At 30.9% G+C, this 57671-nt stretch carries 53 protein-coding genes (1 of these 53 running past the window's edge); 23 read left to right on the forward strand and 30 right to left on the reverse strand.

Annotated features, from left to right (window positions below):
• The 7 genes from BVC87_RS00005 to BVC87_RS00035 all read right to left on the reverse strand — a co-directional run.
• Nucleotides 1–11338 (reverse strand): non-ribosomal peptide synthetase (locus BVC87_RS00005; RefSeq protein WP_143569680.1); only part of this gene is annotated, 11338 nt, incomplete at its 3' end.
• Nucleotides 11339–11610: 272 nt separating this feature from the next.
• Nucleotides 11611–13272 carry a cyclic peptide export ABC transporter gene (locus BVC87_RS00010; RefSeq protein ID WP_075340286.1) on the reverse strand — a complete coding sequence of 554 codons (1662 nt, stop codon included), beginning with the start codon at nucleotides 13270–13272 and terminating at the stop codon, nucleotides 11611–11613.
• Nucleotides 13273–13360: 88 nt separating this feature from the next.
• Nucleotides 13361–14104 carry a thioesterase II family protein gene (locus tag BVC87_RS00015; RefSeq protein WP_075340287.1) on the reverse strand — a complete coding sequence of 248 codons (744 nt, stop codon included), beginning with the start codon at nucleotides 14102–14104 and terminating at the stop codon, nucleotides 13361–13363.
• A 193-nt stretch (nucleotides 14105–14297) separates the two neighbouring features.
• A complete protein-coding gene (locus tag BVC87_RS00020; RefSeq protein ID WP_075340288.1) occupies nucleotides 14298–15689 on the reverse strand; it encodes an aspartate kinase in 1392 nt (463 codons plus the stop codon).
• Nucleotides 15690–15750: 61 nt separating this feature from the next.
• Nucleotides 15751–16428, reverse strand: coding sequence for a 4'-phosphopantetheinyl transferase family protein (locus tag BVC87_RS00025; RefSeq protein ID WP_075340289.1), 678 nt, complete (start codon nucleotides 16426–16428; stop codon nucleotides 15751–15753).
• 34 nt (nucleotides 16429–16462) lie between these two features.
• Nucleotides 16463–17896, reverse strand: a complete 1434-nt coding sequence (locus tag BVC87_RS00030; protein WP_075340290.1) for an aspartate aminotransferase family protein — start codon at nucleotides 17894–17896, stop codon at nucleotides 16463–16465.
• Between the two features lie 428 nt (nucleotides 17897–18324).
• Nucleotides 18325–18846 carry a UpxY family transcription antiterminator gene (locus tag BVC87_RS00035; protein ID WP_075340291.1) on the reverse strand — a complete coding sequence of 174 codons (522 nt, stop codon included), beginning with the start codon at nucleotides 18844–18846 and terminating at the stop codon, nucleotides 18325–18327.
• Nucleotides 18847–19355: 509 nt separating this feature from the next.
• Here BVC87_RS00035 and BVC87_RS00040 point away from each other — a divergent pair.
• The 4 genes from BVC87_RS00040 to BVC87_RS00055 all read left to right on the forward strand — a co-directional run bounded on the left by BVC87_RS00040 (nucleotide 19356) and on the right by BVC87_RS00055 (nucleotide 21142).
• Nucleotides 19356–20009, forward strand: coding sequence for a hypothetical protein (locus BVC87_RS00040; protein WP_075340292.1), 654 nt, complete (start codon nucleotides 19356–19358; stop codon nucleotides 20007–20009).
• Between the two features lie 2 nt (nucleotides 20010–20011).
• The gene (locus BVC87_RS00045) at nucleotides 20012–20365 is read left to right on the forward strand and encodes a hypothetical protein (RefSeq protein WP_075340293.1); all 354 of its coding nucleotides are present in this window, start codon (nucleotides 20012–20014) and stop codon (nucleotides 20363–20365) included.
• A 124-nt stretch (nucleotides 20366–20489) separates the two neighbouring features.
• Complete coding sequence (locus tag BVC87_RS00050; RefSeq protein ID WP_075340294.1) at nucleotides 20490–20945, forward strand: hypothetical protein; 456 nt, start codon at nucleotides 20490–20492, stop codon at nucleotides 20943–20945.
• On the forward strand, nucleotides 20942–21142 hold the full coding sequence (locus BVC87_RS00055) for a helix-turn-helix transcriptional regulator (protein WP_075340295.1): 201 nt from the start codon (nucleotides 20942–20944) through the stop codon (nucleotides 21140–21142). The genes BVC87_RS00050 and BVC87_RS00055 overlap by 4 nt, the downstream gene beginning before the upstream one ends.
• 92 nt (nucleotides 21143–21234) lie before the next feature.
• Here BVC87_RS00055 and BVC87_RS00060 read toward each other — a convergent pair whose 3' ends face one another.
• Nucleotides 21235–21702: a CBS domain-containing protein gene (locus BVC87_RS00060; protein ID WP_075340296.1), complete on the reverse strand. Its 468-nt coding sequence runs from the start codon at nucleotides 21700–21702 to the stop codon at nucleotides 21235–21237.
• A gap of 312 nt (nucleotides 21703–22014) precedes the next feature.
• On the opposite strand from BVC87_RS00060, the gene BVC87_RS00065 reads away from it, so the two are divergent.
• Entirely contained in the window at nucleotides 22015–22296 is a 282-nt protein-coding gene (locus tag BVC87_RS00065) for a Sec-independent protein translocase subunit TatA/TatB (protein WP_075340297.1), read from the forward strand.
• A 3-nt stretch (nucleotides 22297–22299) separates the two neighbouring features.
• Here the strand turns inward: BVC87_RS00065 and BVC87_RS00070 are convergent, their stop codons facing one another.
• The 4 genes from BVC87_RS00070 to BVC87_RS00085 form a co-directional block, all read right to left on the reverse strand.
• Nucleotides 22300–22941 (reverse strand): O-methyltransferase, encoded by a 642-nt coding sequence (locus BVC87_RS00070; protein ID WP_075340298.1) that lies wholly within the window; start codon nucleotides 22939–22941, stop codon nucleotides 22300–22302.
• 107 nt (nucleotides 22942–23048) lie between these two features.
• Nucleotides 23049–23312, reverse strand: coding sequence for a hypothetical protein (locus BVC87_RS00075; protein WP_075340299.1), 264 nt, complete (start codon nucleotides 23310–23312; stop codon nucleotides 23049–23051).
• Nucleotides 23313–23316: 4 nt separating this feature from the next.
• A complete protein-coding gene (locus tag BVC87_RS00080) occupies nucleotides 23317–23889 on the reverse strand; it encodes a sigma-70 family RNA polymerase sigma factor (protein WP_234974605.1) in 573 nt (190 codons plus the stop codon).
• 15 nt (nucleotides 23890–23904) lie between these two features.
• Nucleotides 23905–24384, reverse strand: coding sequence for a nuclear transport factor 2 family protein (locus BVC87_RS00085; RefSeq protein ID WP_075340300.1), 480 nt, complete (start codon nucleotides 24382–24384; stop codon nucleotides 23905–23907).
• Nucleotides 24385–24501: 117 nt separating this feature from the next.
• Between BVC87_RS00085 and panB the strand changes: the two genes are divergently transcribed.
• The 9 genes from panB to BVC87_RS00130 all read left to right on the forward strand — a co-directional run bounded on the left by panB (nucleotide 24502) and on the right by BVC87_RS00130 (nucleotide 32152).
• Complete coding sequence (panB, locus tag BVC87_RS00090) at nucleotides 24502–25320, forward strand: 3-methyl-2-oxobutanoate hydroxymethyltransferase (protein ID WP_075340301.1); 819 nt, start codon at nucleotides 24502–24504, stop codon at nucleotides 25318–25320.
• A gap of 21 nt (nucleotides 25321–25341) precedes the next feature.
• The gene (locus tag BVC87_RS00095) at nucleotides 25342–25722 is read left to right on the forward strand and encodes a hypothetical protein (RefSeq protein ID WP_075340302.1); all 381 of its coding nucleotides are present in this window, start codon (nucleotides 25342–25344) and stop codon (nucleotides 25720–25722) included.
• A 7-nt stretch (nucleotides 25723–25729) separates the two neighbouring features.
• Entirely contained in the window at nucleotides 25730–26668 is a 939-nt protein-coding gene (locus BVC87_RS00100; RefSeq protein WP_075340303.1) for a 2-hydroxyacid dehydrogenase, read from the forward strand.
• Nucleotides 26669–26885: 217 nt separating this feature from the next.
• On the forward strand, nucleotides 26886–28754 hold the full coding sequence (locus BVC87_RS00105) for an RICIN domain-containing protein (RefSeq protein ID WP_075340304.1): 1869 nt from the start codon (nucleotides 26886–26888) through the stop codon (nucleotides 28752–28754).
• Nucleotides 28755–28846: 92 nt separating this feature from the next.
• Complete coding sequence (locus BVC87_RS00110; protein ID WP_075340305.1) at nucleotides 28847–30232, forward strand: right-handed parallel beta-helix repeat-containing protein; 1386 nt, start codon at nucleotides 28847–28849, stop codon at nucleotides 30230–30232.
• Between the two features lie 49 nt (nucleotides 30233–30281).
• Entirely contained in the window at nucleotides 30282–30698 is a 417-nt protein-coding gene (locus tag BVC87_RS23900; protein WP_075340306.1) for a response regulator transcription factor, read from the forward strand.
• Nucleotides 30699–30795: 97 nt separating this feature from the next.
• Nucleotides 30796–31302 carry a DUF4199 domain-containing protein gene (locus BVC87_RS00120; protein ID WP_075340307.1) on the forward strand — a complete coding sequence of 169 codons (507 nt, stop codon included), beginning with the start codon at nucleotides 30796–30798 and terminating at the stop codon, nucleotides 31300–31302.
• Between the two features lie 8 nt (nucleotides 31303–31310).
• The gene (locus BVC87_RS00125) at nucleotides 31311–31766 is read left to right on the forward strand and encodes a DUF1801 domain-containing protein (RefSeq protein ID WP_075340308.1); all 456 of its coding nucleotides are present in this window, start codon (nucleotides 31311–31313) and stop codon (nucleotides 31764–31766) included.
• Nucleotides 31763–32152 (forward strand): VOC family protein, encoded by a 390-nt coding sequence (locus tag BVC87_RS00130; RefSeq protein ID WP_075340309.1) that lies wholly within the window; start codon nucleotides 31763–31765, stop codon nucleotides 32150–32152. The genes BVC87_RS00125 and BVC87_RS00130 overlap by 4 nt, the downstream gene beginning before the upstream one ends.
• On the opposite strand, the gene BVC87_RS00135 is transcribed toward BVC87_RS00130, so the two are convergent.
• The gene (locus tag BVC87_RS00135) at nucleotides 32147–33652 is read right to left on the reverse strand and encodes a hypothetical protein (RefSeq protein WP_075340310.1); all 1506 of its coding nucleotides are present in this window, start codon (nucleotides 33650–33652) and stop codon (nucleotides 32147–32149) included. The two genes, BVC87_RS00130 and BVC87_RS00135, sit on opposite strands and share 6 nt — an antisense overlap.
• A 154-nt stretch (nucleotides 33653–33806) precedes the next feature.
• Here BVC87_RS00135 and yiaA point away from each other — a divergent pair, with 154 nt between their 5' ends.
• Nucleotides 33807–34295: an inner membrane protein YiaA gene (yiaA, locus tag BVC87_RS00140; RefSeq protein WP_075340311.1), complete on the forward strand. Its 489-nt coding sequence runs from the start codon at nucleotides 33807–33809 to the stop codon at nucleotides 34293–34295.
• Between the two features lie 106 nt (nucleotides 34296–34401).
• On the opposite strand, the gene BVC87_RS00145 is transcribed toward yiaA, so the two are convergent.
• Nucleotides 34402–35457 carry a hypothetical protein gene (locus BVC87_RS00145; protein ID WP_075340312.1) on the reverse strand — a complete coding sequence of 352 codons (1056 nt, stop codon included), beginning with the start codon at nucleotides 35455–35457 and terminating at the stop codon, nucleotides 34402–34404.
• A gap of 211 nt (nucleotides 35458–35668) precedes the next feature.
• Between BVC87_RS00145 and BVC87_RS00150 the strand changes: the two genes are divergently transcribed.
• Nucleotides 35669–36169: a hypothetical protein gene (locus BVC87_RS00150; RefSeq protein WP_075340313.1), complete on the forward strand. Its 501-nt coding sequence runs from the start codon at nucleotides 35669–35671 to the stop codon at nucleotides 36167–36169.
• A 69-nt stretch (nucleotides 36170–36238) separates the two neighbouring features.
• Here the strand turns inward: BVC87_RS00150 and BVC87_RS00155 are convergent, their stop codons facing one another.
• The 4 genes from BVC87_RS00155 to BVC87_RS00170 form a co-directional block, all read right to left on the reverse strand.
• Nucleotides 36239–37108 (reverse strand): OmpA/MotB family protein, encoded by an 870-nt coding sequence (locus BVC87_RS00155; RefSeq protein WP_075340314.1) that lies wholly within the window; start codon nucleotides 37106–37108, stop codon nucleotides 36239–36241.
• A 93-nt stretch (nucleotides 37109–37201) separates the two neighbouring features.
• The gene (locus BVC87_RS00160; protein WP_075340315.1) at nucleotides 37202–39016 is read right to left on the reverse strand and encodes a GNAT family N-acyltransferase; all 1815 of its coding nucleotides are present in this window, start codon (nucleotides 39014–39016) and stop codon (nucleotides 37202–37204) included.
• Nucleotides 39017–39066: 50 nt separating this feature from the next.
• Nucleotides 39067–40320: an aspartate kinase gene (locus BVC87_RS00165; RefSeq protein ID WP_075340316.1), complete on the reverse strand. Its 1254-nt coding sequence runs from the start codon at nucleotides 40318–40320 to the stop codon at nucleotides 39067–39069.
• On the reverse strand, nucleotides 40307–40792 hold the full coding sequence (locus BVC87_RS00170; protein WP_075340317.1) for a GNAT family N-acetyltransferase: 486 nt from the start codon (nucleotides 40790–40792) through the stop codon (nucleotides 40307–40309). The genes BVC87_RS00165 and BVC87_RS00170 overlap by 14 nt, the downstream gene beginning before the upstream one ends.
• A 189-nt stretch (nucleotides 40793–40981) precedes the next feature.
• Between BVC87_RS00170 and fbp the strand changes: the two genes are divergently transcribed.
• Nucleotides 40982–41992 (forward strand): class 1 fructose-bisphosphatase, encoded by a 1011-nt coding sequence (gene fbp, locus BVC87_RS00175; RefSeq protein ID WP_075340318.1) that lies wholly within the window; start codon nucleotides 40982–40984, stop codon nucleotides 41990–41992.
• A 128-nt stretch (nucleotides 41993–42120) separates the two neighbouring features.
• On the forward strand, nucleotides 42121–42729 hold the full coding sequence (locus BVC87_RS00180) for a superoxide dismutase (protein WP_075340319.1): 609 nt from the start codon (nucleotides 42121–42123) through the stop codon (nucleotides 42727–42729).
• Between the two features lie 60 nt (nucleotides 42730–42789).
• Here BVC87_RS00180 and BVC87_RS00185 read toward each other — a convergent pair whose 3' ends face one another.
• The 4 genes from BVC87_RS00185 to BVC87_RS00200 are packed head-to-tail and all read right to left on the reverse strand — an operon-like array spanning nucleotide 42790 to nucleotide 44804.
• Nucleotides 42790–43272, reverse strand: a complete 483-nt coding sequence (locus BVC87_RS00185) for an acyl-CoA thioesterase (RefSeq protein ID WP_075340320.1) — start codon at nucleotides 43270–43272, stop codon at nucleotides 42790–42792.
• 44 nt (nucleotides 43273–43316) lie between these two features.
• The gene (locus BVC87_RS00190; RefSeq protein ID WP_075340321.1) at nucleotides 43317–43913 is read right to left on the reverse strand and encodes a TetR/AcrR family transcriptional regulator; all 597 of its coding nucleotides are present in this window, start codon (nucleotides 43911–43913) and stop codon (nucleotides 43317–43319) included.
• Nucleotides 43914–43956: 43 nt separating this feature from the next.
• Entirely contained in the window at nucleotides 43957–44421 is a 465-nt protein-coding gene (locus tag BVC87_RS00195) for a GNAT family N-acetyltransferase (RefSeq protein ID WP_075340322.1), read from the reverse strand.
• Complete coding sequence (locus BVC87_RS00200) at nucleotides 44415–44804, reverse strand: rhodanese-like domain-containing protein (RefSeq protein WP_075340323.1); 390 nt, start codon at nucleotides 44802–44804, stop codon at nucleotides 44415–44417. The genes BVC87_RS00195 and BVC87_RS00200 overlap by 7 nt, the downstream gene beginning before the upstream one ends.
• 137 nt (nucleotides 44805–44941) lie before the next feature.
• On the opposite strand from BVC87_RS00200, the gene BVC87_RS00205 reads away from it, so the two are divergent.
• Nucleotides 44942–45841 carry a LysR family transcriptional regulator gene (locus tag BVC87_RS00205; RefSeq protein ID WP_075340324.1) on the forward strand — a complete coding sequence of 300 codons (900 nt, stop codon included), beginning with the start codon at nucleotides 44942–44944 and terminating at the stop codon, nucleotides 45839–45841.
• Here the strand turns inward: BVC87_RS00205 and BVC87_RS00210 are convergent.
• Together BVC87_RS00210 and BVC87_RS00215 are read right to left on the reverse strand one after the other, a co-directional pair.
• The gene (locus tag BVC87_RS00210) at nucleotides 45838–46986 is read right to left on the reverse strand and encodes a cystathionine gamma-synthase (protein WP_075340325.1); all 1149 of its coding nucleotides are present in this window, start codon (nucleotides 46984–46986) and stop codon (nucleotides 45838–45840) included. The two genes, BVC87_RS00205 and BVC87_RS00210, sit on opposite strands and share 4 nt — an antisense overlap.
• A 102-nt stretch (nucleotides 46987–47088) precedes the next feature.
• Nucleotides 47089–47544 (reverse strand): DinB family protein, encoded by a 456-nt coding sequence (locus BVC87_RS00215; protein WP_075340326.1) that lies wholly within the window; start codon nucleotides 47542–47544, stop codon nucleotides 47089–47091.
• Nucleotides 47545–47794: 250 nt separating this feature from the next.
• Between BVC87_RS00215 and BVC87_RS00220 the strand changes: the two genes are divergently transcribed.
• Nucleotides 47795–48142: an arsenate reductase family protein gene (locus BVC87_RS00220; RefSeq protein WP_075340327.1), complete on the forward strand. Its 348-nt coding sequence runs from the start codon at nucleotides 47795–47797 to the stop codon at nucleotides 48140–48142.
• Here the strand turns inward: BVC87_RS00220 and BVC87_RS00225 are convergent.
• Genes BVC87_RS00225 through BVC87_RS00245 form a run of 5 tightly spaced genes read right to left on the reverse strand, consistent with a single transcriptional unit; the run spans nucleotide 48139 to nucleotide 51539 of the window.
• Complete coding sequence (locus BVC87_RS00225) at nucleotides 48139–48618, reverse strand: DUF4252 domain-containing protein (RefSeq protein ID WP_075340328.1); 480 nt, start codon at nucleotides 48616–48618, stop codon at nucleotides 48139–48141. The two genes, BVC87_RS00220 and BVC87_RS00225, sit on opposite strands and share 4 nt — an antisense overlap.
• Nucleotides 48619–48677: 59 nt before the next feature.
• A complete protein-coding gene (locus BVC87_RS00230) occupies nucleotides 48678–49688 on the reverse strand; it encodes a DUF3089 domain-containing protein (RefSeq protein WP_075340329.1) in 1011 nt (336 codons plus the stop codon).
• Between the two features lie 4 nt (nucleotides 49689–49692).
• On the reverse strand, nucleotides 49693–50178 hold the full coding sequence (locus BVC87_RS00235) for a hypothetical protein (protein ID WP_075340330.1): 486 nt from the start codon (nucleotides 50176–50178) through the stop codon (nucleotides 49693–49695).
• Between the two features lie 21 nt (nucleotides 50179–50199).
• Nucleotides 50200–50592: a DUF6165 family protein gene (locus tag BVC87_RS00240; RefSeq protein ID WP_075340331.1), complete on the reverse strand. Its 393-nt coding sequence runs from the start codon at nucleotides 50590–50592 to the stop codon at nucleotides 50200–50202.
• A gap of 29 nt (nucleotides 50593–50621) precedes the next feature.
• Nucleotides 50622–51539 (reverse strand): hypothetical protein, encoded by a 918-nt coding sequence (locus BVC87_RS00245; protein WP_075340332.1) that lies wholly within the window; start codon nucleotides 51537–51539, stop codon nucleotides 50622–50624.
• 99 nt (nucleotides 51540–51638) lie between these two features.
• On the opposite strand from BVC87_RS00245, the gene BVC87_RS00250 reads away from it, so the two are divergent.
• The 3 genes from BVC87_RS00250 to mscL are packed head-to-tail and all read left to right on the forward strand — an operon-like array spanning nucleotide 51639 to nucleotide 53805.
• Entirely contained in the window at nucleotides 51639–52247 is a 609-nt protein-coding gene (locus BVC87_RS00250) for a thymidine kinase (protein WP_075340333.1), read from the forward strand.
• Nucleotides 52244–53344, forward strand: coding sequence for an alanine racemase (gene alr, locus BVC87_RS00255; RefSeq protein WP_075340334.1), 1101 nt, complete (start codon nucleotides 52244–52246; stop codon nucleotides 53342–53344). The genes BVC87_RS00250 and alr overlap by 4 nt, the downstream gene beginning before the upstream one ends.
• A 53-nt stretch (nucleotides 53345–53397) precedes the next feature.
• Nucleotides 53398–53805: a large-conductance mechanosensitive channel protein MscL gene (gene mscL / locus BVC87_RS00260; RefSeq protein ID WP_317041700.1), complete on the forward strand. Its 408-nt coding sequence runs from the start codon at nucleotides 53398–53400 to the stop codon at nucleotides 53803–53805.
• Nucleotides 53806–53888: 83 nt separating this feature from the next.
• Here the strand turns inward: mscL and BVC87_RS00265 are convergent, their stop codons facing one another.
• A protein-coding gene (locus tag BVC87_RS00265) for a carbohydrate-binding protein (protein WP_075340335.1) crosses the window boundary here: on the reverse strand, nucleotides 53889–57671 show its 3' portion. 621 nt of this gene lie beyond the right edge of the window; 3783 of the gene's 4404 nt are visible here — the last part of the coding sequence; its start codon lies off the right edge, out of view — the gene reads right to left on this strand; it ends in the stop codon at nucleotides 53889–53891.

The following is a 57671-nucleotide window of genomic DNA, read 5'->3' on the forward strand; positions in this document are numbered from 1 at the left end:
TAGCATCATTCAGCATGTACTCAATACGTTCTTCTGGATAGCCTGAATCAATAGGAACATAAGCGCCTCCTGATTTTAAAACGCCTAAAATTCCAACTAGTAATTCTAAACTACGATCCATACAAACACCTACCAACGTGTCTGGCTGTATGCCTTGATCTCGTAAATAATGAGCTAATTGATTTGAACGCTGATCTAATGCTGCATATGTTAGTGTTGTTCCTTCAAAAGAAATTGCAACCGCTTCTGGTGTTTTCTCAACCTGGGCTGTAAACAATTCAACAACAGTTTTTTCTGATGGATAAGCTAATGCTGTAGCATTAAATACTTCTAATATTTCTTGTTCTTCTTCTGGTGATACAATTCCTAAACTTGCTACTAATGTTGTTTGTTCTGTTTCTAAACCTTCTAATAGCTGAGTTAAGGCTTCTTGCATATACACAAGAATACGTTCTGATTCAATACTTTCTTCAATCTGAGCTGTTAATCCAAAGTCAACTCCGTAATCATCAACACTTAATCCAAACGGGTAATTAGTACGCTCTTGACCTCCTAACACCTTCATTCCTAAACTAAGGAACACTTCATCTTCTTCATTTTCAAGCGATCTAGAAGAATGGCGATAATTTAATAAAGCACTAAACAAAGGAACTTCGTTAGAAATATCACTCCAACCTTGAATACTTGATAATGGCGTTTGTTCATAGGATAATAATTCCTGCAATCTTTGCTTTACTTCTTGAATATATTCGAAAATACTTCCCTCAAAATCAATATAAAACGGTAATGTATTAATTAATAACCCTAAAGAATCTGTTGCTGAAGAACCTTGTAATCTTCCTGAAAATAACGAACCGAAAATAGCATAGTCTGTATTACTACACTTTCCTACAACTAATCCATATGCTGCATGAAAAACTACAGCAGGACTCATACCCATTTTTGTACTTACCCTACGAATTTTCTCACTCAGGGTTTGTGGTAAAATGACTACAGATTCTTTTATAGATGATGCTTTTACTTGAATATTTGACAATTCGAATGGATAGCTTGGCGTATCTATGGCACTCAACAGTTCTTTGAAGTATGACTCACTATTATTAGTCGCTTGCTGGTGTAAAGTGTGACCAATAAAATCTCTATATAAAGCAGGCTCAGGTAAACTCGCTACATCTTCTAAAACATATGACTTAATCTCTGAAACAATCTTCTCTATACCAACATGATCCATAATTAAGTGATGTTCTAATAAGATCAAATAATACGTATCATTCTGTAGATCGTCTGCTGTTTGTATCGCTATTAATGGAGCTTTAGAAACATCTAACCATTGATTTCTACGAGCCGTTAGTGCTTTTAATTCTGATAAAACATCTTTTGATGCTTCTACTGTTATTTCTTCTACTGATAATTTCGCTTCTCTAAGGACTACCTGAACTGGTTTTGGCAAGCCTTTATTTATAAAAGCAGTGCGTAAAACGTCGTGACGGTTTATCACAAACTGCATAGCCTCTATAAAAGAACTACGCTTTTCTTTAGTTGTAAAGGATAATAAATTTGGTGTAATGTATGGATCTCCTTCATTTTTATCACTCATTAAGTGATGGAAATACATTCCTTCCTGTAATGGCGACAGCGGATAGATGTCTTGAATATTAGATACATCACCTTCAATACTACTCACGATTTTATCTAGATGATCTTGTTCAAAATCCAATAATGGGACCATTGTTGGAATAATGCGCTCAGTATCTACTGTAATTCCATTTGCTGGAACTTGATAAACTGCTGTAGAAGATGATAAACTATCACTAATTCCTGCTATGGTAGGAGTAGCAAAAATATCTCTTACTGTGATATTTAAATCGTGTTTTTGCAGGTGTGAAATCAACTCTACAACAAGCAGGCTATGACCACCTAATTCAAAGAAATTATCATAAACACCTATTTTCTCAAGCCCTAACAACTCTTGCCAAATACCCACCAACTTCGCTTGAATGGCTGTACTAGGTCCCACATAACTTTCTCTAGATAACAAACTATCTTCTGGGGCAGGTAACGCTTTTTTATCTAACTTACCATTAGCTGTTAAAGGCAATACTTCTAATTCCACCCATATCTTTGGCACCATGTAACTTGGTAATAAAGAAGCTAGTTTTTCCTCAGTGGCTGTCTTATCAAAATTTTCCGAAACCACAACATAACCAACTAAACGCTTCCCTCCAATAGCAGCAGTTTGAACAACTACACAACTACTTTCTATTGTTGAAATTTGAGACAAAGCATACTCAATTTCTCCTAACTCAATACGATAACCTCGAAGATTAACCTGTGCATCTTTTCTACCAACAAATCTTAAATTTCCATCTTCCTGCCAATACGCTAAATCCCCTGTTTTATATACTCGTAATCCTGAATGAAAAGGATTGTCTATAAATTTATCTGATGTTAATACAGGTCTATTTAAATATCCTTTTGCAACACCTGCACCTGATGCCCATAACTCTCCTACAACACCTTCTGGACACAAATTTCCAGAGGAATCAACTATATATAATTTTGTATTTGCAATAGGCTTACCAATAGGAATACTTTGCGATAATTGATCTACATGATAGTAACTAACACAAACTGTAGCCTCTGTAGGTCCATATGTATTATAAATAGCAACCTTATCATAAATCTTATCTACATAAGAACTTTTTAAAACATCTCCACCACTAATAACAACACGTAAAGACAACTCTTCTATACTATCTTCCGAGTTTATATATGATACCATGTAAGGGTTTGTACTTAGTAAAGTAACTTTTGCTTCTTTACATAGATCAACAAGAGATGAAAAATCTGTACGATCTTCTGCTATAACTAATTTACCTCCTACACTTAAAATTGGGAATAACTCTTCAATAGAAGTATCAAATGAAATTGTAGATTGACTTAAAATAACATCTGAACTGTTTATATTAAAATAAGATGAAAAGGTTAACACATAATCTACTAAAGAATTATGTGTTACTTCAACTCCTTTAGGTTTTCCAGTACTACCTGAAGTGTAAATTACATATGCTAAATCTTCAACCGAACGATCTACAATTAACTCTTTATGATTAACTGCACAAATCTTGTCCCAATCTTGATCTAATACAATATTTTCAAAAGGAATCTCTTCTGGTAATAACTCCTTTGTAGCAGTATCTGTAATCACTATACCTAATTCTGCATCCAAAAGCATATAAGATATACGATCTTTAGGATAACTTGGATCAATAGGTACGTACGCCCCACCTGATTTTAAAATACCTAAAATACCAACTAATACATCTAAACTGCGATCCAAACAAAGACCAACTAAAGAATTCTTAGTAACTCCTTTTGCTATTAAATAATACGCTAAATCTTCTGAACGAGCATTTAATTCGCTGTAGGTTAAGCTATCATTCTTAAATGCTAGTGCAATACTATCTGGATTATTAGTAACCTGAGTTTCGAAAAGATCTAAAAAAGTAATCTCTGAGTTATACGTAACATCAGTAGCATTAAATATGTTTAATAATTTGAGGCGCTCTTCTCCAGATACAATATCTAATGAACTTATCAAACTTGAAGGAGCATCTACTAAAGATTTTAATAAATCTTCTAATGCAGTCTCCATATAATTCAAAATACGGTCTGAGTCAATCCCTGAAATGATTTGAGCAGTCAAACCAAAAGTATCTCCATAATCATCAACATCTATCGAAAAAGGATAATTTGTACGCTCTCCTGAATTCAATATTGTAGCTCCTAAATCATGATCATTACTCAAACCACCCTCTGGAGTAACTTGACTATGACGATAATTTAATAATGCGCTAAATAAAGCAGTATCATTTGAAATTCCGCTCCATCCTTGAATAGCAGATAATGGCGTTTGCTCATAAGGTAATAAAGCACCTAATAATTCCTGAACACTACTAATATAAGCTGAAACACTTCCTTGTAAAGAAACTAAAAATGGTAAGGTATTGATAAATAATCCTAACGAATCTGAAGCCCCTAAAGAACCTTGTAAACGACCCGAAAATAAACTTCCAAATAATGCATAGTCACTTCCACTACATCTACCAACTACTAAACCAAAAGCAGCATGAAATAATACTGCTGGACTCATTCCTAATCGAGTACTAACCGATCTAATAGTTGTACTCAATTCTATCCCTAAAACACATTGTGATTCTTCTATATTTAAGCCTCCTTGCTGAATATTTGACAAACCAAATGGATAAGTAGGAGTATCAATATTACCTAATAAATTCTTAAAATAAGTAGCGCTGTCATTAACTTCACGTTGATGTAATGTATGACCAATAAAGTCTCTATATAAGACTGGAGTTGCTAAACTTGATCCTTCTCCTAATAAATAACTAACAATTTCTGATACGATTTTCTCTAAACCTACATGATCTAAAATCAAATGATGTTGGTTAATTACTAAATAATACAGATCATTCTTAACATCATCTGCAATCTTTAAGTCTAATAGTGGAGCATTAGAAACATCTAACCATTGACTTCCTGGTTTTGTACAATCCTTTAGGCTTGATAATATGTCTTCTGAAGCTTCCAAATTCAACTCTAAATTCTCCACAGGTAAAGTTGCATTTCTAAGTACTACTTGAACTGCCTTTGGTAATCCTGAACTAACAACACAAGTACGTAAAACATCATGACGATTCACTACAAACTGTAATGCTTCTATAAATGTCGAACGTTTCTGTTCACTAGTAAAAGAAAGTAAGTTTGATAGCACATATGGATCTCCTTTAGATCTATCACTCATCAAGTGATGGAAATACATTCCTTCTTGTAGTGGTGATAAAGGATATATATCTTGAATATTAGTAACTCCTCCTGAAATTTGTGAAACTACTATATCAAGAGTTTTCTGATCAAAATCCAATAATGGAACCATACTTGGTACAATATGATCTGTATCTTCTTTGATACCGTTAGCTGGAACTTCATATGATGTATTTGAAGAGGATAATTGCGTACTAATAGCAGCAATTGTAAAATTTGAAAAAATATCTTTAACCGCTACATGAATACCTGATTTCTGTAAACGTGAAATTAGTTGTACCACCAATAAACTATGTCCTCCTAATTCAAAGAAATTATCGTGTATTCCTATCTGTTCTACTCCTAATATATCTTGCCAAATAGAAACTAATTGTTCTTCTGTTTCATTTCTTGGAGCTACGTATTCTTTTGTTGATAATAATGATCCTTCAGGTTCTGGTAATGCTTTTCTATCCAACTTACCACTTGGAGTTAATGGCATAGCATCTAATTCAACCCAAATTAATGGGACCATGTATTCTGGTAAACTCTCCTTTACTATTAACTCAATAGCTTCTTTTTCAAAAGATTCTTCTGAAACTACATAACCTATTAATCGTTTATTTCCAGTAACGTCTTCTTTTGCTAATACACAACATTGCGTAATTGATGTTATGTTTGATAATGCGCTCTCTATCTCTCCAAGTTCGATTCGATAACCTCGAACTTTTACCTGAGTATCTCCTCTACCTACATATTCAATTGTACCATCTGGTAGCCACTTTGCTAAATCTCCTGTTTTATAGATTCGTTCACCTGCTACAAATGGATTATCAACAAATTTCTCTGATGTTAATGCTTCTCGATTCAAGTATCCTCTAGCTACTCCTTTTCCGCCTACACATAGTTCTCCTACAACTCCCACAGGAACTAATTCTGTAGACTCATTAACAATATAAATCTGTGTGTTTGCTATTGGGCGTCCAATAGTTTGTACTCCTCCTAACTCTCTTTTAATAAAAGTACTATAGGTAGTGGCTTCTGATGGACCATATAAATCGTAAACTGAGCTTACTGAACTCTCCTTGTAAATACGATCAACTAAACTTGGCAATAAGGGTTCTCCTGCTAAATTAATGGTCTGTACACTATTCGGTAACTTCCCCGATTCTAATAATCCTTGTAAAACACTTGGAACAGTGTTTATCAAAGAAACTTCTACAGATTCACCTTCTGCTAACGATAATAAATTATCTACTAACTCTAGTTTAGAACCACAACATAAACTCGTGAAGATTTCAAATATTGATAAGTCAAAGTTCATTGAAGTACTACACAACATTCCTAGCCCTAAAGAATCCTTAAAATTCTCAATAGACCACTGTACTAAATTGAGCATGTTACCATGTTCAATCATAACTCCCTTGGGCTTACCCGTACTCCCTGAAGTGTAAATAATATAGGCTAAATCAGCACTTGAAAGTGATTGATAATTTAATTCACTTGTACTTTGAGATAAAATAGCTCCATTCTCTTCGTCTAGAGTTATCACCGTAATTCCTGTAATTTGATCTAGAACACTACTTGTAGCTGTATTAGAAACTACTAAACTCGCCTGTGTATCTTCTAAAATATAGGCAATACGATCACTTGGATACTTCGGATCAATCGGAACATAAGCGCCTCCTGATTTTAGAGTTCCTAAAATACCCACTATCATCTCTAAACTACGATCAATACAAATACCTACTAGGCTATCCGATGTTACTCCTTGATCTCGTAAATAACGACCTAATTGATTTGAACGGTCATCCAATTCTTTATAGCTTAAAGTATTTCCTTTATACACTACAGCAGAATTGTCTGGTGATTTTTTTACCTGATCTGCAAATAACTCTAAAATCGTATTACAACTGCTATATTCAGTAGTTGTTGTATTGAAATCCTCCAACAATTGGGAAATTTCTGATTCTGGTAGAATATTTATGCTAGTAACAGCTAACTCTTTTTCTGTTTGTAAGCCTTTTAATAACTGAGTCAATACCTCTTCCATATAGTTTAGTAGACGACTTGGAATGATAGTATTGCTAACTTGGACTTCTAATCGAAAATCATCTCCATAATCATCCACATTTAGCATAAAAGGATAATTAGTACGTTCTTGACTTTCTATGGTTTGAATTCCTAACTTCTTTGTGATTTCTTCTGTTTCTGAAACGGTTGAAGAGTGACGAAAATTCAATAATGCACTGAATAGTGGAATTTCATTAGAGATTCCACTCCAAGATTGAATATCTGCTAAGGAAGTTTGTTCATAAGATAATAAGTCTTCTAACCCCTGTTTTACAGCAATTATATATTCAGAAATAGTTCCTTTTAACGCTGTAAAGAAAGGTAAGGTATTGATAAATAGACCTAATGAATCTGCTGAATTTAAAGTCCCTTGTAAACGCCCTGAAAATAAGGATCCGAAAATAGCATACGATGTATTACTACACCTTCCTACAACTAATCCATATGCTGCATGAAAAAGTACTGCTGGACTGATTCCTAAATTGGTACAAACTACTCGAATTTCTTTACTTAATGCTTTAGGTAAAACAGTACTTGTTTCTTCTACATCTGTACCATTTCCTAAAACATTTGATAAAGCGAACGGATAAGTTGGTTCATCTATTTCTCCTAATAATTCTGTAAAATACGATTCACTATCATTGATTGACTGTGCATGTAATGTATGACCAATAAAATCTCGATAAAGAACTGGAGTTGGAAGGCTGTTTATATTTTCTGAAACATACATTTCCATTTCAGAAACAATTTTTTCCATTCCTACATGATCTAGTACTAAATGATGCTGTTGAAGTAGTAAATAATAACATCCCTTTTCTAAATCATCAGCTATTGTTACCTGTAATAAAGGAGCTTTAGCAACATCCATCCATTGATTCTCAGGAGTTCGAAGTGATTCTAATTCAGATACTACATCCTTAGTAGAATCATTAACTTTTAAATGTTCTACTAATAACTTTGCTTCTTTAAGCACTACTTGTACTGCCTTTGGTAAACCTTTACTCAACATACAAGTACGTAACACATCATGTCGATTCACTATAAATTGCAAAGCCTCTATAAAAGTTACTCTTTTCTCTTGATCTGAAAATGATAGCAAACTCGATATTATGTAAGGGTCACCTTCATTTTTATCACTCATTAAATAATGAAAGTACATACCTTCCTGTAATGGTGATAATGGATAAATATCTTGAATATTGGCAACTCCTCCTTCTACTTGAGAAATGATTTTATCTATATCTTCCTGTTCAAAATCAATTAAAGGAACCATGCTTGGAGTGATATACTCTGTATCTGGAGTAATTCCATTTTCGGGAACTTGATACACTGTATTTGAAACGGATACATTTGCGGCAATAGAAGCTATTGTTGGACTTGCGAATATATTTTTTGCTTCCACATAATATCCAATGGTTTGTAAACGTGAAATTAATTGTACTACTAGTAAACTATGGCCTCCTAATTCAAAGAAATCGTCGTACACTCCAATTTTTTCTATCCCAAGTAATTCTTGCCAAATAGAAACTAATGTTGACTCCAATTCATTTCTAGGAGCCACATATTGGTTACTTGACAAATCTGAAATATTTGGATTTGGTAATGCTTTTCGATCTAACTTTCCATTGTTAGTTAGTGGCATTGACTCCATTTCTACCCAAATTAATGGGACCATGTAGTCTGGTAAATTCTTTCTTAGTTCTGATTGAACAACTTCTTTTTCAAATGCTTCTTCTAAAACTACATATCCTACCAAGCGCTTATTTCCAACAACATCTTCTTTTGCTAATACACAACATTGACTAATTGATGGTATGTTAGATAATACGCTTTCAATTTCACCAAGTTCAATTCGATATCCTCGAATCTTTATCTGTGCATCTTTTCTTCCAATGAACTCAATATTACCATCAGGTAACCATTTCGCTAAATCACCTGTTTTATATAATCTATCTCCTTTTTTAAATGGATTATCTACAAACTTTTCTTCAGTTAATTCTTCATTATTCAAATACCCCCTACCTACTCCAGATCCTCCTACTACTAATTCTCCGACAACTCCTACTGGAACTAAATTCATTTCAGAATTAGTAACGTAAGCAAAGCTGTTTTTAATAGGCCTCCCTATCGGAAGAGAAACTTTAGTATTAACTATCTCATATGTAGTTGAAAATGTGGTATTCTCTGTTGGTCCATACCCGTTAATTATAGTAAGATTTGGGTATAATTCTTTTAGTTTATTAGTATAGTTAAACAATACAACATCACCTCCAACTAATAGGTATTTTAGGGATGAAAAAATACTTGGATCTTCATCAACCAATTGATGAAACCAAGAAGCAGTCATCCACAAAGTATTCACTTCTTTTTCTAGTAATGTTGCTTTTAAATTTGCTCCATTTAAAAGCGTTTCTTTTGTTGTAAGTATTAATTCTCCTCCATTTAAAAGTGTCCCCCAGTATTCTATAGTAGTAGCGTCAAAAGAAATAGAACCAGTAGACAACCAAACAGTATCTGAATTTAATGTAACATAATCACAACTTAATGCTAAACTAATAATGTTTTTATGTTCTATCTGAACTCCCTTTGGTCTTCCAGTACTTCCTGAGGTATAGATTATATAAGCTAGATCATTCGGCTTAATAATATGTTCTAATATTTTTTCTGAATAGTTTGAAATTAATTCATCCCAATTTTCATCTAGAGAAATAGTATTTATATTTTCTCTTCTTGACAATGCTTCACTATTTGCTTTAGAGCTTAATACTATTTGAATATCAGCATCTTTCAACATAAAATCGATACGATCTTCAGGATAATTAGGATCAATAGGAACGTATGCTGCGCCAGACTTTAAAATTCCTAGAATTCCGATAATTAACTCTAAGCTACGATTCATACAAACTCCTACAAATACATTTGGTTGTACTCCGTTTGCTCGTAAATAATGTGCTAATTGATTTGATTTTTCATCTAACGTTTTGTAAGATATGGTCCTATCTTCAAAAGAAATTGCATTTGCATTTGGTGTTTTTGCTACTTGTGCTTCAAATAATTCTACAATTGTTTTATCTGATGGGTATGCTTGTTCTGTAGCATTAAAAACATCTAATATTTGCTTGTTTTCTTGTTCAGTTAGAATGGATATATTTTTTAGTGGTTGCTCTAAATTCTCTTCAAACTGCCTTATAATAAAAAGTATTCTTTCTGTTAGCTTTTCTATCTCTTCTTTATCAAAATATTCTTGAAGAAAATCAACATTTAAAATTAGTGATGAATCTTCTCCATAATCACACCAGCGAAACGATAATGGGACTTCTAAATCGACGATTGTAGATAAGTGTTTTATGACTATCTGTAGTCCAGATTCTAATGACTTTGGAAGCGGAAATGGTTCATAGTTAACTATGATATCAAAAAGTTGTTTTCTACTTTCTGACAATAATTTTAATGATCTATTTAAATGTGAAATTGGATATTGCCTATACCTATAATCGTTACGTTGCGTTTTTTTTATGTTTGTAATAAAATCTAATAACGTTTCATTTGAATTATACTCTCCTTTAAAAGGAAGTATACTAGAGAACATTCCTAATGCTTTACGTTCTGCACGGCTAACTCTGTTATGAACTGGTACTCCAAAACTAAACTCTTTCTTGTCTGTAGTTTTTCCAAAATATAGTAACAATGCCGCTATTGTAAATTGCGGTAAACTGGCTTTTGTTTTTTCTGTTAATCGACTAAATAATGCTTTATCAGATTCAGAAGTATGTTTAGAAAATCTATAACCACCTTTTTTGTTACTTTTTTTATTAGGATTTATTACAGATTCAGGAATACTAGTAAATTTTTCTTTCCAATACACTGCATCTTTTTCATATTGTTGAGATGTTAAATACTCATTATTCTTTTGAGTAATACTAAAATAAGATGGATATTTTTTTGGCTCAGTTTCTTCAATATTGTTTAATCTTCTATCATATTCATCTATTACATAGCTTACCACTAAAGCAGAACCAAATCCATCATATATTAAATGATAATTCAAAACACACCACCAATGTATATCCTCAGCTATTTTTATAAGTGTATAATCGTATAATTTATCTTGTGTTAAATCAAAAGCGGTATCTATTCTTCGTTGCATCCATTCTTTCGCTACTTTTTCTGGACTCTCCTCCTGTGAAAAATCTATTTCGTTTAAATGAACTTCTGTATGATCTCCTATGTGAAACATAGGCTCGATTCCTGTAAAATCATACCTATAGTTATAAGTATCATAAACCGAAGATAAGCTAGCAACTACACTTTTAAATAAAGCGGTATCTAATGCTCCTGTGAGAACAACATATCCTCCCATATTATATATCGGACTCTGAGGATCTATTAATTGACCATAATACACCTCTAGCTGTGCTAAATGTAATTTCTGTTTTAGATTCATTTTAGATTTTTTATTTCAAGAAACTTACCTTTTGGAAAATTGTAGTAATAAGAAGAGTCTATACACTAATAACAATGTGTAATTTTTACATAAAGTTTCTACTTACTTCGATTTAGTTCGTAGTAAGCTTTGAAGCTTCACATTGTTATTATATGCTTATAAATGTGCAGATAAGACTAGCTTAATCTTATTTTTAAAATAAAAAAGGTATTAATTATTGACGATTACACGTACGTATGATGAAATAGAAATTATATAAGTTATGCTAACTGTTAAAAACTTGGCACTCCTAATAATTTCTCTTCCTCTTTCATCTGTCCATAAGAGAACTTAATCAAGCGATCACATAGGTGGTAATATGCATCATCGTGCGTAATTGCGATCACTGTTTTTCCATTTCTTTTTAGTGAAGGGATAATATTTTCATAAAAATACTTTCTAAACTCTGGATCTTGCTCAGCTGCCCACTCATCAAAAATAAAAATATCTTTATCTTCTAATAAAGTGTATATAAGAGCTAATCTTTTTTTCTGACCACTAGATAAATCTTGATGTACCTTATTCTTATCTTCATTTTGTATAATTACTGTATCAAGTTTCATTTCTTTAAGTAAATCCTGGAATTTTGTATTTGATTCTGTTAAATCAAATCCATCATAATTTTCAGTAAAAAGATAGTTATTTGAAAACACACAAGACAGTTTATCTCGATAATGCAATCTATTTTCATTTGTAATTAATGTATCATTGTAATACATATCTCCAGATTTTTGAATACACAAACCTGATAAAATATTTATAAAAGTACTTTTTCCACTACCATTACCTCCATATATAAATATTACATCTCCTCTATTTATCTCTAAATCTATGGGTTCTAGTTTAAAACTTACTTTTCCTTCTTCTTCATTAAGGTACTCATATGTTACATCATTTACTGTAAGCTTATCAAAAGTTTCTAAAGTATTTACCGAATCTTTTGGAAGCTTTTCATAATTAAACTTACTGGTAGTAATTTCTGTGAATTCATTTAACCTTGAAATTGCCACATTAAAAGCTATAACACTTGGAATCATAGTAATTAACATAGATATAGGTCCTATTAAAAATAAAACAGCAAACATAAAACCGCTAATTACTTGTTTTTCTACTGTGAAAATAACTGGCATTATAAAAATAATTGTAGCGATTAAAAGATTAAAAGAAAATTCTCCTGTTACTTCATTTCCTAAGGACGCTTTTTGCGACCTTACCATTAACTTAACTGAGTTCTCTCTGTTCTTTTTCATAAAGTTATAAAACAAAGAGTTACTTCTTTTTGTACTCATTTTAATTTTATTAAAACCATGAACAAAATCATTGTAGTTATTCATAAAATCATCATCTAAATCCCTTTCTTCATCCATACTCTTTTCAATTATTGCACTTCTGTACATGTAAACAGCACTTAGAACGATCACTAGACCTATAATCATTAGTGCTCCTGGAGGATATAAAAAGAACATATATGCAATAGTAACAATTGACATAATTAAAGCATTTAATAAGGATATAAATGTTTCTGGAATTTCTTCTAAAGTACCTATATCTTCCATTGCTGTTCTAATTCTAGCTTCTCCTAAACGTAAATAAGATTCATAATCTGATAACCTTAGTCTGTTAATGATTTTAAGCATTATATCTTTTCCAAAGTTTAAGGTTATTTTGATGATATGCATTTTAAAGAAGTAAGTAAATATTAACGATGACACTGCAAAAAATGTAAAAACTTGCCAATCATAACCTTCAAGCAATGGCAAGGGAGCTCCTGATATTTTATTATTAATGATCGATATTAAAGCTGTGCTCCATAAACTACTAATGATAGTAAATATAGCCAACATTGGTAAAGCTAATTTGAATTTAAAAAAGCTGTATAAAGTTAATTTTTCCAATTTTATTTAGTTTTAAGTTGTTTATTCTTGTAATAAATTGATTAAATCATTTATTACATTTAGTATTTATTTGGTTATTTAAAATTGATTAATAAACTACTACATTGTCACGTATTGCAGCGTCATAAATTTTATTAGCAATTGTTTTTGAATGATTTAAGATAAAAAAATGATCTCCTTTTAATAACTCAAAAGTACAAGCTGATGTAGTTTCATTTTGCCATGCTTTCATAGTAGGTAAAGGTGTTTTATCATCTTCTTCTTTCCCTATTTCATCTTCTCCCATGCAAACATGTATTGGAATTGAAAAAGGATTTTCCATTTCTTGATATTGATACTCCTCCACTGCTTTGAAATCAGATTTCATTATAGGATAGTATAAATCTAATAATGCTTTATGTTCGAAAAAGTCACTAGGTAAGCCTCCTATTTTATCAATTTCTTCCCAAAACTCATCCTTGGGTAAATGTGATCTTTTTTTACTACATCTTTCGAACCCTGGAGCTCCTCTTCCTGTTAAGAATAGACATGTTGGTTGCTTTAACCCTTTTTCTCTAATTCTTTTTGTTAACTCATAGCCTAACAAAGTTCCAAGGCTGTGTCCATAGATACTATATGGGCCTTCTTTCAAAATATGAGGTATCATTTTTTGTAAAAGATCTTCTGCCATATCATTCACATTGGTCAGCAAGTTTTCTTTAAATCGTCCACCTCTTCCAGGAAGTTCTAAAGTGATCCACTCGACTTTTTTTGCAATGTGCTTTTCAATGTCATTAAAACTATATTTATTTCCTCCAGCAAATGGTATTGCTATTATTCTTGCCTTATTCATTAGTCATTCTTTTGTTAAATTTTGAATTCTTAAAATACTTGTACTTATACTAGTGTGAAATACTAATTACGGTGTAGTGAGTATAAATTATATTACTTTAAATCAGAGAAAATAAACGTATCACTAATTTCCTTTATGTTATAAATAGTTCTTTTATATCTCTTGATTTCTAGTATCAAATAAAATTCTATTGCTAACTTAATCTTAAACTCAAGTTACTTGGATTGTCAATTATTTTTCCATGTAAAACTCCTAAGGATCTTTTAAAGTCACCTTCTTTTAAAATCATACAAATCGAGTTAAAAAAGAGCCTATATCCTAAAATTTCTATTTTATCTAATTCTAACGTTTCTTTAATCTTCTTCAATTCTTCTTTTTTATCCATTTTTTGACTAGTTACTGTTATTAAAACAATATCATCGTCAATGATATTTGCATAGCGTGAATTTGAAGAAGTATTTATTCCTATTTCTTGTATTAGTGTTTCAAAGTTTTCACTAAAGAAATTGATACAATCATTTGCAACTACATAATAGGACTTATCATCGTTTTTAAAAGTTTTCACTCTAAAAAACAGATAGTTCTTATCTATAATTTCTTTAATTAATGTTTTTGGTAAATCCCAGTTTTTATCGAAGCTTACTATACTACAGGCTTGATGAGCTGATAAGGCTTTTTGCAAACAAAAATCTTCTTCATTTATAACTTGCGTACCTTTAAAACTACAATCAAAAGTATTTCTAATTAAAAATGGAATATTATGTTTAGATAGCTCATCTATAGATTCTGGATGTACTAATACATTAGATCCAAACTTCGACAGGTTTCTAAGTTCTGAAAATGTAATATTTTCTAAAGAGCTTGCTTTTAAAACTTTATTAGGATCAGCTGTCATAATTCCATTTACATCTGTCCATTTAGTTACTTTTTCTGCCTTTAAAATTGTTGCTAAAATAGTTGCTGTATAATCCGAGCCTCCTCTACCTAAAGTTGTTGTGTCTCCATAAATTGAACGTGCTATAAAACCTGTAACTACATAGCTTCTTTTATTTTCTGCAAAAAAAGAGGTTACTACTGATGTTGTTAAATCCCAATCTATTTTTGCATTGGTAAAATTTGTGTCAGTAATAATGAATTCTCTTGCATCTTTAAAACAAAAATTTAATTGATTTTCATTTAAATACGCTGCTATAATTTGAGCTGAAAACAATTCTCCAAAGCTTATAATTTTATCATAATCTTTAGAGCTTAAACTTTGTTTTTTTACAATTTCATTTACAGTTTCTATAAGATTTTGCTCTTGTTTCTTTATGTGTTGTTCTAAACTTTTAGGAGCTTCCTTAAAAATAACATTTATGAATTCTTGATGCTTTTTAGAAATTATGTTGATAATTTTATTGTAACCTTCTTCTTCTCTTTTTAATATATCTACAAGATCCACTAAATGATTTGTTACTCCTTTTAGAGCTGAAACTACAATAATTAGAGGTTCATTATTCAGATTATATCCTCGTACTATTTGCACCATATTTTCTAGAGAAACTTTAGAACTAACTGAACTTCCTCCAAATTTTAATATTTCCATAATCTTAATTAGTTTTTTTATCGTCTCTTTAACAATACTCTACATAGTATTTGATCTTTAATTAGCTAAAAACGGGACTAATACTCTTATATAAATCTTGTAGCTCTACTTGGTTATGATTTATGGTAAAAATGTGATTTGATACTACATGACATCTGTAATTAGATGCTATCTCTACACTTTTACTAAACCATTTAGTTTGATCAATAGAAACGTAATCTTGGTTAATTTTTATATCCTTAAACGGTATACCTAAGCCTCTTCCATCTGCTTTACTTAACGCCTCTTTTATTGTCCAAGTATCATAAAACGTTTTGTAAGGATATTTTGAATTTTTTATGTATTCTTTTTCTTCAAATGTTAGTATTGAATTAAAGCCTTCTATTTGAAGATTCTCATTTATTTTTTCGATATCAATCCCTAATAATGAATTACATAATGAATATGCCAAAACCACATAATCTCCTGAATGAGAAATATTAAATGAAAAATCTTCTTCGAAATATGGCTTTTGATATTTTGTATACTTTATATCATTAAGAGATGTATTTACAAAATAGATCTCTAATACATTCTTGAGTAATAGTTTTCCTAAAAGACTCGCTTGTTTATCTTTTTGAAAGTGAAATTTTTCCACTTTCTTTTGTTGATTTTTTGGTATTTGCAACAAATAACTCAACCATAAATCATCAGTAAGCAATTGAGAATTTTCTACACTTAAAACTTCTATTTTTTTCATTGAATGTATTAGAGGTTTTACTAGTGTTTTTTAATTAAAATGAAGCTTCTTCAAGAACCGCATCGTTTTTCTTTTCTTCTATTTTAGATGTAATTGCTTCAAAAGATTCCTCCATTATTGATAATGCATTATCTATAATTTGCGGTGTAATTGTTAATGGCGGTACTATACGAAGTACATTGTTATAATGACCACCAACTTCAAATAACAATCCTCTTTGTAAACAATTCGCTCTTAATTCTTTTACCATTTCTGGATATGGCTCTTTTGTAAATAAATCTTTTACTAACTCAACACCGATCATTAGTCCCTTACCTCTTACATCTCCTATAAAAGGGAATTTCTTAGCAAGATTATTTAATCCTTGAGTCATATATGCTCCCATTTCTTTAGTATGAGACTTTACATCGTACTTTTCTACAAAATCAAAAGCTCCATTAGCAGCTGCTAAACTTACCTGATTTGCTCTAAAGGTTCCTATGTGTGCACCTGGTCCCCAAGCTTCTACTTCTTTTTTATAAACTAATGCAGAAATTGGAAAACCTACACCTCCAAGACCTTTCGATAATGTGATGATATCTGGCATTACTCCATAATTCATACAAGCTAAAAACTCTCCTGTTCTAAAGAATCCACTCTGAATTTCGTCAAAAATTACTAGTACATCGTTATTATGCGCTACTTCAACTAACTCATTCAAAAAACCAGGCACTGGAGGAATATTTCCACCTTCTCCTTGAATTGATTCTACAATAATAGCTGCCGGTTTTGCAATACCAGAATGTTTATTTTCTAATAAGAATTTTAAACGATCAATTGCATAGTTTTTACATGCAAATTCATCATCATTAGAAGGGCATCTGTATTGATAGCTAAATGGTGTAAAATGTACATTAGGAATTAAAGATGTTAATCTTTTTCTGAAAGCTGTATCCGCAGTAACTGCTAAAGCCGCAGAAGTCATACCATGGTATCCTCCAGAAAATGCTATAATTCCATCTCTTCCTGTTTTAATTTTTGCCAATTTAATTGCAGCTTCAACAGCATCTGAACCTGTTGGCCCTCCAAAACTTACCTTATAATCTCCTTGTACTGATTCAGGTAAGTTTTTTATTATTTTTTGAATTGCAGATAACTTATTTTCTGTTGGAAAGTCTAAAGCATGAATTAATTGATCTTGTTGCTCTTTAACATACGACAGTACTTCTTCATTACAATGTCCTACGTTAACTACTCCACAACCCGCAAATAAATCTATAAATTGATTTCCATCTACGTCTTCTATTATTGCTCCTTTAGCTCTTTTTATTGCAAAAGGCATGCTTCTTGGGTACGATACTACAGCACCTTCTATTTCTTGCTGTAAGTTTAAAAGCTCTTTTGAACGATCTCCTGGTACATTCTCACTGACTATTTTTGCAGATTCCGATAAATGAAATCTTGAAAATTTATGTGTTACTTCTTTCATTTTTTAAAAATTTGTTTTCATTATTTGGTTTGAATTCCTTATCAATTATGCTAACATTAATTAATAATAATACACTCGTACATTTACTTTAATAAGAGGCTATACGTATATTACATGCTTTGTAAATAGTTGTTATAATAATTCCAGTAACCTATACTTTACTTAACTCTTTTTTAAACCAATTTTAAATGAATTGAATAGACATACTTGTAGCTATTACACGGTTATTAAATTAACCATGTACACATGTTTTTCAAGGATTTTATATTGTTCCCAATAATTAAATTTCACATAAAAAACCTATTTCTTTAGATGAATACTGATTGAGTATTAGCTAAAGATTAATGCATAAAAATTCATATTAAAATTTAGAACTGTAAGGATAGAAGGATTATACTGTTAAATCGAAGATTCTTTATGAATTAAAGTTAAACTATTTCAGTCACTTCACACAGATAATTGGAAGGTACTGTTGCTGTAAAATTCTGTTTTAAAGAATCTATTCTAACAATAATTTTATTGTCATTATTAACTTTCAATACTTTACATTCAAAATCATGTAAGGGTCCAGTAATAATCTTTTTCATTTCTCCAACTTTAAGAAAGTTTTCTTCAGAAGCTGTTACTTTTAAGTTTTGATCGCTCACTAAAAATTTCATCTTTTCTATTTCTTTATCTGTTACTTGAGCATACTTATTTCCAAAACGAACATAATGACATACTCCTTTAATAGACAAAACTTTATGAAACTCTCTTAATGACTTTAAGTAAGTAAAAACATAGGAAGGAAATAGAGGTTGTAATACTATTTTTTTTCTATCACTCCATTGTTTTATAGTTTGTAGTTGTGGCAAGAAAGATTCTAGATCAATTTCTTTTAAAGATTCATAAACCCTTCTTTCCCAACGAGACTTGACATATATTACATGCCATCCGTTAGCGTAATTCATAGTTTTTAGTGCAATAAGTGGTTAATTGATTAAATGTAGGGATATGGCTTCGCCGTTCTCAATTACATGAGTTAGGCTTTTTTAATGGTTGATTGTCTGTAAATATGTTAGGATTAACATAAACACTCGTACAATTTTAAAAAAAATAAGTGGTCCACCAAAAAAAAGTATTAAAAAAAAGTATTAATAAAAAGTTAACAGAAAGTATATATCAAAAAAACAAGGCGCAAGAATATAAAAATATTACATTTTTAACAAAAAAACAAAGTAAAATTCATTTTTTTTGAAATATCCCTTACAAAACAGCTATTTTGGTTAAACTTTTTCATATGCTTAAAAATATAGTATTTGTCATTTTTTTTTTAAGCCAACCTGCTTAAAACGTTACTATTCAAACAAATTGCTCGATAAAAATGTAACTTATTCAAATTTGATTTTGACTTCATTCATCTGTAGTCGACTACATTCGGATAATTTTAATTATATTTGAACCTATTTTTAAAATTGTAATGAAATATACACTATATAGAAAAAATAATCCTGATAAAATAGGAATCGCTAAAGACCTCGCCTTACTAGTTTTAGGAGCAGCAAGTGCAGGACTCGACGGAGTTTTAGATATTGGAGTAATAGGATCTTTTCAAAAGCGAGATGTATTATATGTATTAAAGGATAATAGCAATACAACAGTATACTCTAATCATAAAGGTGAAGAATATTTTTTACCCGAAACAGGTTATAATCTAAAATACACTAAGATTCATGAAATAAAAAAATTTGGCTATTATGAATTATTAGTGAATGTGATTAATACTATTGATAATAAAACTATAGCCACTTGTACAAAGAAAACTACACTTAACTTTTTTAAGGGTATACAATTTTTATATCAGACAAACGGTAGTACCTACAAAATACAACTACCGAAGTTATTTTCTAAAACCTATTCATATAAAATAAAGAAAAGAGTAAACTATATTCTATTTAAAAAATGGAAAGAAATAGTAACATTCAAAAAAATTAAAGATGAAGAGTACACCTCTGTACTTGAATTGAACTTTCATAAAAATACTAAAGATCCATTTTTGTTATGTGTTTTTTTCATTCAGTTTATGATTACTGAAGGAGAAGATGGTTTTTGGGAAAATGAATTAGAAGATTAATAATGGAAAAAAGATACTGTTTAGAATGCTCAACCGAATTGAAAGGAAGAGCAGACCAAAAATTTTGCTCAGATTATTGTAGAAATACTTACAATAATAAAGTAGATAAGGACACCAAGAATTTAATCCGAAATATTAATAATAGACTTAAAAAAAACTATAAAGTTTTATCTGAACTAAATACTAAAGGAAAAACTAAAGTTTCAAGAGCTAAATTATATGATAAAGGATTCGACTTTCAATTGTTCACTTCTATATACCAAACCAAAACAGGTAATACCTATTTTTATATATATAACCAAGGTTATTTGGCTTTGGAAAATGAATGGTATTTACTTATTAAAAAAGAGTTGTAAAATCTAGTTCAAATTTCAAATTTAAAAGACTAAAATAGGTGAAAACATTTTAAAAAGTAAAGTTTATTTTACATTTTGGAAATTTTACATTACATTTAAATTGAAATTATAAATTTTAAATGTTATGAATACAAATTTTCTTTTACCAAATAAATATAAGTTCCTAGGTTGGACATTATTGACCTTTGGTATTCTAATTGGTTTTTATGTTATAGCATCAGACTATGAATCAGATCTTCTAGAAATCAAAGTATTATCTATTTTCTCTGACCCTTTAATTGGTGGGAATAAAGGTTTTTTCAAACTTATAGAGAATAGTATTGTAGATGAAATTGCATGTCTATTAATAATAATTGGTGGCTTAACTGTTGGATTTTCTAAAGAAAAGATAGAGGATGAATTTATTGCAAAATTAAGAACAGACTCTTTAATTTGGGCACTTGTAATAAATTATTTGATTTTGGCGCTAACAATAGTATTTGTTTACGACCTTACATTTTTTAATATACTAGTGTTCAACATGTTTACGCCTTTATTATTTTTTATTGTAAGATTTAATTTTTTAAAAATTCGTGCATGAAAAATACTATAAAAATTGAAAGAGCTAGACATAACCTAACACAAGCTAATTTAGCTGAAAAGATAGGAGTTAGTAGACAGTCAATAAATGCTATTGAAAAAGGAAAGTTTATACCCTCAACTGTACTAGCGCTTAAACTTGCGAAACTTTTTAATGCTTCAGTAGAAACCTTATTTTTATTAGAAGATGATGATTAGATCATTACTTATATTTTTTGGCATCAATTAAAAAAATTATGCTATTTAGTAGCAAACATATCTCTGATTGATGCCAAAAAATTAGTAATTTATCACTTCCAGGAATTTCCTTTCATTTGAATTGCTGCTTTTAAAATATCTTTTTGACTAATTTGTCCTACCAATTTTCCATTTTCTAAAATTGGGAATCTTCTTCTCTTAGATTTTAAAAAATGATTTGCAGCATCGAAAATATTCATATTTCCTGATATAGTTTCAACTTCTCTTACCATAGCTTTACCAACAGTATTTTCTTTATCTAAAGGTAAATTGTAATATCTACTTTCTGAGATGTGTTTAATACAATCTCCTTCTGAAATAATTCCAATCAACTCATTACGATCATTCACAACTGGTCCTCCTGAAATTCTGTTTTTAACCAATGTGTCTATCACTTCTTCTAAGGACTGATTTTCTTTAAAAGTGATTAGTTTTTTGGTCATATAATCAGAAACTAAAATAGGTTCTACTTCTTTCTTTACCACTAGCGTTCTTTTACCTTGAAAATTTTTAATCCCCATAATTAATTGATTTTAAGAAATATAATATAGTGAATTCCTGTAACATAAAAAAATAAGTTCAATTCAACTTCATTTTAGCTTTACTGAAAACATCTTACAAACTAACACCATCATACATTTTTTCTATTCTTATTTATTGATACATTTCTAATATAAAAGCAAACTATTTCTGTTAAAAATTGAAAAAAATATGATAATGCCAATACCATTTATAACTAGTAATTCAACTTGAATTACTCAAACTTTACGTTTTTAACAAAAAAGAAATTAGAATCGGAAACTTTAAAAAAGTTTATTAGCTATCTTTGTACTATGATGTTACCTTTTTTATTTATTGGAGGACCAGAGATTTTTATAGTATTACTGTTTGTTGTCGTTTTTTTCGGTGCAGATAAGCTTCCTGAAATTGCAAGAGGATTAGGAAAAGGAATGCGACAAGTTAAAGATGCAACTAATGATATTAAACGTGAAATAAATGATAGCGCTAAAAATCATGGTTTAGATACAGATATAGCTTCTGATATAAATAAAGAAGTAAATGAAGTAAAGGAAAATATTGAAGATCTTACTGGACCAATAAAAAGGAACATGTAGTTTTTATTTTACCCTACTTACTGTTAATCCATCTCTAATAGGAAGCAAAACTGTTTCAATTCTTTGATCTTCTTTTAATAGTTTGTTATACTCTAATAACATTTTTGTATCGATATCTTTAGGATTCAATTCCTCTACTACTTTTCCGCTCCATAAAACATTATCAGATAAAATAATACCTCCAGGATTCATTTTATCAATAATCAAATTAAAGTAATTTGGATAATTGGATTTATCTGCATCAATAAATACTAAATCAAAATTTTTATCTATTTCTGGTATAATGTCAATAGCATTTCCTACGTACTGCTTTATTCTTCCTCTGTAAGCTGATTTTTCAAAATACTTTGTTTGTAACTCTTCTAGCTCCTCATTTTTATCAATGGTATAAAGTATTCCGTCTTCTTGTAATCCTTCTGCCAAGCACAAAGCTGAATACCCTGTATAAGTTCCTATTTCTAAAATGGATTTAGGAGCAACTAATTTCGCTATCATGGCCAAAACTCTGCCTTGAAAAGCACCACTCAACATTCTAGGATTTAATACTCTTTGCCAAGTTTCTCTACTTAATTCTTGTAACAATTTAGGCTCTTGCTCTGAATGTGCTACAACATAATCATCTATTTTTTGAGGTAAGAAATGCACAATTTAATTTTAAAGTAAAAGTATGAAAACGGAACTTACACTAGTGCAAATTCCGTTCAATCTAACAAAAAATCAAAAAAACGGTTTCATTTAAAACCGATTTCTTTTTATGAAGACACCTGCTTCAATTTTTCTTTTAGTAGTTCTTTGTCCTCACTAGTCATGCAGTGAGTTTCCTGCTTACAGTCTAACGCTTTTGCTTTAAATATGTCTGTTAACTTAGCATTCTGCTTAGCATATAAAGAACATATTTTACAAGTAGCTATATGAAACTGAAGCTTAATTTTCTCCAATGTTGTAGCCTCACCATATTGAGATTTATTGCAAATCTCATTAGCTTCTTGACATGTAATTTTTAAAAATTTAAACATCTTTTTATTTATTAAACCAATTTTTTTCCATACAACTTCTCAACTGAGTTCTAGCTCTATGGATAATTACCCATAGGTTGGACGGAGTAATATCTAGCTCCTTACAAATTTCTTCAGTTTCAAACTCTTGAATAGTTTTCATTCTAAAAACCATGGCATATTTTTCTGGAAGATTATCGATACAAATATCTATCTGACTCTTTAATTCTTCATTTTCAATATTCCTTTCGGTTTCACTATTCCATGATTGCGGCACACGCTCTTCTATCCAATTTCCTTCATTGTCTCCATCTTCATAAAAATTCATTCTTACCTCTGCTTGTCCTTTTTTAGAATTGATTTTTCTATAGTAATCAATTATCTTACGTTTTAAGATAGAAATCAACCAAGTTCTTTCTGTCGATTTCCCTTCAAAATTTTTAGCAGAGCGTAATCCTGCAAAAAATGTTTCTTGAACAAGATCTTTTGCTACATCGCTGTTACTAACTCTAACAACAGCATAGTTATACAGATAATCTGAATAGTTATCTATCCATGTATCAGGATTTAACGTGTGTGTTTCCTTAATTTTATTCACGAGGGCAAATATACATTATTTTTTTTCTAGACTTACTCTACATTCCTGTCTTCTTCTCATATCAACTAAATAGATAATTTCCCATTTTCCATTGTTATTAAATAACTGAAAAGAATTAGCTCCACAGTGACTAAATGTATCATTCAAATAAAACTCATATGGAGTCCAAACTGAAGCCAAATTTCCATCTATTTGTATTTGATAAGACAATAGTTTTTCAAAATAAGTATCTGAACTTTTTTTAGAAGCAATAGCCTTTAATAATTTTTGTCGTGTTTCACTTACTAAGATTTTCTCACCTTTCTTATTTGTATATGTGGTTTGAATCTTAATATCCTTATGCAATGTTGTGCCAACTAAAGTAGAATCTCCTTGATGTAAACCATCAAAAAATACATCAATCACCTTTTTAATTTGCTGTTCTTCAGTTGCATCTTGTGCTATCCCTGAAAAGGTAAGCAAGACTAAAATAAAGAACGAAGAAAACTTGAACATGAACTAAAACTTTAACGTAAATCTAAAAAAAAAGAAGGGATTAAAATCAAATTAACAGAAGATTAACGAGTTTGCAGTATTTTGTATATTTTTACTCGATTTTAAACAAAAAACCATATGTCAGTAGCAAAAAAAGAATACAAGAGAATTACTGTGAAATCGTTGATTGAAATGAAAAGCAATAACGAAAAAATTTCTATGCTTACTGCATATGATTATACCATGGCAAAAATTGTTGATGGTGCTGGTATAGATGTAATTTTAGTTGGTGATTCAGCCTCTAATGTAATGGCTGGACATGAAACTACGTTGCCTATCACCCTAGATCAAATGATTTACCATGCAAGCTCTGTAATTCGTGCTATTGAACGTTGCTTAGTTGTGGTAGATTTACCTTTTGGTAGTTACCAAGGAAATTCCAAATTAGCATTGGAATCTGCCATAAGAATTATGAAAGAAACAGGTGGACATGCTGTAAAATTAGAAGGTGGTGCAGAAATAGAACAATCAATTTCAAGAATATTAACCGCTGGTATTCCTGTTATGGGACATTTAGGATTAACTCCGCAATCTATCTATAAATTCGGAACGTATACTGTACGTGCAAAAGAGGAAGCAGAAGCTCAAAAATTAAAAGAAGATGCTAAGTTGCTACAAGAGTTAGGCTGCTTCGCTTTAGTATTAGAAAAAGTACCTGCTAAATTGGCTCAAGAGGTTGCTGAAAGTTTAACCATTCCTGTAATCGGAATTGGTGCTGGTAGCGGTGTTGATGGACAAGTTTTAGTGACACACGATATGTTAGGAATGACGCATGAATTCAATCCTAGGTTTTTACGTCGTTATTTAGATTTACATGCTGAAATGACTAGTGCATTTGAACAGTATATTACTGATGTAAAAAATGTGGATTTCCCTAATGAAAATGAACAGTATTAAGACTTCACTAAGTCATGATATATGGATCAAGTCTTCGATTTAGTCTATAAATTATTAAAATGGATTTCTGCAGTAAGTGGTTTTACTTATAGAGAGATTAATATTATAGTATATTTCATTATCATTCCTTCATTATTTAGTTTTCTACTGAGTAAAATTTTTAATCAGAAATATATAGTATTAGGTTTTCTGGCATTTATAGCGCTTACTGTACTACTCATTCCTAATTTTGAAATTTTCTCACATTATTTATTTGATTATTGTGTTGATTTTTTAAATTGGTTTCAGCATTTAGGAATGAATTATATACAAGCCTCAGTAGTCATATGTGTAATAATACCGACTATAATAATAGGGTCATTATTATATTTCAAGAACAAAACTTCTAATAACATTAATTAAAAATAGCATGAACGTTCTTCATCTAGACACCAATCACCCATTATTAATTCATCAATTATCAGAATTAGGTTTTACTAATTACGAGGACTATACCTCAAATAAAGAAGAAGTAGAAGCTAAAATTCATGAATACGATGGCTTTATTATTAGAAGCAGATTTACTATTGACAAACAATTTTTAGATAAAGCCACAAATCTTAAATTTATTGGCCGAGTTGGTGCTGGATTAGAAAACATCGATTGTGAGTATGCAATTACTAAAGGAGTACAATTAATCTCTGCTCCCGAAGGAAACCGAAATGCCGTAGGTGAGCATGCTTTGGGAATGTTACTTTCTTTATTTAATAAACTTAATAAAGCTGACAAAGAAGTTAGAGAAGGGAAATGGTTACGCGAAGAAAACAGAGGAATTGAGTTAGACGGAAAAACTGTTGGACTCATAGGGTATGGAAATATGGGAAAAGCTTTTGCTAAAAAGCTCAGAGGTTTTGATGTTGAAGTTTTATGTTATGATATTAAACCGAATGTTGGGGATGAAAATTGCACACAAGTTTCACTAGAGAAACTTCAAGCAAAAGCAGATGTGCTAAGTTTACATACACCCCAAACTCCATTAACCATAAATATGGTCAATAAAGACTTCATCAATGCTTTTGCAAAACCTTTTTGGTTAATCAATACAGCTAGAGGGAAATCGGTAGTTACTTCAGATTTAATACAAGCTCTTGAAAACGGAAAAGTTTTAGGTGCTGGTTTAGATGTGCTTGAATATGAAAAAAAATCATTTGAAAACTTATTTAACGAAACCAGTATGCCAGAAGCTTTTCAACATCTCATTCAATCAGATAAAGTTATCTTGTCTCCTCATGTCGCTGGATGGACTATTGAAAGTAAAGAAAAATTAGCACAGACCATAGTAGATAAAATCAAAAAGGCATTTTCTTAGAAAGCTCTTTCCTACTTTTTTATCAAATCTTAATCATTTTTCTTAATACCACAATTTTTTAATTATTGGCAAGTTATACTATTATGTGTTTTTTCAAAAGAAAGCATGTATTCTGGATCCCCACAGTTAAAGATCAACTTAACCAAATTGATCTCTTACACTGATCAACTACAATGTAGTTTATTATACTATTAATCAACCCCATAATTACCCTAAAATGAAAACTGTAAACCCCTTATTACTTGTCGTGGTATTACTAATATGTTATACTACGTATGCGCAACCAGCTCCTCCCCCAGGGAAGAAATGGAAAAAAATTGAAAACCTATCTGATGAATTCAACAATGGATTTAACACCAATAAATGGGCTAAAAATATTCCTACTTGGGAAGGGAGAAAACCTGCCCGATTTGAAACCGCTAATGTTTCAGTTTCTAATGGAAATTTAAAATTAATTGCTAAAACTAAAGACAAACCATTTTCTGGATGGACACATGAAGGTGCTGCAGTTAGAAGCATACATAAAGCTCCATATGGATATTATGAAACAAAAATGAAGGCCAATAAAACATTTATGTCGTCTACATTTTGGTTAATCAACGAAGCCAATCAAGGAACTTCTGCCTGTGACAGAAGAGTTACTGAATTAGATGTTGTAGAAGTCGTTGGAATCGATACTAGAAACCCTAACGGTAGCTTTCCTAATAAAATGAACTCTAATTCTCATAGTAGACAACCTTGGTGTAGTAATCCTCCAGGCGGTCAATTAAGTAATTGTCCCTGGCCTGCTGGATGTAATTATACAAGAGGTTCTGTAGGAAATAAAGCAGATATTGGAGAGCCTTCTTGGGCAGACTATCACACTTATGGCGTTTGGTATAAAAACAAAGATCAAGCAACTTTTTATTTAGATGGAAAAGATGTAGGAACCATAAACTTACCTTCTGATTTTAATTTAGATATGTTTTTACGATTTGTTGTGGAAACTTATGATTGGAATCCGCCAAAATCTGGTAAAGATGGAATGAATAGTTCTTTATCTGATCGTACTACATATTATGACTGGGTAAGATCTTATGAATTAGTTGATGATAACACTCCAACTACTGACAAAGTAGCTTTTAGTAATCCTCCAACAAGTATTCCTTCACAAAAAAGTTATACGTTCAATATTAACTATCAAGCCAATACAAACAGAGAAATTGTTGTTGAGTTTTGGTCAGCATCAAAATGGTTAGGAAACAAAGTAGAAACCGTCTCAAAAGGTAGTGGAGCAAAACCTATTACTATTACTTTGTCAGAAGCTCCGACACCAGGCACAGGTTACTTATACAAAACGCATATTAGACCTATAGGAACTACATGGCGAGAAGCTATAGATAGAGATCAAATAGATAATATAACTGTACAAGCCGCACAACTTATCAATAATGGAAATTACTTTATAGGATCTTCTAATCAACGTTTGTTGGCAAGAGGTTTAGAAAATCATAGTGCGAGAATGCACAATCCAGGAAATTGGAATGATCAAAAATGGACCTTCAATCATTTAGGAAATAATGTATATACCATAAAAAACTTAGGTAGTAATAGATTTTTAGAAGTTCCAAACGGACAATGTGGTAATGGTAAAAACGTAGCTACTTGGACCGGATCATCTAAAGATCATCAAAAATGGATTGTTACAGAAAATAGTAATGGTATTTATAACTTACAACCTTTACATTGTACAAGTGCTGCTTTAGATAGAGCTGGTGGTGCTACAGATGCTAATGTTCACTTATGGAGTTACAGTAAAACTAATAACAATCAGAAATGGAGCATTACTCCTATTGCTGCAGCAAAATTTAAAAATAAGTTTAGCTCACCTAAAATTAGCATGTATCCAAATCCTACTTTAAGTACAATTACTATTTCCGGATTAGAAAAAAATGATACTATTAAAATAATAAATGCTAATGGACAAGAGTTATTCAGTAAGAAAACAGATTCTGACAGCGAAATCATTAATACTGATTTTTTAAATTCAGGAATGTATTTTATTTCTGTTGTTGGAAAATCAACAGCACAAATTGTAAAAAAGTAACAAAAAATCAAAAACTAAGGTCACTAATTTAGTGGCCTTTTTATTTTGTAAATTGTTCTCAGTTTCTAAAAACAAAATTTTAAAAATTATTTATGAAAAAATTAATTCCCTTAATTACTATACTTTTATGTGTAATATCTTGCTCTAAAGATGCTTCTATAAATTTTAATCAAGCTACTGAATTATCAGATTCAGACCCTAACAACCCCAATCCTTTCAATGGAGTAATGGAGCCGATCACTAATCTTCCTTACCCGGAAATCCCAACTAATTCCTACACTATAGATATAGCGCAATGGGACATCCCAAACAACAGATCAAACCCTGAAAAAACTACAGATAATTTACAAGCTGCAATTGATTGGGCTGTATCGGAAGGATATGGTATCATCAATCTTCCTAAAGGACATTATTTGATTGGAAAAGAAGGTAATGATATTTATCAAGCAGGAATTACACTAGACAGTAATGTTGCTTTTTTATTAGATAAAGATGCAATTCTTGAAATGGGTAAAAATAACAAATGGAATTATTGCGCTATTGCTATACGAAACAAAACTAACGTAGTAGTTTCTGGAGGCACCATTTTAGGAGATCGGGATTACCATGTTTACACTCCAAGAAGTTCAGATGGCAGTACAGTACATGATGAAGGACATTTGATTTGTATAGAAGGAAAAAGCAGTAATATTACCGTGCAAAATACCACACTCGCTAAAGCTAATGGAGATGGAATTTTAACCGTAGGTAGCCCAAAAGGAGAAACACAAGGGCTAAAAGATGTTGTAATAAAAAGAAATCACTTTACTGATAATAGAAGACAAGGCATTTCTTTAGTAGGTGCTTCAAATATTTTAATTGAAGATAATGAAATACATCATACTAGTGGTACTCCTCCTCAATTTGGAATAGATTTGGAAGGAGCTGGTAGAACTAATGAAAATATCACTATTAAAGACAATTATTTTCACAATAACAGAGGTGGAGATATTGTAAATACTGATGGTAAAAATATACTTATAGAAAATAACATCCTTACTCAAGGAGAAGACAGTCAATATATAGATGGACCTTTAGTGTATTGGAAAAATGCTGACATGAAAGTTCGAAATAACAACATTACCATGCGAACAGTTTCAGTTAATAATTGGAATGGAATTATTATGTATTCTAATGACAATGCGAAAATCAACCCTGCAACTACATATATTGAAAATAATATATTAAACAATTGTGGAATGTATATGTATAAAGGTGCAGATTTAGTTATTAAAGATAACTTTATGGATAATGGACATTTAGCCTTTCTAGAAATGACCAATCTTACTTTGGAAAATAATAAAGTAGAACACGATAATAAATGCTGGGCCTACCGTTTTCTTCAAGTATCAGGTTCTGCTTCTGGAAATACATATAACAATGCCCCTTTTGATATTCCATTAACCTCAACTCCGTGGGATGGTTGTTGGATTCGATAAAATAGAATGAAATATTAATAGTTAAAACTCTTATTTTTAAATTAGAAGCATGAAAAAAACAATTCTTGTTTTTGGTGCTTTAAGTTTAGTATTATTAGTTTTATTTCAACTTAGCAAATACTCAATAGCAACAGGGAATTTAAACACTGATTTTTTTGTTGCTATAATTGCTATTCTATCTTTCGTCATTGGTATTGTTTATCATAAAAAAACGAATCAACTTCCCCAAGAGACCTCTTCAAAGCAAGAAATCGATCTTCAAAAAATCAAGGAATTAGAAATTACTACTCGAGAATATGATGTCCTTCAACTTATCGCAAAAGGAATGTCCAATAAAGAGATTGCAGATGAGCTTTTTCTTTCCGAAAGCACCATAAAAACACATGTTTCTAATTTACTCTCCAAACTAAACGCCAAAAGGAGAACTCAAGCACTTCAAATTGCTAAAGAGCTCAATATTATTTAGTTTTATACTAAAGTATGAGTACATTGGTACTTTAGTATGAGTACATTTTGACTCACTCATTTTACATTTGACCTATCATTTAAAATTATGTTGTCTTATGAAACAAACTATTATCAAATACGGTCTTTTTAGTTTAATAACAGCAAGTGTTCTATTCTTTTTAGCACTTACTTTAGGCAAATCGTTGCCATATTCTACACAGGAAATTATAGGTTACTTATCCATGATAACTTCATTATCTTTTGTGTTCTTAGGTATCAAATACTTTAGGGATAAGGAAAACAATGGGAAAGTAAGTTTTGGAAAAGCTCTTGTAATTGGTGTATTGATTTCAGCTTTTGCAGGAATTGGTTTTGGAATTATGGACTATGTTTATACGACTCAGATCAATCCAAATTTTGCATCTGAATATTTAGAAAAGAGTTTAGAGGTTATGAAGGTGTCTTTATCTCCTGAAGAATTTGAAATTAAAAAAGCTGAGTTAACTCAACAAATGCAACAATACGGAGGATCAGGTTTTATGGCATTCATCATGTTTGCTACAGTAGTTATTATAGGATTTATAATATCTTTATTATCAGCATTATTTTTACAACGTAAATAGTTTAATTCATGAAATACGAAGCATCTACACCAGAGGAATACATAGCTCAACTCCCTGAAGAACGTAAAATGGTTATTGAAAAGCTCAGAGAAGTTATTAAAAACAACATTCCTAACGGATTTGAAGAAGGGATTAATTACAATATGTTAGGCTACTATGTTCCTCATTCAATTTATCCTGATGGTTATCATTGTGACCCTAAATTACCGCTACCGTTTATGAATTTAGCTTCTCAAAAAAATTCTGTGAATTTATACCATAGTGGCATTTATGCTAACCCAGAAATTCACGATTGGTTTGTTAATGAATATCCTAAACATAGTAAACGTAAATTGGATATGGGAAAAAGTTGTGTTCGATTTAAAAAAATGGATGATATTCCTTATGAGCTTATTGCGGAGTTGTGCACTAAAATAAGTGTTGAAGATTGGATTAATACATATGAAAAAAACATCAAGAAATGAAAAAAGGTAAAGTAACAGGTATTGGCGGTATATTTTTTAAAACTGAAGATGTAAACGCTACAAAAGAGTGGTATAAAGAACATTTAGGATTTAATACGGATGATTGGGGATGTACATTCTGGTGGAAAGACAATGAAAATAATAAAGCCTCAACACAATGGAGTCCTTTTAAAGAAAACACTGATCATTTCCTTCCTTCTAAAAAAGACTTTATGTTTAATTATCGAGTTGAGAATCTAACAGAACTTCTTGAACAATTAAAATCCGAAGGTGTAACTGTACTTGATAACGTTGAAGAATATAGCTACGGAAAGTTTGCCTGGATTATTGATTTAGATGGTAATAAAATAGAACTATGGGAACCCAACGATGAAGCTTTTCTATAGCTCTTGAGCTTGTGAAATTAAATCTAAAGTAACCTCGTATACAGGCTCATTTATCATTTTACTTTTTAGCCAAGCATAAAAACTCATTACAAATATATCTTCTTGCTTGGCTCCAACCCAATCAAAAGAATTTTCTAAAGTAGAAAAAAAAGTTTCAGACGTTATCTCTTTAGGATTGTCATAATACAAAGCTACATACTTTAAAAAAGTCAATACACGCTCCTGCCCTATTTCTTTTAAATATGCACCATATTGCCTTTTAAAATTCGATAGTCTATTTTCAAATACATCAAAATTATCTAACTCAACTAAAAGCAAAATTTCTATTAAGTTCTTTTTAATTACCCATTCTTTTCCTACTTTTTCTATATACCATTTATCCGTATGGTACAGTTTTGACACTAATCTATAGGATACCTTTATCTCTCCTTTTTGAGAATAAAAAACCACTAAACTTAAGTGTAAATCTAATACACCAATAACATCTGTATGTTTTTTCTTTAAAGTCTCTTCTAATATTAGGATTGCTTTATCTTGTTGATTGGAGTAATTTAAATTTAAGGTGTATAATAATGTATGTTTCAATCTAAAAACACGTTCATACTTTCGCTTATTTTTTAAAATTTCAGCGTTCATAAGCTCCAAAAATGTTAATGATTTTTCAAACTGCTTGGTTCTAAACAATGTGTTCGCAATCATATACAATACATGAATGTGATAAAATCGTTCTCTTTCTTTATTTGGATGCTCTTTTAATAATGCATACATATCTAACATAAACGATTCTACTTGCAAGTAATCTTTAGAAACAAAAGCAGAAATACTTGCTATTGTTAACAACTGATATAGAGATTTGAACGATAATGTTTCATCAATATCAATATTTTGCTCGTGAAGTATTTTTAATACAATTTTCTGAAAGTCTACAACCTCTCCTTTAGTTGTAATTTTATTTAGTATTGCTCTTACTTTAGCATACACAATATTGAGCTCTTCTTCCAATCTAGCGAGTTCCCTGTTCTTATTAAATTCAAGAATTAAGTCATTTAAGCTTTCTTTTTCATTACTATGTGCATATTGAATTTTTAAATGATAAATTTCATTTAAATATGGATATAGTTGATAATCTTGCGCAATAATCTTTGCTTTATCTAAAAGTTTAAAACCTAAGACTAACTGACCTTGTTCTAGAAAAGAACGTGCAACCAAAATATATTTAATCACTTCAACTTTCTCTGAATTTTCCTCTTCTAAATTTATGCTAGCTAAAAAATCTATTAACGATTCGTATAATCTTTTTCTTAATGCATGATATGCATCTTTTTTCTGATTTGGATACAATTGTTCACACATTTCTTGAGAAGACAATTCACCAGTATAAACTAATCTAAATAATTCAATATTCTTTACATCAGTTCTTTTGTTCTTTTTATTTAAAAAAGTAAGGAATCTGGAGTAATCATCTGTAGAAAATGAAGAAATAACAGTCTCTAAACTCATTTTTAATCATCAGTTTTAATTACAAAAACTCAATAAATTTAATTACTAAAATAATTTTATACATTAATATATCATCAGTTTTTTAAAAAAAATGTTTTCAGTACTTACTTTTCTATTTCCATTTTTGTCCTGTAATCATTTAAAACAAATTATTATGGATTATCAAACAACAATTTCAAATACAGAAACTGCTAACAAGAAAGAAAAAAGAAAAGAAAGAGAAATTTACGATCAGAAACCAACAGGTGCCTTTGTAGGTGCATCTTGGGCATCTTTATTTGTGGGAACAATTGCTTTTTGTATTGGATTATGGAACGCCGATATGTTACTAAATGAAAAAGGGTACTATTTTACCATCTTACTATTTGGACTATTCTCAGTAATTTCTGTACAAAAAGCCGTACGAGATAAGCTAGAAGGTATTGAAGTAACGCAAATGTACTATAGCATCAGTTGGGCAACTACTATAATTTCTATACTTCTTTTAATTATTGGTTTATGGAATGCTGATTTAGAATTGAGTGAAAAAGGGTTTTATGGAATATCATTTTTATTAAGTATTTACTCAGCAATTGCAGTCCAGAAAAACACAAGAGATATTGCTTATATAGAGAGAAAAAAACAAGAAGACATTAAGAGTTAATGTTTGATAATTCAATTAGTTTTTCTAGTTGAAAACAATACCCAACAAAATCAATTGTTGGGTATCTTTTTTAAAATAATCCTACTTATTTAAAAAACAACTCTCATTAATCTAATAACTCGAATTTTTCTGCATAAATTCTTTTATATTCTGTATACTTTGCTCCTTTTTCATCACTAGCTACTGCAGCTACTACAGAGATAGAGAAGTCTATATCTTTAGAAATTGGCAAACTATCAATTACCATTGAATTCCCTGTAGAAGAACCTAAAACAGTTCCTAGAACATTAGAAGATAAATGCACATTATATTGTATCGGCTTGGTTGAACTAACTTTTGGTGTTGTCCAATACACTTTAAAACCAGATCGTGTTATACTATCAATAGATACCTTAAAATCTGAAATTTCAATTTTCTTTGGTGTCCTAAATTCAACTTTTTTAAATTTTAGTCTACCTTCATTATCTTGATCTTTGGCTACAATTTTAAGCTTATAATCAGTTTCTGCTTGTAGTGATGGAATTGTTAGATATTGCCAAGCAAAAGACTTTGTATAATTCTCTTGTACTTTTTCATCATTCAAAAATACATCGTGTCTATATTTTGAAAAGTTTTCTGGTGAATCGGCAATCCAACGAAGTCTTATTCTATCAGGATTGATATAATTAAAAAATACATCAAAATCATCCTGCGACGTCTGTATTTGATAACGAACTTCATCTATAACATCCCAACTTTCAGAATTTGAATTGTATTGAAAATAATTGCGTAAATTATCAACACTCCAAGTAGGCAATGCTATTAGATTCCCATTGGTTGTATGAGACGCCATTATAAAATTAGCATCTACATGAGTAATTGTATATGTCTCTGTAACAGTTCCTGCATTAAAGTTTTTAACAATACGATTTCCTAATCTTTCAAAATAAGAACCATCTTTCAAAGCCCAACTGAAGATCGGATTTGATGGTTGCGGCATTGAATCTTTAGCTTTAGCGAATACTTGTGCTACTTTCTTTTTAAAAAACTTTGGCAATGTGGGTATAGGTTGCTCAATAGTAGAAACATCTGTATCAAAACTCTCTATTTCATTATTCTCACAAGAAGTAACAAAAATCAGCACCAAAACTACCATTACGGCTTTCAAAATTTTCTGTGTCATTGTAATTTAATTTATGTGGTTAATACCACAAAAGTATATTGACAATTGTCCCCACAAAACCCCTTTTTCCGTGAATCCAAAACACTATTTATAGGGGAGTAAGCTATTTTTAGCACTGATGAAATTGCTGCAATACATTTATTATTTACGACCTATTTTACATTATTTTTATTTTTATAAATTTGATAACTAACTTTAAATCAAAAAGAAAATGTCTGAAGAAAATAAAAATTTAGAAGATCATGCAAATGATGCTGCTGAGCATGTTGAAAATACAGCAAGTGAAACTACTGAAGAAACTACAAATACAGCTAAAGAAGCTTTTGATACTGCCGCTGATAAAGCTACTGAATTAGCTGGTGAAGCGAAAGAAGCTTTCAATGATGCGAAAGAAAAAGCTGGAGAATATGCTAAGGTTGCTGAAGAAAAAATCTCAGAATTTGCTGGTGATGCAGGTGAAAAATTAGCGGATTTAGCTGATGATGCTAAGGATGCTTTTAATGATGTAAAAGAAAAAGTTAGCGAATTACTAGCTAGTGAAGAAGCCCAAAACATTAAAAATAAAGCTAATGAGTTTGCAAAAGAAGCTAAAGAAACTTTAGATGACGTAGCTGAAAAAGCTGCAGATTTTGCAGAAGATGCAGCAGAGGAAATAAAAGAAGCTAAAGGAAAAACAAAGAATTTCTTCCAACGATTATTCGGAAAGAAATAAGAAAGGTCTATAAAAATAAAAACTAATCCTTTTCAGGATTAGTTTTTTAAAGAAATTACACATTCTAAACTATGGGGCGATAGTTTCTTCTTGAGCTAATAGTCCAAAGAATTTATCAAGATTTGGTAAAATCACAATTCTTGTTCTACGGTTTCTAGCTCTGTTTTCTGAAGTAGAATTATCTACTAAAGGTATAGAACTCCCTCTACCAGCTGCAATTAATCTACTTGGTTCTACTTTATATTTTTTCTCTAATAATCTTACAATTGAAGTGGCTCTTTTCACACTTAAATCCCAGTTGTCCTGTAATACTGCATTGTTTATTGATCTAGAATCTGTATGACCTTCAATCATTACATCCATACTTGGTTCTGAGTTAATTACATCAGCTAATTTTTGGATTAATTTATACGCTTTTTTCTTTACTCTATAACTTGCTGTGTTGAATAATAACTTATCAGAAACAGAAATCATTACTACAGTTTGATCAATATCTACATTAACATCCTCTGAACCTTCTAAATCAGAACTATTAATAGATTTCTTTAAGTTATAGGCTATAGCAACGTCCATAGAATCTTTTAACGTTTTAGCATTAGCCAATTCAGCAGGATCAACTTTTGTTAAAGTTGCTCTCATTTTCTCTTTCATTGTATTAGAAATGACAGCATTTTTACCAACCATGTCTAATTTCACATTATTTTTAGCCTCAAGATCAGAATTGTAGTCTTTTAATGAATTTATCTTTTCATTATAGTTTTCTACTCTCTTTTCAATTTTTGCAAACTTCGCTTCTAACTCTTTCTTTTCAAAAGCAGTTTTCTGCAAATTCCCTTTTGTATCTTGGTATTGTTTTTCTAAAGCTAAATACTTCTTCTTAGAAACACAAGAAGAAAGTGACAACGTTAGCGCACTTAGAATTATAAAAGTTTTTCTCATCTTAAATTAAATTTATTACTATTGGGTTAAAGAATAACGAAAAGCTTTTATAAATATTATGTATAAAAAAAAGTGATCGTAATGATCACTTTATTATTTATTTGCGTTTGCTTGGTTCTCTAAGGCTTTCCGTTCTAGTTCTGCTTGGAACTCTTCTAGAACTGGTTTCATTGTACTTTCAGGTATATCTGCAACCTTAATATACATCAAACCATCCACAGCATTATTAAATTTAGGATCTACATTAAACGCCACTAATCTTGCATTTTGTTTTACATATTTTTTTATTAATACTGGTATTCTTAATGCACCTGGCTCTATTTCATCAATAACTTTATCAAACTTATTCATATCTGACTGTGTAGCATCAAATACAAAATCTTTATCTCCATCTTTCAGCTTTACTTTAAACTCTTTCTTAGGATGGATATACTGTGCTACATAAGGATCGTAATAATGAGACTTCATAAACTCAATCATTAACGATTTTGAGAAATCTGAAAATTGATTACTAATACTCACACCTCCCATTAAATATTTATGTTTAGGATAACGGAGTGTAATATGTATTATTCCTTTCCATAACAAAAATAAGGGCATCGGTTTTTGCTGATAATCTTTAATAATGAAAGCTCTACCCATTTCTATGGTATTCTCCATCATTGGATACAACTCTGGTTCTATTTTAAACAGTGAATGTACATAGAAACCATTAATACCATAGCGTTTAAAAATTCCTTTACCAATCCCCATTCTATAGGCTCCCACTAATTTCTGGCTGTTGTTATCCCACAAAATCAAATGGTGATAATACTTATCAAACTTATCTAAATCTATCGAATTGTTAGAACCTTCTCCAATTTCTCTAAACGTGATTTCTCTTAAACGACCTATTTCATGTAATACATTTGGAATTTCTTTTGCCTCAGTAAAAAACACTTCATAGCTTTTACTCTCTAACAAACGTTTTCCTTTATCTCTAAGTCCGTCAATTTCTTTAACAAATAACTCTGGATTTCTCTGTGAGCTTATTTTCTTTGCTTTTTTAGGTAATTTTAATTTTTCAGTAGAGATTAACTTCTGATTTTTTTCAAAAGGATTGGCTAGCATATATGTTTTCTTACGCAAGAACTCATAAAACGCAGGTGTCTCTTTATAATTATCTTGGTCTTTAACAGATATTGGTTTACCTATCCTAACCTTAATTACTCTATTTTTTTGTGATAATAATTCTGAAGGAAGTTTTGCTGTTCGTAGTGTATCACTGATTCTTGATAACACATAGAAAAGTCTACTATTTTTAGCATGAAAATAGATAGGTATTACCGGCACTTTTGCTTTCTTGATTAATTTAACAGCGCCTTCTTCCCATTCTTTATCAACCATTAACTTTCCATCTCTATAGGTAGACACTTCTCCAGCAGGGAAAATACCTAAAGGCTTTCCTTCTCTTAAATGTAATAATGCATTTTTAATTCCTGCTACACTTGATTTTGCATCTTTGTGTGTTTCAAAAGGATTTACGGGCATTACATAGGGCTTTAATGGCTCTATTCTGTGTAATAAAAAATTAGCAATAATCTTATAATCCGGTCTATGTTCAACTAATAAACGTAACAATAAAATACCGTCTATTCCTCCTAACGGGTGATTAGAAATGGTAATAAAAGGACCTTCTTTTGGAATACGTTTAAAATCTTCTTCAGGAATTTCAAATTCAATTTGGAATTCATCTAACAATCCTTTTAAAAAAGGAAGGTCATTTAAATGTTTATGTTTATTGTATACCTTATTTGCAGTAGAGATTCGCAAAATCTTCATCAATAACCAGCCGATAAACGTACCCAAAAAACCTAGCTTATCAACTTTTATTGCTTTTGCGACTTCTTTTGATGTAACTAAACCCATAGTAAGTTTGGTTTTAACCTAACCGCAAATATATAAGAAAAATATGATGATTATACGTTTTCTTGTATGACTAATTGCGCCGTTTCTGTATTAATCTGTCTAATAATAGCTTTACCTTTCTTTTTAATACTATCTAAAGCATCATCATTAAAATGTCTGATTGTATATAATGTAACATCTTTATATGACTTTATTTTAAAGGTTTCTTTTAAATCATTATAAAATTTATCAAAGCTATTGAACTTATCTTCAACACATACAGAAAAACTAATTGCTGAATTCTGAATTAAGTTCACTTTTAACTTATAATCGTGAAGCTTTTTAAATACATCACTAATATTATCTTCTACCATAAAAGAAAAATCTTTTGCTGCTACAGAAATCAAAATTTGATTTTTCTTTACAATATAACAGGGTACTTCAGGCTCAATTCCATTCGATTTTAACACGGTTGTTCCTGATCTATCTAAATCATCAAAAGAACGAACATATAGTGGAATTTGTTTTTGCTCTAAAGGTTGAATTGTTTTTGGATGAATAACAGAAGCTCCATAAAATGCCATCTCAATAGCTTCGGTATATGATATTTTTTGTAATAATTCTGTTTCAGTAAAAACTCTTGGGTCTGCATTTAAAACACCAGGCACATCCTTCCAAATGGTTACATTATCTGCTTCTAAACAATACGCAAAAATACCCGCAGTGTAATCTGAACCTTCTCTACCTAATGTTGTAGTATATTCTCCATTATTCCCTAAAAAACCTTGCGTAATATTAAGTTTAGATGTGTCTACTTTTTCCTTAATTATAGTTTCTGTAAGCTCCCAATTTACTTTTGCATCTCTATAATTACTATCTGTTTTAATATATTCACGAACATCTAACCATTTATTTTCAATTCCTATTTTAGTTAAATACGCACTTACTATGGTAGTGGATAAAATTTCGCCAAAACCAACAATTTGATCGTAAACATAATCATAATCATCAGAAGTATTAATTGCCATTCGGCCTGCTAACTCTCCAAATAAATAGGTAACTTCAGTATATACTTCATCTCCTTTTTCAAAAAGGCCATCTAACATTTCAATATGAAAATCTTTTATGGCTTGTAATGCTGGTTTTACATCATCAGTTCCTTCTGTGTATGCTTTTATTAAACGTTCAAAAGCATTAGTCATCTTACCCATAGCAGAAATTACTACTAACGTATTTTCTGTTCCTTGATGTTGTAAAACTCGTACAACGTTTCTTACGGCATCAGGACTTTTTACTGATGCTCCACCAAACTTAAAAATTCTCATTTATAAATTTTTCTAAATTTTGTTCATTCATTTGAGCTACGTTCCAATCTCTTAAAACATTCGCCCCACTATTTTCGTAAAAGGTAATAGCACTCGTATTCCAATCTAACACTTCCCATGCTACCCTTTTATATCCGTTTTCATACGCATATTTTAGTACCGCACTATATAAAGCTTTTCCTGCACCAATTCCTCTTTTTTCTTGAGTTACCATTAAGTCCTCTAAATGAATTGCTTTTCCTTTCCATGTAGAATAACGCTCATAAAATAAAGCCATTCCTATAATAGTACCATCCTCTTGTTCTGCAACAAACGTATTGAATCTTGGATCTTTTGAAAATCCATCAGACTCTAAATCTTTAACCGATACTTCTACAGCATCAGGTTCTTTTTCAAAAACAGCTAATTCCACAATTAAATTGTGAATAGACTCTGCATCTTTTAATTCTCCTTTACGAATATGGAAACTCATTTCTTAAATTTTTCAACAAAAATAGGCTTTATAGTACCCTTTTAAAAAAAATTACAAATTACAACACATCACATTGTTTTGTTGATTTTTTTCAAGAAAAAAATGAATTGAAAGATTTCAATACTAAAACGTTGTAGTTCTATAATAAAGTTGTCATCTTTGCAAATAGATATAAATTATGCATTCTTTATGGCTAAAAAAAATCAAACGCTAGGTGAGTTTATCATCGAAAATCAAGCTTCTTTTAAATATACTTCAGGAGAATTATCTAGATTAATCAACTCTATTCGTTTAGCAGCTAAAGTTGTTAACCATGAAGTTAACAAAGCTGGTTTAGTTGATATAATTGGAGCCGCTGGAGAAACTAATATTCAGGGGGAAGATCAGCAAAAATTAGATGTTTATGCTAATGATAAGTTTATTCAAACCTTAACGAATAGAAATATTGTTTGTGGTATTGCCAGTGAAGAAGAAGATGATTTTATTGTAGTCAATAGTCAAGATGAGAATCATCAAAATAAATATGTCGTTTTAATAGATCCTTTAGACGGATCTTCTAATATAGATGTAAATGTTTCTGTAGGTACTATTTTTTCTATTTATAGAAGAGTAACTCCTGTTGGAACTCCTGTTAAAAAAGAAGATTTTTTACAAAAAGGAAGTGAGCAAGTTGCTGCGGGTTATGTAGTCTACGGTACTTCAACTATGCTAGTATATACCACCGGAGATGGTGTAAATGGATTTACATTAAACCCAGCAATTGGAACTTTTTACCTTTCACACCCTAATATGCAGTTTCCATTAGATGGAAAAATTTATTCTGTAAATGAAGGAAATTATATTCATTTTCCTTTAGGTGTAAAAAAATATATAAAATACTGTCAAGAAGAAGAAGGAGACAGACCTTACACTAGTAGATATATTGGTTCTTTGGTTTCAGATTTTCATAGAAATATGATTAAAGGTGGTATTTATATGTATCCTAAGAGTTCTAAAAATGAAAAAGGAAAACTTCGTTTATTATACGAATGCAATCCTATGGCTTTTTTAGCTGAACAAGCTAATGGTAAAGCTAGTGATGGTTTTGCTAGAATATTAGATATTCAACCTACTGAATTACACGAAAGAGTTCCTTTTTTCTGTGGAAGTAGAAATATGGTTGAAAAGGCGGAAGAGTTTATGCGAGAATTTTCTGAATAGCTAGAAATAGTATTGTTATAAGATAATCTTATCTTCATATAAAAAATCAAATAGGACTACTTGTTGTTAGTCCTATTTTTTTATGGTAAATTCGTACTTGTTAATTAGTAATCAAATAAACAAAAATTATGGCTTTTGAATTACCAGAATTAGGATACGCTTACGACGCGTTAGAACCAAATATAGATGCAAGAACTATGGAGATTCACCACTCTAAGCATCATAACGGATATACAAACAAATTAAATGCTGCCATTGAAGGTACTGACTTAGACGGAAAATCTATAGAAGATATTTTAACTAATTTAGATATGAGTAATGCAGCTGTTCGTAATAATGGTGGTGGTTTTTATAATCACTCTTTATTCTGGACTGTTATGAATCCTGAAGATAGAGGATATTTATCTGGAGAATTAAAAGATGCTATTGAGGCTGAATTTGGTTCAAAAGAAGCTTTCATTGAAGCTTTCTCTAAAGCTGCTGCTACACAATTTGGTTCAGGATGGGCTTGGTTATGTGTACACAAAGGAGGTAAAGTTGAGGTATGTTCTACACCAAATCAAGATAATCCATTAATGCCAGGTGTTACTTGTGGAGGAACTCCTATTTTAGGATTAGATGTTTGGGAACATGCTTACTACTTAAACTATCAAAACAGAAGACCAGATTATATTGATGCTTTCTTTAAAGTGATCAACTGGAATGAAGTTGAAAGAAGATACGCTGAAGCAAAATAAGTTTCAACTCAAAATTCTTAATAAATTAAAAAGCACCCTAGAACGGGTGCTTTTTTTTGCTTATACTTTTTCAAATCGTAAGTTTTTTACCCTTTTTTCGAAGTTTGTTTGTTTAACTGGTAAAACGACCTTCCTAAAAAGTTCAAGCAAGTCTTCAGTGTGTTTTTCTGAAGACAACTGTAACAAATTAAAATACACAAATGAACTCCACATTACTGCTTTGAGTTCAGTCTTTGATTCATTTAACATCCGTATTTCTACGTGTAATCTTTTATCACTATAACTTATTAATTGCGATTGTATTGTAACTGTTTCCATAAGAACAGCTGGTTTTATATAAGCAATTTGATGTGATGAAACCACCCAACTTTTTCCAGTTTCATTTCCGTGCTTATAAATATCCAAATCATAATTTGATATAATTTGGTCTTCTCTAGCATTAATTAAATAATTAAAATATGCCGCATTATTTAGATGATTGAATGGATCACAATCTTGAAATCTAATCTTAGTTGTACTTTCTAATAGTTTTGGTAATTCCATAGTTTTTGATTTATACCAAACGGTATATTTTTATATAAAAAAATTTATTTTTGTCTTAATTCATTTAAAATAATATGTTTCATAATATGTGACATATCTAAAAGATAGCTTTCATCTTTCATAATATGCGACATATATACCGCTCCTTCAATCATATAAAAGAAACGCTTGGCATATACTTCACTATCTATAGTTTCTTTTATTTGTTGCTCTTGTTTTCCTTTATCTATAAGTTTAATAAATTGATTTAAAATCCTTTTATTATATGATCGTACTAAATTAGAAATGGAATGTTTTTGATTTTCTGCATCAACACCTGTATTTAATATTGGACATCCTCCAAATTTTTTACTGTAGTTGTAATAATTTTTGTAGAATCTAGTAATATTAATCAACATATCTAAAGGTGTTTCTCCTTGGTCTACAAAAGCATTTAAATCTCTTAGAACAGTTCTTACACTATACCGAAAAGCTTCTATAGCCAACTCTTCTTTATTTTCAAAATGACCATAAATGGCTCCTTTGGTTAATCCTGCAGCTTGTGTAATTTTAGATAAGCTCATTGCAGAATAACCTGTTCTATTAAAAATAGGAGCAACTGTTTCAATGATATGTAATTTTGTTCTTTCTGATTTTAACATCCGATGTAAATATATATAAAAAATATACCAAACGGTATATTTTTTATGTTAAATTCCACATAAAGCGCTTTTTACTGAGTTTTTTAGCGCCTAATTTTTCGTAAAATGCTATCGCATTTGTATTAAAATCGGGAGTTTGCCACTGTAGTATTTCACAATTTTCTGCTAATGCAAAAACTTTAATTGCACTCATTATTTTTTTACCTAGTCCTTTTCCTCTAACCTCTTCTTTCAAATACAAGCAATCTAAATACATATAAAAAGCAGCGCCCCAAGTAGAAAATTGTTTACAAAAAGTAGCGTAACCCACCAATATATTGGATTGTTCAACTACCCAACAATGTATGTTATGCGTAGAATCTAAAAAACAATTAGAAACTAATGCCAATTTTTTTTCATCTTTTATTTCTGTTCTTTCATGAATAGCATGAGCTTTACATAACTCAATAAGCTGTGCTATGTCTTTTTCTTTAAAATTTCTAATGCTTATATCTTTAACTTTTAACATGCACAGACAAATTCACTTCCTGAATTTGCTTCTTTCCCTTCTGTAGCATAGCCATCAAATTTCCACCATTCTAAACCTCCAATTAATTCCATAGTTTTAAAGCCTAACTGTGTCAATTTTAAAGCTCCTTTTGTTGACGCATTACAGCCGATTCCATCACAATAGCAAACATATATTTTAGATCTATCTAAATGTTTAGTGCTTTCTTCTGTCATTTCCCGATGTGGTAAATTAATTGCCATTGGAATATGTTCTCTCTCAAATCCAAAAAATTGTCTTGCATCTACAGCAATATAATCTGTACTTTTTTCAAAAGCTTCGAATAAATCTGAAGGATCCATTTCATATGCTAGTTTCGCTTCGTAAAATTCAATTTGTGTCATATCTAAATTATTTTAATTATTTGTTACAAATGTATTTAGTGAATGTGTACTATCAATTTTATATCATTGAAGTATGGTACATTAAGATTGAATTTTTTTCAACTACAGTGAAATAGATTAAACTATATATTAGCTGTATGGATATTAAATATTTTAAACTCATCAAAACAATAGCAGAAGAAGGTAACCTAGCTAACTCTTCCCATAAATTGTTTTTAACCCAGTCTGCATTAAGTCATCAATTAAAAGAATTAGAACTACGATTAGGGTTTAAAGTTTTTATTCGATCTCGAAATAAATGGGAACTTACAGAAGAAGGAAATGAGTTGTATAAAACAAGTTGTGAAGTATTATCTAGTATTGATAAAGGATTTAAAAATATTCAACAACTTCAGGAAGGATCTAACGGTACTATAAAAGTAAGTACAGAGTGTTATTCTTTTTATCAAGGTTTACCATCCTTTATCCAAAAAATGGGAATTTTATATCCGAATATTACTGTGGAATTAATTTTGGAAGATACGCATCAACCTATTCCAAAATTACTATCGAAAGATATTGATATTGCTATTGTTACTGAAAAACCAAATCAAGCATCTTTAGAAAATACTGCTATTTTTGAAGATGAAATATTTGCCATTCTCCATAAAGAACATCCATTAGCAAAACGAGATCATTTAAATGCTGATGATTTTGCTTCTATCGACTTAATTATTCATTCTTTTCCTTTAGAAACCGTGTCTGTATATCAGCAATTTTTAAAACCAAATCAAATTCTACCTAAAAAAATAACCGCTATTCCTTTAACAGAAGTTGCTTTAGAAATTGTAAAAGCCAATATGGGAATTACCTGCATGCCTAAATGGGCTTTACAAACGTTTAAACTTTCTGATGATTTAGTATTTAAACAAATTGGTCCGCAAGGTGTAACTCGAACACATTATGTTGTGATTCGTAAAACTGATGCTTCTAAAAAATATATTCAAGAGTTTGTGGCTAATTATACTGAAGAGTTTAGAATAAAAACTTTTAACTAAGCATTTAATGCCTGTTCCAAATCAGCTAACAAATCGTCTATATCTTCAATACCAACACTCAAACGAATTAAAGAATCTGTAATACCAATTTTTAAACGTTCAGCTTCTGGTATGGAAGCATGTGTCATGGTTACAGGATGATTTACCAAACTTTCTACTCCGCCTAAAGACTCGGCTAATGTAAACACTTTAGTATTTTCTAAAAATGTAAACGCTGCTTGTTTACTCTCATCTTTTAATCGGAAAGATACCATACCTCCATAGTCTTCCATTTGTTTTTTTGCAATATTATGGTTTGGATGATTTTCAAATCCTGGATAATATACTTTTCCTACTTTATCATGTTCTGCTAAAAATTCAGCAACAGCTTTACCATTTTCACAGTGGCGTTGCATACGTACGTGTAACGTTTTTATACCTCGTAATGCTAAAAAAGAATCCATGGGACCAGCAATAGCTCCAGCAGCAAACTGAATAAAATGTAACTCTTCAGCTAGTTTTTCTTCTTTTACCATTAATGCTCCCATAACTACGTCTGAATGCCCTCCTAAATATTTTGTAGCTGAATGCATTACAATATCAACTCCTAAATCTAATGGGCGTTGTAAATAAGGTGTAGCAAAGGTGTTGTCTACCGCTAGTATAATTTCTGAATTTACTGCTTTTACAGCTTTAGTAATAGCTGCTATATCCGCAATTTTCATTAAAGGATTAGTTGGAGTCTCAATCCAAATGAGTTTAGTCTTCGAAGATATTGCGTTGGTAACATTAGTTACTTCATCCATATCTACATACTGAAATTTCAACCCATACTTTTGAAATAATCTAGTAAACATTCTGTAGGATCCACCATAAATATCATCTCCTGCAATTACCTCATCTCCTGGATTTAATAAGCGTAAAATACAATCTATAGCAGATAAACCTGATGAAAATGCAAATCCATGAGTGCCATTTTCAATGGCGGCAAAAGCATTTTCTAGAGCCGTTCTGGTAGGATTAGCAGCTCTTGAGTATGCATAACCTTTGTGAATACCTGGACTAGATTGTGCATAGGTAGAGGTTTGAAAAACAGGTGTCATCACTGAACCTGTTGCTTCCTCATGTTTTTGTCCTCCATGAATTGTTTTTGTATTGAATTTCATCAGATTTAGTTAATTATACTACATAGTTTGCTAAAGAAAATAGACTGCCACAAAACTACATTACGTTTTTTCTCAGTGACGTATTCTAACTATTTTACACACTTATACTAATTTAGTCAAAGCCATAATAGTACCTAAATGAATACCTTCATGTAAGTTATTAAATGCTATTGCATTATCCATAGACGTTAGTACAAAGCCTGTACTGGTGGGATATTCTGTGTATTCTTTAAAAATACCTTCGTTATAATCTTCTTCTAAAGTATCTGGTAAGCCCTCTAATAATTCTTTTACTTCATCAAATTCTTCTTGCGTAAATTCTTCAGATGGTGCAGTTCCTTTTCTATACTTTTCAATTAAATCATCTGGCACTAAACATTGTAATCCTGATAATTTATAATGTAACAATTGTTGTGTAACTACTAAATGTGCTACATTCCAAGCAATATTATTTTTAAATCCTGCAGGAATTTTATGCAATTGTTCAAGTGATAGTCCGTCAATTCTTTTAAGTACAAGCTCTCTATTTTTTCTAAGAATATCGAATTGTGTTTTCATCTGTTTACGTTTATTTGATTGCTAACTATTCAATAAATTTGAATAGATTCAGAAACTCATATCAATTTTAATAACCTCACTATTGAAATTGAAATGCATAAAATTCATATTCGTTTCATTTATCTCATTATTTTTACTGGCTTAAAGATACACTTATACATTTTAGAATTAAGAATTATGAGTTATGATTTTCTTATAACCCTATTATCAACCAACTTAATTCTTTGTATATCAGAAATTTTATATCATTATGAAGAAAGTCTATTTTTTACAAACTTGTGATACTTGTAGAAGAATTTTAAAAGAAGTAAATATTGAAGGTTTTGAGCAACAAGAAATCAAGTCTTCGCCTATTACTGTTGATCAATTGGAGGAACTTTATAAATTGACCAATAGTTATGAAGGTTTGTTTAATAAACGAGCAAAATTGTATCGCGAAATGGATTTGAAAAATCAGAATTTACAAGAACAAGATTACAAACAGTATATTTTAGATGAGTATACGTTTTTAAAGCGCCCTGTTTTTGTTGTTGAAGATGAAATTTTTGTTGGAAATAGTAAAAAAACAATAGAAAGTTTAAAAGCAAAGCTTCTCTAACGAGAAGCTTGTTTAGTTTTTAATTCTGACATAATAGATGCCAATTCATCTTTTGTTAAGGTAACTTTCAATCCAACCATTACCAAACCTTCTTCATCGCCTTTGGCTTTGATAATAATTTCTTGAATTAAATCCTTTTTTTCAACAAAATAAACAGCTGCTCTATTTTTTCCTTCTTTTACTCTAATTAACGTCTTTAATTTTCTTGATTTTACGAACTTTTTAAAATCACTGCTGACTTCGTTGTCTTCATTATTAAACACCATAACTTTACAGTGTTTTGCTTTTTTTAATAAAATATCCAGTTCTTCTGAATCTCCCTCATCTGCTAAAAAATTAGCTAAAGAAACAGGTACGCTCATCGAAAATTTAGCGTCTTCTTTATGTGCTTTATAAAAATCAATATATGCTGCTTTTTGAGCATTTATACTAATTAAAGTGAAGCAAATTGTAATAATTGTTATTAATCGTCTCATAATACTTGGTTTTATCTGGAAGACGACAGCTTTAATTTTTTGTTACATACTACAAAAAATCATTGGTGCTTTCTCACCCAATTATTAACTCTTAATTCTGCGTTTTCTCTAATATCTTGCCAAAATAAATTAATATCTCCTGCATGGTAATTTTTTAAGAAAGACATAAAAAAGCGAAGTGGAAATTTAGGATTTGTACTCCATACTAAACCATCTGTAATTTCTATAGAAAGTGCTTTATCATAGATTTTTCCATTGGTATATAAAAATCCTTTATGTTGTTCTAAAGAAGTTGAAGTTTCCGTATTCCAAGTAATAGGATTTGAAGTTACACTACCTTTATACCAATCCTTATCTTTTTTAGGATAGTTATTTTTTTTATATGTGTTCCAAGAAACAAAACCTCCTATATCGCTAGGAGAAGTCATAAGTTTAATGGATGAAAAGTCGTTTGCTTTAACTCGTATCCCTGGAATGTAAGCCGCTATTAATTGCTTTTGTAAAGAAGTATTATCAAAAAAATCTTTTAATAAACGAACGGTATGCGTAGTTCCTTGACTATGACCAACCATGATAATTGGTCTACCCGCATTATACTTTTTTAAATAGAGCTCAAAAGCTTTTTTTACATCTGAATATGCAACATCTTGCGCTTCTTTTCCTCCTTCTTTGAAAAGACGATACGAACGTAAGTGTGCCTGTCTATAAAATGGGACATATACTTTTCCTGAAGTCGCAAATGCAGAAGCTTGCATTAAAACTGCTTTATTAAGGACAATATCATTTTGCTCCACATCATCTATAGGTACATTCCATCTGATATCTTTTTTATCAGTATTTAATGTTGGATATACATAAAAAACGTCTGCTTCTAATGTGTCTTGACGATTAGAAGCATATGTTTGTAAATTTTCTTGATATTTTGAGGGCAATACAGCCCAAGAACTTTCTTTAGTATAATCTGGCGCTTCAGGAATATCTGCTACACGAAATGTTTGTGTTTTATAAGTGGATTTACAGCTTGATATGACTAACGCGAGACAACACAGATATAGAAAGTTAATTTTCATGAGCTTAAAAGTTCATTTTAAAACTCACCATTGTTCCTTGTAGATCTAAATTAAATTCTGGCTGAAATTGATAAATTTCAGTAGTTAATCCCCCATTATATAAATCTACAGCTTGCACTGCTTTTTTCTTTGCGCTACTTGCCAATGGAATAGCACCAATCACTAACCCTGCTCCTACAGCAGCTAATTCCCATTGTGCATCTCCACCAGCTATTGCTGTTCCTAATGGAAAACCAATTAAAGCCCCTCCAGCACCTCCTAAAACTAACGCCCAAGTATTAGCGGATTTAGACTTTTTCATTAAAGTATACGCTTCTTTATTTGATTCCATTAAATTTAGTACCTGACTCTGTGTTAATTGTTTTCCTTCTTGCTCAAAATAATGTCCTCCAAAAACTTTTTTAACTTCAATTGGTTTAACGGAATCTTGTGCACTTATAGAAATACAACTCACTAAAATTATAACTAGTCCTAATAATTTAATTTTCATAGTTTTTTAAGTTAAAAGTGGTTATTTGTAATTTTCATATGATTTTTCTTCTACTAAATCTGAACCTGTTAAAGTATTGATATCTTTTTTCACAACAGAACGATCATCATTGGTAAAATATACCGCACGTGCCAATTCAACAAAAGTTTTTCCAAAATCTTTAGCACGTTCACACTCACGAATATCATCTTCTATTTTCCATAGTTTTTTATTGATATCTAATAAATTATTGTGTAGCTCTTTTAATTCGTCTTTATCAGAAACTTCAGCATAAATATGATCTACTACTGGTGTTAACACTTCATATTCATGTTGAATGTTTTTTAATTTATTCTGATCTTTTATTTCGACTAGTTTTATAGCTAAAATTGTGTATTTATCAATAATTTCTCCGTTAGAAACTTCTATCTTCATATATCTTAATTCAGTTTATTTCTTTGTTTTTATACGAAACGACGCTCAATAATATCTAAAAGACGATTTTCGTACTCTTCTTTTGTACTCCAATCGTAATCAGGCTTTACCATTTTATTAATAAAGTTCTTTGCTTCCTTTTCTGTCTTAAATGTATTGAGTTGTGATAATACCCTATTGAAATCCGCTTGATTGCCATCAAAAAGATGCTTTACAAAAGCAATTCTATCATTTAATCCAATTTGAATTGTTGTTTGTAATCGATCATTAACCGTTTTCTTAGGTTCCACTTTCTGAAACAAATCAGCCATTACATCTACAGGTAATGTATCTTTCAATTCGTCTTCTAAGGTATGTTGCTTAGGTTCTTCTTCTACTGGAGCTTTAATTTCTTCAATAAAGCTTACTTCATCTTTTATAGACTGATCTTCCTCTCCAAACAATAAGCTCTCTAACTCATCAAATGGCTGCTCATCTATTTCAGTAACTTTAGTTACTTCTACTTCTTCAATTGGTTCTTCAGCAATTTGTGATTCAGTTTCAACTATATCTTCTATACTTTCTTCAACTGTATTCTGTTCTTGAATATTTTGAATTTCTTCTTGAGATAGCTCTTCTTTTTCTTGAATAATTTCTTCTGCTGCAACCGTTGGTTGGTCTTGCTCTACTTCTGTTTCTTCTTTGGAATCAGTTTTCTCTTCAATAGCAACACTAACGAGATTATTTCCTCTTTGTGATTCTATTGAAGTAATCTTCTCTAGTAATTCTTCTTTAGTTTCTTCGGCTTGTGGAGTCGTATTAATGTATTCTTCTACATAAGCCAATATGGTTAACTTTTCATAAACTTCATATGCTTTGTCTTTTAAAGCTAATACATCTTCTTTATTTTTCATTTGTAAGATGCTATGCGCTAAACTAGTTAGATCTGAAGCTAATTTTTTGTGCATAAGTTATGTGTAGGTTTTATTTTTTGCTGTTAAAATTTAATAAATTTGTTGCCTGCCGAAAGTATAACAAAATTATTACTTGAGCATTAAAATTACAAAATGTTTCTTGAAAATACAGTAAATCATACAGAACAATTTGGGTGGATTGAGGTAATTTGTGGCTCAATGTTTTCAGGTAAAACTGAAGAACTAATCCGTAGACTTAAGAGAGCTAAATTTGCAAAACAGCGTGTTGAAATTTTCAAACCTGCTATAGATGTCCGTTACGATGAAGAGGAAGTAGTTTCTCATAACGATAATAGAATTCGATCTACACCAGTACCAGCTTCTGCTAATATTAGATTATTAGCAAATAATGTTGATGTTGTTGGCATTGATGAAGCTCAATTTTTTGATGACGAAATTGTAGCTGTTTGCAATGATTTAGCGAATAGGGGTATTCGTGTTATTGTAGCTGGTTTGGATATGGATTTCAAAGGGAATCCGTTTGGACCAATGCCTGCATTAATGGCTACTGCAGAATATGTTACTAAAGTTCATGCTGTATGTACTAAAACGGGGAATTTAGCACATTACAGTTTCAGAAAGGCCGACAGTGAAAATATTGTACTTTTAGGGGAAACCCAAGAATACGAGCCATTGAGTAGAGCTGCTTATTACAAAGCCACGCAAGAGCAAAATGCTCAAAATAAAGAAGAGGAGGAATGAATAATCATGTAACCGTATTAGAAATTGATGCAAATGCTGTTTTGCATAACTTGCATTATTTTAAACAAAAATTACAACCTGAAACCAAAATTTTAGCCGTAGTTAAAGCTTTTGGTTATGGTAGTGAAGCTATAGAAATAGCTAAAATAGTAAAAGATCATGTAGATTATTTTGCTGTTGCGTATTGTAGTGAAGGAATAGCACTTAGAGAAGCTGGAATTGATACTCCTATTTTAGTATTACATCCACAAATACCAAATTTAGAAGCTATTGTAAAATATAGATTAGAACCTAATCTATACAATTTTAAAATATTTGATGCTTTTTTACAATTTGCAAATGATGCCCCTTTAATGAATTATCCTATTCATATAAAATTTAACACTGGTTTAAATCGATTAGGGTTTTGGCATTCTGATGTTCCTAATATTATTTCGACATTAAAAAAGTCGAATAATGTAATTGTTCAATCTATTTTTTCGCATTTAGCAGCAAGTGAAGACTTAAATGAACAACAGTTTACTGTAAATCAGATTAACAATTTTGCATACATAATCAAACAGATTTATCAACATCTAGGTTATGAGCCTATGATTCATATGCTGAATACTTCTGGAGTTATCAATTATCCAAAAGCTCAATTTGATATGGTACGTATTGGAATTGGTTTGTATGGTTTTGGTAATGATCAAAACGAAACCGCAAATCTTCGTAATACATATACATTAAAATCTATTATATCTCAAATACATTTAGTTCAACCTGGAGAAACTGTTGGTTATAATAGAGCTTTTGTGGCAAATAGACCAACTAAAAGTGCTACTATTCCTGTAGGGCATGCTGATGGTATTTCTAGAAGACTTGGAAATAAAAATGGGTTTGTAATTATCAATAATAAACCTGTACCAATTATAGGTAATGTTTGTATGGATATGTTAATGGTTGATGTTACTGATGTAGAATGTAAAGAAGGAGATGAAGTGATTCTTTTTAATCACCAACAGCATCTTGAATATATGGCGCATAAATGTGAAACCATACCTTATGAGATTCTAACCGCATTATCGCAGCGCATAAAGAGATTTGTGAAACGTTAAAAAATTCTTAAATTACCCACAGTAATTAATTAATAATCTTAAAAACTATTCACATGGGAATGTTAAAAGAGTTTAAAGACTTTGCAATGAAAGGTAATTTAGTAGACATTGCAGTCGGTTTTGTGATGGGTGCTGCTTTCAACAAAGTAGTATCTTCATTTACAGGAGGTATTGTTTCACCACTTATTGGTTTGCTATTTAATGCCGACTTTAAGGACTTAAAATACGTAATTAAAGAAGGAGTAGCTGATGAATCCGGAAAAGTTGCTGGAGAAGTTGCTATTTTATATGGCGAATTTATCACTAATGTCATCGATTTTATTATTGTTGCATTTGTAATGTTTATGATCGTAAAAGGAGTTAATGCTCTTAAGAAAAAAGAAGAGGAAGCTCCGGCTCCGCCAGCAGGTCCAACTCAAGAAGAATTATTAGCGGAAATTAGAGATTTACTTAAAAAATAATTTCTTCTAAACTTATTATAATTGAAAAGGCTATTAACACTTGTGGTTAATAGCCTTTTACTTTGGGGTTAAGAAAGGAGTGTTTACCTTTTAATTATTTTCTTTTTTGAAATTACTATACCTTCTTTATTATAAATTCTAATGAAATAATAACCCGCAGGTAAATCAGAAACATTTATAGACTGATTTCCATCTATAGTAACATCTTTAACCACTAGACCAGAAGCATTAGTTACCTCTACTTTTTTTCCTGATGTTTTGGAAAAATTAAGCATATCTATTACTGGATTAGGAAATAACTTCACCTCTTCTTGCCTAACGGTAGCTGTAGCAGAAGTTTTATCAGTAAAAGTTTCTTTTTCTACCATTAATTGCAACTTAGCAGAAGCTACCGCTCCATTCTCTTTAGAAGCAAAAGCAAAGTCGTTACCAGAAGTCATATTCAACACCAAACTTAGTTTGTTTCCACTTATAGCATCTGTTGTTAATGTAACCGTTTTTTCTTGCCCAACATTAAATGTATCATTAATTTGACCTAACAAGGTTCCGTCTCCAGGTTTATTTGCTTTAGACAACCCTGTTTCTGTCCAGTTATTGTTAGTTCCTTTATGAACGGTAACATTTCCATTTCCTGAATCTGAGAATACAGTAAATAACAATTTTGCTTCTTTAACGGCTCCGTCTACAGACGAAAGATCGAACATTAAATACCCTGTACGCTTATTTTGCTCAATTCTTACCATATCTACATTATGATTTGTTACTCCTTGTAGATATGTATCTTGAACTGGAGAAAGAGATATATTTTCTTTCACAATTTCAAACTTAGTAGCCACTACTTTATCTAAATTAAATAAATACCCACTTGCTCCCTTATATGCAAATCTCAAGTTTTTAACTCCTTTAGTTAGGTTTACATCTACTCTATATGGAGTATAATTATGCCAACTATTTGTTTTAGGAATTGTAACAGATCCTACAATTGTATTTTCTTCAATAATATCTATTGATCCGCCAGTTCCTGCACTAGATGCATAAAACTGTAATGCATATTTACCATTAGAAGCTATATTTACTTTATAGTCTGTGTAATCGCCATTTAAAATGAATCCTAAATTTTCACCATTAGTGGCGCCTGGTGTACTTTCTATCCTTACACTACCTGACTTATTCGTATATTCTTCAACTTCTAAGCTACCAGGAATAGCAATTGCTGCTACTGGATCTGCAACCGTAAAACTCTTAGTCGCTGTAGCTGTAGCTCCTTTATCGTCAGTAACTGTTACTTTCACCTCATAACTTCCTGCTTGCACATTTGAAATTGTATGTGGTGTATAACTGCTTCCATCAGTATCAACTAATTGATTATTCACAAATACTTGATATTTCACTACGTTTCCATCACTATCATTTGCATTTACCTGTACAGTTATATTAGATCCTACATCATAATTTGATTGATCTGGCTTTGTAATTGTTACAGTTGGAGGAGTATTAGTTCCTCCATTATCTCCGCCTCCTGTATCTCCTCCAGAAGCACAAGTAAGAGATAATGATGTCCATCTACCTCTAGAAAATGCTGTTGAGTTTCCTTCAGGAATAGTACCATTAGTATGAGAATTAAACTCAACTCTAATCGAAGCTCCTTTCTCTAAACTTACATTTTTAAATATTTTTTCTGCAGGAGCATAATCTGTAGTAGTAGTTGGGTTTTTAAATGTACCTATTAGGTTACCATTAACTACCAGTTTATAGGTACTCTCTCCATCAATCTCAGTAAGTGTATTTAATGTAATATCATAGTTACCTGTTACTCCGTCAAAAGTAGTTACTGCCGCTGCAAATTTATTTTTGTATTTACTCGCATCTATTGCCAAAGCTCCTCTTGCATTATCTTGATATGCAGGAGAGAAACCTGAAACATTAATATTCGGAAAATCAGAAATAGCATCTAATGTTATATTTTGACATTCACCTGAGTTTCCACCATCATTGCCTCCATCATTTCCACCGTCATTACCACAATCAGTTAATACTTCAGCAGGACCAACACCAGATGGTTTTGTATATGCTTTTGATAACACAAACTTATCCATTTCGAAACCGTCTTCTCTCATAGAGAATGAGATTGTATGTACACCTGCAGTAGGTACATTAATAAAAATCTTTTGTGGCTCTCCACAATGATTTGCTCCTGTACGTTGTTTACTTTCCCAAGTCCATTGATTTTTCCCTGTACACCATTGCATACGCTGTCCAGAAGCTGGCCATGTACCATTAATACCTACATGAACTCCATTATCTTCTGAACCTGTAGAATAAGCTCTTACCCAAACAAAATACTTACCAGGTGTTGTAAATTTCACCTTATAATCCACAATTGCAACCTGACCTGCTGTGTTTGAAAAACTAACTCCATTTTGTAACGGATCACTATGAGTAACACGCGTATCTGGTAAAATCTCTAAATACCCTCCATCACTAGCACTTGCATGATGACTTCCATCTGGATCTGGCTTTGGAGTTGCGCCATTTTTCCCATCTAATATATACCACTGTCTGTTTGTAGTTTTTGTTTGGCTTACAAAATGTTCAGCCTCAACAGCAGCTACTCCATTCTGTTCTAAAGCAACACATCGGTCTCCTCCATCATTACCACCACTATTTTTCTTTCTAATTAGGGCTACCCAATCATTATTATCTGGTGCTACTAAATTATTTCCTAAAGTTTGTTTCCCTGATAAATTACCTCCTGTACGTGGGTTATACCATTGCACATCATAATTACTATTTCCTGATGGTAAATTCAATCCTGTAGAACCTCCATTAGGTCGGTAAACAGCATATATACTACCTGATTTTGCAAATACGTAATCTTTACCATCTGATGTTACCCCATCAGAGCTTACCATATTTACCATATCCGATTGTAAGAAACGATTAAAGAAACTAAGCGCATACCCTCCTTCTTTATATTTCTTACCTCTCTTTCTGTGGTCATTCCCATTAATATCACCATCATCATTTGTATATCCACTGTAGTATTCTACTCCTGTTCCACCTGCCATTAGCGTTCCCCAAAGTACTTTATGTCTAACTTCTTTATCTGAAACTCTAACTCCAGTAGAAGCTGGTCCTTGTTCATCATTTGCTACAACCCATTTTCTACCTGAGTTTCTAGACTTTTCTAACCATCTTTTTACATCGCTGTGTACTTTATCCTTACCAGTCTGGATAGAAGCACCAGTTAAGTCAGACTTATTTCCTAATAATGGATTATATCGTTGATCTTGTTGATTTGGATACGTATGAATTACAATATTATGTCCATAAGGATCAATATCTTTGATGTAAGTAGCTGTGGCTCTTGCCACTTGATCTTTTAACGTAGTTTCTTCTGTTAAGTTCCAATTTAAAGCTAAGTGATGACTAAATCTGGCTATTAACTCTCGGTAGTATAATTTTCTTTCTCTACCAAAGTTATCACCATCCATTTTATTGTCATTTTCTGTTTCCATTGTTTTAAAATGTAGATATACACCTTTTTTATCAGCATATTCCATCACTTTTTCCCATTGCGCCATTTTTGAAACATCAAACCTATCATGATGAACTTTATTCCACTGCTGGCTTCTTGAGGTGTTTCCATATTCCTGTTCAGATACTTTTAAAACATGTGGAAAAACTGCTCCACCGTCTCCAGAGGTATTCCATGTTAAGAAAGAAACAACATTAGCTCCTTCTCCAGCTAAGTAGTTGATCATTCCTAAAATTTCTGTTCCCTTTCCACTTGACCAAGTATAAGAAGACGCATCCGCAGCAACATAATCTCTTTGATGTGGTTGCCAAGTTTTATTTCCTATTTT

The organism is Tenacibaculum agarivorans (genome assembly GCF_001936575.1).
GTDB classification, from domain to species: domain Bacteria; phylum Bacteroidota; class Bacteroidia; order Flavobacteriales; family Flavobacteriaceae; genus Polaribacter; species Polaribacter agarivorans.

Bases quoted from the DNA above. Each gene is read 5' to 3' on its own strand.
- BVC87_RS00030 (WP_075340290.1), bottom strand. From the start codon at position 17,896: ATGAAAGAAGTAACACATAAATTTTCAAGATTTCATTTATCGGAATCT.
- BVC87_RS00220 (WP_075340327.1), top strand. From the start codon at position 47,795: ATGAAGAAAGTCTATTTTTTACAAACTTGTGATACTTGTAGAAGAATT.
- BVC87_RS00235 (WP_075340330.1), bottom strand. From the start codon at position 50,178: ATGAAAATTAAATTATTAGGACTAGTTATAATTTTAGTGAGTTGTATT.
- BVC87_RS00250 (WP_075340333.1), top strand. From the start codon at position 51,639: ATGTTTCTTGAAAATACAGTAAATCATACAGAACAATTTGGGTGGATT.
- BVC87_RS00215 (WP_075340326.1), bottom strand. From the start codon at position 47,544: ATGAAAACACAATTCGATATTCTTAGAAAAAATAGAGAGCTTGTACTT.
- BVC87_RS00200 (WP_075340323.1), bottom strand. From the start codon at position 44,804: ATGACACAAATTGAATTTTACGAAGCGAAACTAGCATATGAAATGGAT.
- BVC87_RS00125 (WP_075340308.1), top strand. From the start codon at position 31,311: ATGAAATACGAAGCATCTACACCAGAGGAATACATAGCTCAACTCCCT.
- BVC87_RS00150 (WP_075340313.1), top strand. From the start codon at position 35,669: ATGTCTGAAGAAAATAAAAATTTAGAAGATCATGCAAATGATGCTGCT.
- BVC87_RS00170 (WP_075340317.1), bottom strand. From the start codon at position 40,792: ATGAGTTTCCATATTCGTAAAGGAGAATTAAAAGATGCAGAGTCTATT.
- alr (WP_075340334.1), top strand. From the start codon at position 52,244: ATGAATAATCATGTAACCGTATTAGAAATTGATGCAAATGCTGTTTTG.
- BVC87_RS00240 (WP_075340331.1), bottom strand. From the start codon at position 50,592: ATGAAGATAGAAGTTTCTAACGGAGAAATTATTGATAAATACACAATT.
- BVC87_RS00065 (WP_075340297.1), top strand. From the start codon at position 22,015: ATGATGTTACCTTTTTTATTTATTGGAGGACCAGAGATTTTTATAGTA.
- BVC87_RS00095 (WP_075340302.1), top strand. From the start codon at position 25,342: ATGGATCAAGTCTTCGATTTAGTCTATAAATTATTAAAATGGATTTCT.
- BVC87_RS00105 (WP_075340304.1), top strand. From the start codon at position 26,886: ATGAAAACTGTAAACCCCTTATTACTTGTCGTGGTATTACTAATATGT.
- BVC87_RS00160 (WP_075340315.1), bottom strand. From the start codon at position 39,016: ATGGGTTTAGTTACATCAAAAGAAGTCGCAAAAGCAATAAAAGTTGAT.
- BVC87_RS00100 (WP_075340303.1), top strand. From the start codon at position 25,730: ATGAACGTTCTTCATCTAGACACCAATCACCCATTATTAATTCATCAA.
- fbp (WP_075340318.1), top strand. From the start codon at position 40,982: ATGGCTAAAAAAAATCAAACGCTAGGTGAGTTTATCATCGAAAATCAA.
- BVC87_RS00190 (WP_075340321.1), bottom strand. From the start codon at position 43,913: ATGTTAAAATCAGAAAGAACAAAATTACATATCATTGAAACAGTTGCT.
- BVC87_RS00195 (WP_075340322.1), bottom strand. From the start codon at position 44,421: ATGTTAAAAGTTAAAGATATAAGCATTAGAAATTTTAAAGAAAAAGAC.
- BVC87_RS00155 (WP_075340314.1), bottom strand. From the start codon at position 37,108: ATGAGAAAAACTTTTATAATTCTAAGTGCGCTAACGTTGTCACTTTCT.
- BVC87_RS00185 (WP_075340320.1), bottom strand. From the start codon at position 43,272: ATGGAATTACCAAAACTATTAGAAAGTACAACTAAGATTAGATTTCAA.
- yiaA (WP_075340311.1), top strand. From the start codon at position 33,807: ATGGATTATCAAACAACAATTTCAAATACAGAAACTGCTAACAAGAAA.
- BVC87_RS00205 (WP_075340324.1), top strand. From the start codon at position 44,942: ATGGATATTAAATATTTTAAACTCATCAAAACAATAGCAGAAGAAGGT.
- BVC87_RS00225 (WP_075340328.1), bottom strand. From the start codon at position 48,618: ATGAGACGATTAATAACAATTATTACAATTTGCTTCACTTTAATTAGT.
- BVC87_RS00110 (WP_075340305.1), top strand. From the start codon at position 28,847: ATGAAAAAATTAATTCCCTTAATTACTATACTTTTATGTGTAATATCT.
- BVC87_RS00075 (WP_075340299.1), bottom strand. From the start codon at position 23,312: ATGTTTAAATTTTTAAAAATTACATGTCAAGAAGCTAATGAGATTTGC.
- BVC87_RS00130 (WP_075340309.1), top strand. From the start codon at position 31,763: ATGAAAAAAGGTAAAGTAACAGGTATTGGCGGTATATTTTTTAAAACT.
- BVC87_RS00145 (WP_075340312.1), bottom strand. From the start codon at position 35,457: ATGACACAGAAAATTTTGAAAGCCGTAATGGTAGTTTTGGTGCTGATT.
- BVC87_RS00210 (WP_075340325.1), bottom strand. From the start codon at position 46,986: ATGAAATTCAATACAAAAACAATTCATGGAGGACAAAAACATGAGGAA.
- BVC87_RS00045 (WP_075340293.1), top strand. From the start codon at position 20,012: ATGGAAAAAAGATACTGTTTAGAATGCTCAACCGAATTGAAAGGAAGA.
- BVC87_RS00085 (WP_075340300.1), bottom strand. From the start codon at position 24,384: ATGTTCAAGTTTTCTTCGTTCTTTATTTTAGTCTTGCTTACCTTTTCA.
- BVC87_RS00230 (WP_075340329.1), bottom strand. From the start codon at position 49,688: ATGAAAATTAACTTTCTATATCTGTGTTGTCTCGCGTTAGTCATATCA.
- BVC87_RS00025 (WP_075340289.1), bottom strand. From the start codon at position 16,428: ATGAAAAAAATAGAAGTTTTAAGTGTAGAAAATTCTCAATTGCTTACT.
- BVC87_RS00120 (WP_075340307.1), top strand. From the start codon at position 30,796: ATGAAACAAACTATTATCAAATACGGTCTTTTTAGTTTAATAACAGCA.
- BVC87_RS00040 (WP_075340292.1), top strand. From the start codon at position 19,356: ATGAAATATACACTATATAGAAAAAATAATCCTGATAAAATAGGAATC.
- BVC87_RS00165 (WP_075340316.1), bottom strand. From the start codon at position 40,320: ATGAGAATTTTTAAGTTTGGTGGAGCATCAGTAAAAAGTCCTGATGCC.
- BVC87_RS00020 (WP_075340288.1), bottom strand. From the start codon at position 15,689: ATGGAAATATTAAAATTTGGAGGAAGTTCAGTTAGTTCTAAAGTTTCT.
- BVC87_RS00035 (WP_075340291.1), bottom strand. From the start codon at position 18,846: ATGAATTACGCTAACGGATGGCATGTAATATATGTCAAGTCTCGTTGG.
- BVC87_RS00245 (WP_075340332.1), bottom strand. From the start codon at position 51,539: ATGCACAAAAAATTAGCTTCAGATCTAACTAGTTTAGCGCATAGCATC.
- BVC87_RS00060 (WP_075340296.1), bottom strand. From the start codon at position 21,702: ATGGGGATTAAAAATTTTCAAGGTAAAAGAACGCTAGTGGTAAAGAAA.
- BVC87_RS23900 (WP_075340306.1), top strand. From the start codon at position 30,282: ATGAAAAAAACAATTCTTGTTTTTGGTGCTTTAAGTTTAGTATTATTA.
- BVC87_RS00055 (WP_075340295.1), top strand. From the start codon at position 20,942: ATGAAAAATACTATAAAAATTGAAAGAGCTAGACATAACCTAACACAA.
- BVC87_RS00180 (WP_075340319.1), top strand. From the start codon at position 42,121: ATGGCTTTTGAATTACCAGAATTAGGATACGCTTACGACGCGTTAGAA.
- panB (WP_075340301.1), top strand. From the start codon at position 24,502: ATGTCAGTAGCAAAAAAAGAATACAAGAGAATTACTGTGAAATCGTTG.
- BVC87_RS00135 (WP_075340310.1), bottom strand. From the start codon at position 33,652: ATGAGTTTAGAGACTGTTATTTCTTCATTTTCTACAGATGATTACTCC.
- BVC87_RS00015 (WP_075340287.1), bottom strand. From the start codon at position 14,104: ATGAATAAGGCAAGAATAATAGCAATACCATTTGCTGGAGGAAATAAA.
- BVC87_RS00050 (WP_075340294.1), top strand. From the start codon at position 20,490: ATGAATACAAATTTTCTTTTACCAAATAAATATAAGTTCCTAGGTTGG.
- mscL (WP_317041700.1), top strand. From the start codon at position 53,398: ATGGGAATGTTAAAAGAGTTTAAAGACTTTGCAATGAAAGGTAATTTA.